This window comes from Streptomyces sp. NPDC054975, assembly GCF_053609105.1.
The window spans coordinates 375,261-432,931 of sequence record NZ_JBSGWV010000001.1 but is presented as its reverse complement, the minus strand read 5'-3'; the positions used below and the strand labels follow the sequence as shown (position 1 = coordinate 432,931).

General features: G+C 71.6%; 41 protein-coding genes, 1 tRNA gene and 2 pseudogenes (2 of these 44 cut by a window edge). 27 read left to right on the top strand and 17 right to left on the bottom strand.

Annotated elements, in window-relative coordinates; genetic code table 11:
* From ACWF79_RS02000 to ACWF79_RS01950, 11 genes are all read left to right on the top strand, one after another.
* Window positions 1-222, top strand: partial view of a serine hydrolase gene (locus ACWF79_RS02000; protein ID WP_453726095.1) — the end only. 696 nt of this gene lie to the left of the window's left edge; only the last 222 of its 918 coding nucleotides appear in the window; its start codon lies beyond the left edge, outside the window; it ends in the stop codon at window positions 220-222.
* A 220-nt stretch (window positions 223-442) separates the two neighbouring features.
* Window positions 443-2,041, top strand: a complete 1,599-nt coding sequence (locus ACWF79_RS01995; protein WP_453726094.1) for an ABC transporter substrate-binding protein — start codon at window positions 443-445, stop codon at window positions 2,039-2,041.
* Complete coding sequence (locus ACWF79_RS01990; protein WP_453726093.1) at window positions 2,038-3,081, top strand: ABC transporter permease; 1,044 nt, start codon at window positions 2,038-2,040, stop codon at window positions 3,079-3,081. Before ACWF79_RS01995 ends, ACWF79_RS01990 begins: the two co-directional genes overlap by 4 nt.
* Window positions 3,081-4,898: a dipeptide/oligopeptide/nickel ABC transporter permease/ATP-binding protein gene (locus tag ACWF79_RS01985; RefSeq protein ID WP_453726092.1), complete on the top strand. Its 1,818-nt coding sequence runs from the start codon at window positions 3,081-3,083 to the stop codon at window positions 4,896-4,898. The genes ACWF79_RS01990 and ACWF79_RS01985 overlap by 1 nt, the downstream gene beginning before the upstream one ends.
* Complete coding sequence (locus ACWF79_RS01980) at window positions 4,895-5,587, top strand: ABC transporter ATP-binding protein (RefSeq protein ID WP_453726091.1); 693 nt, start codon at window positions 4,895-4,897, stop codon at window positions 5,585-5,587. Before ACWF79_RS01985 ends, ACWF79_RS01980 begins: the two co-directional genes overlap by 4 nt.
* An 88-nt stretch (window positions 5,588-5,675) precedes the next feature.
* A complete protein-coding gene (locus tag ACWF79_RS01975) occupies window positions 5,676-6,698 on the top strand; it encodes a dipeptidase (RefSeq protein ID WP_453726090.1) in 1,023 nt (340 codons plus the stop codon).
* 238 nt (window positions 6,699-6,936) lie between these two features.
* Complete coding sequence (locus tag ACWF79_RS01970) at window positions 6,937-8,019, top strand: M20 family metallopeptidase (protein ID WP_453726168.1); 1,083 nt, start codon at window positions 6,937-6,939, stop codon at window positions 8,017-8,019.
* Window positions 8,016-8,777 (top strand): GNAT family N-acetyltransferase, encoded by a 762-nt coding sequence (locus ACWF79_RS01965; protein ID WP_453726089.1) that lies wholly within the window; start codon window positions 8,016-8,018, stop codon window positions 8,775-8,777. The genes ACWF79_RS01970 and ACWF79_RS01965 overlap by 4 nt, the downstream gene beginning before the upstream one ends.
* Window positions 8,778-8,802: 25 nt before the next feature.
* A complete protein-coding gene (menC, locus tag ACWF79_RS01960) occupies window positions 8,803-9,915 on the top strand; it encodes an o-succinylbenzoate synthase (protein ID WP_453726088.1) in 1,113 nt (370 codons plus the stop codon).
* A gap of 1,164 nt (window positions 9,916-11,079) precedes the next feature.
* A complete protein-coding gene (locus ACWF79_RS01955; RefSeq protein ID WP_453726087.1) occupies window positions 11,080-11,274 on the top strand; it encodes a hypothetical protein in 195 nt (64 codons plus the stop codon).
* Window positions 11,275-11,394: 120 nt separating this feature from the next.
* Window positions 11,395-11,829: a GNAT family N-acetyltransferase gene (locus ACWF79_RS01950; protein WP_453726086.1), complete on the top strand. Its 435-nt coding sequence runs from the start codon at window positions 11,395-11,397 to the stop codon at window positions 11,827-11,829.
* 246 nt (window positions 11,830-12,075) lie between these two features.
* On the opposite strand, the gene ACWF79_RS01945 is transcribed toward ACWF79_RS01950, so the two are convergent.
* Together ACWF79_RS01945 and ACWF79_RS01940 are read right to left on the bottom strand one after the other, a co-directional pair.
* Window positions 12,076-12,450 carry a hypothetical protein gene (locus tag ACWF79_RS01945; RefSeq protein WP_453726085.1) on the bottom strand — a complete coding sequence of 125 codons (375 nt, stop codon included), beginning with the start codon at window positions 12,448-12,450 and terminating at the stop codon, window positions 12,076-12,078.
* A gap of 95 nt (window positions 12,451-12,545) precedes the next feature.
* The gene (locus ACWF79_RS01940; RefSeq protein WP_453726084.1) at window positions 12,546-12,695 is read right to left on the bottom strand and encodes a hypothetical protein; all 150 of its coding nucleotides are present in this window, start codon (window positions 12,693-12,695) and stop codon (window positions 12,546-12,548) included.
* A gap of 124 nt (window positions 12,696-12,819) precedes the next feature.
* Here ACWF79_RS01940 and ACWF79_RS01935 point away from each other — a divergent pair, with 124 nt between their 5' ends.
* Window positions 12,820-13,296 carry an alcohol dehydrogenase catalytic domain-containing protein gene (locus ACWF79_RS01935; protein WP_453726083.1) on the top strand — a complete coding sequence of 159 codons (477 nt, stop codon included), beginning with the start codon at window positions 12,820-12,822 and terminating at the stop codon, window positions 13,294-13,296.
* On the opposite strand, the gene ACWF79_RS01930 is transcribed toward ACWF79_RS01935, so the two are convergent.
* The 7 genes from ACWF79_RS01930 to ACWF79_RS01900 all read right to left on the bottom strand — a co-directional run bounded on the left by ACWF79_RS01930 (window position 13,214) and on the right by ACWF79_RS01900 (window position 21,064).
* On the bottom strand, window positions 13,214-14,038 hold the full coding sequence (locus ACWF79_RS01930) for an MBL fold metallo-hydrolase (RefSeq protein WP_453726082.1): 825 nt from the start codon (window positions 14,036-14,038) through the stop codon (window positions 13,214-13,216). The genes ACWF79_RS01935 and ACWF79_RS01930 overlap by 83 nt on opposite strands.
* Window positions 14,031-14,912 (bottom strand): NAD-dependent epimerase/dehydratase family protein, encoded by an 882-nt coding sequence (locus ACWF79_RS01925; protein WP_453726081.1) that lies wholly within the window; start codon window positions 14,910-14,912, stop codon window positions 14,031-14,033. Before ACWF79_RS01925 ends, ACWF79_RS01930 begins: the two co-directional genes overlap by 8 nt.
* 340 nt (window positions 14,913-15,252) lie before the next feature.
* A complete protein-coding gene (locus tag ACWF79_RS01920) occupies window positions 15,253-15,720 on the bottom strand; it encodes a MarR family transcriptional regulator (protein WP_453726080.1) in 468 nt (155 codons plus the stop codon).
* A 57-nt stretch (window positions 15,721-15,777) separates the two neighbouring features.
* Window positions 15,778-17,088, bottom strand: a complete 1,311-nt coding sequence (locus tag ACWF79_RS01915; protein ID WP_453726079.1) for an SgcJ/EcaC family oxidoreductase — start codon at window positions 17,086-17,088, stop codon at window positions 15,778-15,780.
* 262 nt (window positions 17,089-17,350) lie between these two features.
* Window positions 17,351-17,989, bottom strand: coding sequence for a hemerythrin domain-containing protein (locus ACWF79_RS01910; protein ID WP_453726078.1), 639 nt, complete (start codon window positions 17,987-17,989; stop codon window positions 17,351-17,353).
* A gap of 606 nt (window positions 17,990-18,595) precedes the next feature.
* A complete protein-coding gene (locus ACWF79_RS01905; RefSeq protein ID WP_453726077.1) occupies window positions 18,596-19,486 on the bottom strand; it encodes a LysR family transcriptional regulator in 891 nt (296 codons plus the stop codon).
* A 291-nt stretch (window positions 19,487-19,777) separates the two neighbouring features.
* Window positions 19,778-21,064: an MFS transporter gene (locus tag ACWF79_RS01900; protein ID WP_453726076.1), complete on the bottom strand. Its 1,287-nt coding sequence runs from the start codon at window positions 21,062-21,064 to the stop codon at window positions 19,778-19,780.
* 1,462 nt (window positions 21,065-22,526) lie between these two features.
* Between ACWF79_RS01900 and ACWF79_RS01895 the strand changes: the two are divergent.
* The 4 genes and pseudogenes from ACWF79_RS01895 to ACWF79_RS01880 form a co-directional block, all read left to right on the top strand.
* Window positions 22,527-22,715 (top strand): annotated as a pseudogene (locus ACWF79_RS01895) (VOC family protein); the annotation flags it as partial.
* Window positions 22,716-23,230: 515 nt separating this feature from the next.
* Window positions 23,231-23,884 carry a hypothetical protein gene (locus tag ACWF79_RS01890; protein ID WP_453726075.1) on the top strand — a complete coding sequence of 218 codons (654 nt, stop codon included), beginning with the start codon at window positions 23,231-23,233 and terminating at the stop codon, window positions 23,882-23,884.
* A 48-nt stretch (window positions 23,885-23,932) separates the two neighbouring features.
* Window positions 23,933-26,371: a WD40/YVTN/BNR-like repeat-containing protein gene (locus ACWF79_RS01885; protein ID WP_453726074.1), complete on the top strand. Its 2,439-nt coding sequence runs from the start codon at window positions 23,933-23,935 to the stop codon at window positions 26,369-26,371.
* Window positions 26,372-26,382: 11 nt separating this feature from the next.
* Window positions 26,383-27,099, top strand: a complete 717-nt coding sequence (locus ACWF79_RS01880) for a TSUP family transporter (RefSeq protein ID WP_453726073.1) — start codon at window positions 26,383-26,385, stop codon at window positions 27,097-27,099.
* 9 nt (window positions 27,100-27,108) lie between these two features.
* On the opposite strand, the gene ACWF79_RS01875 is transcribed toward ACWF79_RS01880, so the two are convergent.
* From ACWF79_RS01875 to ACWF79_RS01865, 3 genes and pseudogenes are all read right to left on the bottom strand, one after another.
* On the bottom strand, window positions 27,109-28,344 hold the full coding sequence (locus tag ACWF79_RS01875) for an MFS transporter (protein ID WP_453726072.1): 1,236 nt from the start codon (window positions 28,342-28,344) through the stop codon (window positions 27,109-27,111).
* Between the two features lie 198 nt (window positions 28,345-28,542).
* Window positions 28,543-28,692 (bottom strand): annotated as a pseudogene (locus ACWF79_RS01870) (hypothetical protein); the annotation flags it as partial.
* A 63-nt stretch (window positions 28,693-28,755) separates the two neighbouring features.
* Window positions 28,756-30,069: an ROK family protein gene (locus ACWF79_RS01865; RefSeq protein WP_453726071.1), complete on the bottom strand. Its 1,314-nt coding sequence runs from the start codon at window positions 30,067-30,069 to the stop codon at window positions 28,756-28,758.
* 188 nt (window positions 30,070-30,257) lie between these two features.
* On the opposite strand from ACWF79_RS01865, the gene ACWF79_RS01860 reads away from it, so the two are divergent.
* Genes ACWF79_RS01860 through ACWF79_RS01845 form a run of 4 tightly spaced genes read left to right on the top strand, consistent with a single transcriptional unit; the run spans window position 30,258 to window position 34,911 of the window.
* A complete protein-coding gene (locus tag ACWF79_RS01860) occupies window positions 30,258-31,574 on the top strand; it encodes an extracellular solute-binding protein (protein ID WP_453726070.1) in 1,317 nt (438 codons plus the stop codon).
* Between the two features lie 25 nt (window positions 31,575-31,599).
* Window positions 31,600-32,598: a carbohydrate ABC transporter permease gene (locus tag ACWF79_RS01855; protein ID WP_453726069.1), complete on the top strand. Its 999-nt coding sequence runs from the start codon at window positions 31,600-31,602 to the stop codon at window positions 32,596-32,598.
* A 40-nt stretch (window positions 32,599-32,638) separates the two neighbouring features.
* Window positions 32,639-33,478 carry a carbohydrate ABC transporter permease gene (locus tag ACWF79_RS01850; RefSeq protein WP_453726167.1) on the top strand — a complete coding sequence of 280 codons (840 nt, stop codon included), beginning with the start codon at window positions 32,639-32,641 and terminating at the stop codon, window positions 33,476-33,478.
* Between the two features lie 44 nt (window positions 33,479-33,522).
* Window positions 33,523-34,911 carry a GH1 family beta-glucosidase gene (locus tag ACWF79_RS01845; protein ID WP_453726068.1) on the top strand — a complete coding sequence of 463 codons (1,389 nt, stop codon included), beginning with the start codon at window positions 33,523-33,525 and terminating at the stop codon, window positions 34,909-34,911.
* 94 nt (window positions 34,912-35,005) lie between these two features.
* Here the strand turns inward: ACWF79_RS01845 and ACWF79_RS01840 are convergent, their stop codons facing one another.
* The gene (locus tag ACWF79_RS01840; protein ID WP_453726067.1) at window positions 35,006-36,025 is read right to left on the bottom strand and encodes a LacI family DNA-binding transcriptional regulator; all 1,020 of its coding nucleotides are present in this window, start codon (window positions 36,023-36,025) and stop codon (window positions 35,006-35,008) included.
* A 220-nt stretch (window positions 36,026-36,245) separates the two neighbouring features.
* On the opposite strand from ACWF79_RS01840, the gene ACWF79_RS01835 reads away from it, so the two are divergent.
* From ACWF79_RS01835 to ACWF79_RS01820, 4 genes are all read left to right on the top strand, one after another.
* Window positions 36,246-38,447 carry a discoidin domain-containing protein gene (locus ACWF79_RS01835; protein ID WP_453726066.1) on the top strand — a complete coding sequence of 734 codons (2,202 nt, stop codon included), beginning with the start codon at window positions 36,246-36,248 and terminating at the stop codon, window positions 38,445-38,447.
* A 94-nt stretch (window positions 38,448-38,541) separates the two neighbouring features.
* On the top strand, window positions 38,542-40,686 hold the full coding sequence (locus tag ACWF79_RS01830) for a discoidin domain-containing protein (protein WP_453726065.1): 2,145 nt from the start codon (window positions 38,542-38,544) through the stop codon (window positions 40,684-40,686).
* A gap of 33 nt (window positions 40,687-40,719) precedes the next feature.
* Window positions 40,720-41,823 carry a DUF1996 domain-containing protein gene (locus tag ACWF79_RS01825; protein WP_453726064.1) on the top strand — a complete coding sequence of 368 codons (1,104 nt, stop codon included), beginning with the start codon at window positions 40,720-40,722 and terminating at the stop codon, window positions 41,821-41,823.
* Between the two features lie 35 nt (window positions 41,824-41,858).
* Window positions 41,859-44,288, top strand: coding sequence for a glycoside hydrolase family 3 C-terminal domain-containing protein (locus ACWF79_RS01820; protein WP_453726063.1), 2,430 nt, complete (start codon window positions 41,859-41,861; stop codon window positions 44,286-44,288).
* Between the two features lie 18 nt (window positions 44,289-44,306).
* Here ACWF79_RS01820 and ACWF79_RS01815 read toward each other — a convergent pair whose 3' ends face one another.
* The 3 genes from ACWF79_RS01815 to ACWF79_RS01805 are packed head-to-tail and all read right to left on the bottom strand — an operon-like array spanning window position 44,307 to window position 53,334.
* Window positions 44,307-49,292 carry a hypothetical protein gene (locus tag ACWF79_RS01815; RefSeq protein WP_453726062.1) on the bottom strand — a complete coding sequence of 1,662 codons (4,986 nt, stop codon included), beginning with the start codon at window positions 49,290-49,292 and terminating at the stop codon, window positions 44,307-44,309.
* Window positions 49,293-49,324: 32 nt separating this feature from the next.
* The gene (locus ACWF79_RS01810; protein ID WP_453726166.1) at window positions 49,325-52,420 is read right to left on the bottom strand and encodes a caspase family protein; all 3,096 of its coding nucleotides are present in this window, start codon (window positions 52,418-52,420) and stop codon (window positions 49,325-49,327) included.
* A gap of 44 nt (window positions 52,421-52,464) precedes the next feature.
* The gene (locus ACWF79_RS01805) at window positions 52,465-53,334 is read right to left on the bottom strand and encodes an alpha/beta fold hydrolase (protein WP_453726061.1); all 870 of its coding nucleotides are present in this window, start codon (window positions 53,332-53,334) and stop codon (window positions 52,465-52,467) included.
* A gap of 256 nt (window positions 53,335-53,590) precedes the next feature.
* Between ACWF79_RS01805 and ACWF79_RS01800 the strand changes: the two genes are divergently transcribed.
* Both ACWF79_RS01800 and ACWF79_RS01795 read left to right on the top strand, forming a co-directional pair.
* Window positions 53,591-55,414: an ABC transporter ATP-binding protein gene (locus tag ACWF79_RS01800; protein ID WP_453726060.1), complete on the top strand. Its 1,824-nt coding sequence runs from the start codon at window positions 53,591-53,593 to the stop codon at window positions 55,412-55,414.
* A 313-nt stretch (window positions 55,415-55,727) separates the two neighbouring features.
* The gene (locus ACWF79_RS01795) at window positions 55,728-56,567 is read left to right on the top strand and encodes a hypothetical protein (protein WP_453726059.1); all 840 of its coding nucleotides are present in this window, start codon (window positions 55,728-55,730) and stop codon (window positions 56,565-56,567) included.
* 28 nt (window positions 56,568-56,595) lie between these two features.
* Here the strand turns inward: ACWF79_RS01795 and ACWF79_RS01790 are convergent.
* Window positions 56,596-56,671: transfer RNA gene (locus ACWF79_RS01790), tRNA-Trp, on the bottom strand.
* 103 nt (window positions 56,672-56,774) lie between these two features.
* On the opposite strand from ACWF79_RS01790, the gene ACWF79_RS01785 reads away from it, so the two are divergent.
* Window positions 56,775-57,671: the 5' portion of a DUF2201 family putative metallopeptidase gene (locus tag ACWF79_RS01785; RefSeq protein ID WP_453726058.1), read on the top strand. 519 nt of this gene lie beyond the right edge of the window; 897 of the gene's 1,416 nt are visible here — the first part of the coding sequence; it begins with the start codon at window positions 56,775-56,777; the stop codon falls past the right edge of the window.

The window sequence follows — 57,671 nt, the reverse complement described above, 5'->3', positions numbered from 1 at the left end:
GTCTCCGGCTTCCCCGAAGCGGGCGTGCGGCTCGCCGGCAAGACCGGCACCGACTTCGCCGTACGCAACGAGGTGGGCGTGGTCGAGTACCCGGACGGCAAGCGGTACGCCGTGGGCGTCTTCCTGCGCACCTCGACCGCGGCCACCCGCCAGCCCCTCGCGGACCGGGCGATCGGCCGCGCCGCCCGGGTCGTCGTGGACCATCTCCGTACCCGGACATGAACGAGCCACCGGTGCCGTACGAACCTGCCCGGCCCCAGACCGCCCCGGACCGCTTCCCCGCGGTCCGGGGCCCTCGTGTCTTCGCGGCCGTCGCCCGTCTTGGGATCCCGCACCCGACAAGCCCGGCCGCTTTCGTCGCCCCGACTGAATCATTTCCGGCCATGAGCCGCGACTGTGGGGCAACTCTCCCGCCCCAAGGAGTCCCCCTATGAAGCCCCCGATGCCATCGATGCCCTCGATGAAGAGAGCCAAGGCGATATCCGGCTGTCTGGCGGTGTCACTGCTGGCGGCCGGCTGCGGCAGCGTCGCCCAGGCCGGATCGTCCGGCGGTGACGCCTTCAGCTACGCGATCAAGAGCGACCCGGGACTGCTCGACCCCGCCCAGGTCCAGAACACCACCACGTACACCGCCCTGTCGCTGGCGTACGACACCCTGGTGCACGCCGGGCCCGACGGCCGGATCGTCTCCGGACTCGCCGAGAAGTGGGACGTCAAGCCGGCCTCCGTCACCTTCACCCTGCGCCGCGGCGTCACCTGCGCCGACGGCAGCCCCGTGACCGCGAGCACCGTCGCCGCCAACGTCGCCCACATCACCGATCCGGCCACCAAGTCGCCCGCGTACGGCGTCGTGGTCCCCGAGGGCCTCACGGCCAAGGCGGACGACGCCGCCGGCACCGTGACCCTCTCGACGCCCGAGCCGTTCGCCTTCACCCTGCAGAGCACCCGCTACCTGTTCATCGTCTGCGGAGCGGGCCTGAAGGACCGCGGTCTCCTCCAGAGCGGCACCTCAGGATCGGGGCCCTTCCGGCTCACCTCCGCCGAGCCGAACCAGAGCTACACCTTCGCCAAGCGCGACGACTACGCCTGGGGACCGGACGGGGCCACCACCAGCCACCCCGACACGCCCGGCTCCGTCGTGCTCAAGGTCGTCGGCAGCGAGGCGACCACCGCCAACCTCCTGCTCTCGCACCAGCTCAACGGCGCCCAGCTCGCCGGTCCCGACCGCGCCCGCGTCAGCAACATCCCCGGGGTGACCACCACCGTCCAGGCCAACGGCACGCAGGAGTTCTTCTTCCACCAGGGCAAGGGACACCCCGGCAGCGACCCCGCCGTCCGCAAGGCCCTGCTCCAGGCCGTCGACTTCGACTCCCTCGGAGCGATCGCCACCGGCGGCACCGGCCGCACTCCCACCGGCCTGGTCATGGACCCCAAGCCCTGCCCGGGCGACACCGTCACCGGCCATCTGCCCGTCTTCGACCCCCAGGCCGCCGGGTCGGCGCTGCACGCCGCGGGCTGGCGCCGCGGAGCCGAGGGCTTCCGCACCAAGGGCGGCGAGAGGCTCACCATCCGCATGATCTACGGCACGTCCTCGGGCGAGACGATGGCCGCCGCGGCCGAGTACCTGGCCGAGTCATGGAAGAAGGTCGGTGTCGACGTACGGCTGCGGGCCGTGTCCGACGCCGCGTACGGCGAAGTCGAAGCGGTCACCCAGGACTGGGACGTGAACTGGGCACCCCTCGGCGTCACTCTGCCCACCCAGCTCCTCGGCGCCCTCTCCGGCCCCTTCACACCCGACGGCGGGAACTTCGCCCACCTCACCAACAAGACCTACGAGCGGCTCACCGCCGAGGCGAGCAAGCTCCCCGGCGACGCCGGCTGCGCCCTGTGGGAGCGATCGGAGCACGCCCTCCTCGACAGTGCGGACATCGTCACCGTCGTCGACAAGACCGTCACCATCGCCGCCCACAACGCCACCTTCCGCATCACCTCGGGCCTTTTCGACCCGACGTCGATCCGGATGACGGGAGGACAGCAGTGACCACCCCATCCGACGTGCTCACCCCGAGCGAAACGACCGCCGCCCCGGCTGCCCCGCCGCGCCGCGCCCGGAGGCTGACCCCGCGCTTCGTGGTCCGGCAACTGCTCCGCCTGGTCGGGTCCCTCGCCGTGCTCGTCGTCGCCTCTTTCGCGATGATCCACCTCATCCCCGGCGACCCGCTGCGCCAGATGCTCGGCCCGACCGCTCCGAAGGAACTGGTCGACCAGCGCAGGAACGAACTCGGCCTGGACGAGCCGCTCCCGGCCCAGTTCGTGGACTACGTCGGGCAGCTCTTCTCGGGCGACCTCGGGACATCCTTCTTCACCTCCCAGCCGGTGGCCGAGATCATCGGCCAGGGCCTGCCCAACACACTGGCACTGGCGGTCCTCGCCACCCTCGTCGCCCTCGCCGTGGCCGTGCCGCTGGGCCTGTGGGCCGCCGTCCGCACCCACAACGGGCGCCGTCGCGGCACGGAGACCGCGTTCACCACGCTCACCGGCGCGGCCGTCGCCATCCCCGAGTACCTCTACGGTCTGGCGCTGCTGCTCGTCCTCGCCCTGGGACTCGGCCTGTTCCCGCCGGCCGGCCTCACCGGGCCCGCCTCGTTCGTCCTGCCGGTCACAGCCCTCGCCATCGCCCCGGCGGCGATGATCGCCCGACTGGCCCGCGTGGAGACCCTGCGTGCACTCGACACCGACTACATGCGGCTGGCCCACGCCAAGCGGCTGCCCGCCTGGCGGCTGTACGCGGTCCATCTGCTGCCGAACACCCTCACCGCGACCCTCACCATGGGCGGCCTGCTGCTCAGCGGCCTGATCACCGGAAGCGTCCTGGTCGAGAACGTCTTCGCCTGGCCGGGTCTCGGTCTGCGCACGGTCGAGGCCATCACCCAGAAGGACTACCCCGTGGCGCAGGCCATGATCCTCGTCTACGGCGCGCTCGTCCTCGTCGTCAACTTCCTCGTCGACATCCTGCTCGGGATCCTCGATCCCAAGTCGACGGTGTCCACCCCGTTCGCCTCGACCCGCAGGGAGGGCTGATGCGCCGTCTACTGAGAAACCCCGCCGGCCTGCTGGGCGCCGTGATCGTCGCCCTCATGGTCCTCCTCGCGATCGTCGGCCCGCCGATCTGGGAGGACGCCGCCACCCGGATGAACCCGAAGGAGATCAGCCAGGGAGCGTCCGCCGCACACCTGCTCGGCACCGACGCCCTCGGCCGTGACCTCCTGGCCAGGACCCTGGTCGCCACCCGGCTGACCCTGGGCCTCGCCTTCCTGGCCACCCTCATCGGCACGGTCACCGGCATCCTGCTCGGAACCCTGCCGCAGATCCTGCCCCGCCTGGCGGGCCGGGCGGTCATCGCCGCCGTCGACCTCCTGGTGGCCTTCCCCGCCCTGCTGCTCGCCATGTTCACCGCCGTCGTCGCCGGACTCGGCGCACAGGGCGCCGTCCTCGGCATCGGCGTCGCCCTCGCACCGACCTTCGCCCGGCTCACCCACACCATGACGGCGTCCGTCGCCGGATCCGACTACATCGCCGCGGCCCGCATGCTGCGCGTGCCCCGCCACCGCATCCTCACCCGGCACGTCCTGCCCAACATCGCCGAGCCGCTCATCCTCAACACCGCCCAGGCCATGGGCGGCGCCCTGCTCGGCCTGTCCGCGATGTCGTTCCTCGGCATGGGCGTCCAGGCGCCCTCGTACGACTGGGGCCGGCTGCTCAACGAAGCCTTCGGGCACGTGTACGTCACCCCGTCCGTCGTCGTCGCCCCGGCCCTCGCCGTCAGCCTCTCCGGCCTCGGCTTCATGCTGCTCGGCGACACCTTCGCCAAGGCCGCCGCCCACACCCGCGAAACCGTCGGCAAGCCCGTCGCCCCCGTCGTGACCCCTGCCCGGGACGAGCCGGCACCGGACGCCGTCCTGGAGGTACGGGACCTCACCGTCGCCTTCCCCGGCGACATCACCCCCGTACGGCAGGTGTCGCTCACCGTGCGCGCCGGGGAGATCGTCGGCCTGGTCGGTGAATCGGGCAGCGGCAAGAGCATGACGGCAGCCGCCATCGGGCAGATCGTGCCCTACCCGGGCCTCGCCGGCAGCGCCCGCATGCGGCTCGGCGGGGTCGACCTGGACGGCCTGACCGACTCCGAGCGCCGCAAGCAGCTCGGGTCCTCGCTCGCGATGGTCTTCCAAGACCCCACCACATCCCTCAACCCCGCCCTCCGCGTCGGCGGCCAGCTCGCCGAAGTGGCCACCCTGCACGACGGAGCCACCCGCGCCGAGGCACGCGCCCGCGCCGTCGAACGGCTCGACCGGGTCCGCATCAAGCACCCCGCCGACGTCGCCAAGCGGTACCCGCACGAACTGTCCGGCGGCATGCGCCAGCGCGCCGTCATCGCCATGGACCTCATGAACACGCCCCGCCTGATCATCGCGGACGAGCCCACCACCGCCCTCGACGTCACCGTCCAGCGCGAGGTGCTCCGGGTCCTGCGCGAGGTGGTCGACGAGACGCAGGCGGGCGCCCTGTTCATCTCCCACGACATCGCCGTCGTCAGCGAACTCTGCGACCGGATCGCCGTCATGTACGCGGGCCGCATCGTCGAGGAACTCCCCGCCGACGCCCTCCACTACGCCCGCCACCCCTACACCCGCGCCCTCGTCGGCTCGCTGCCCGACATGGACACCGACCGCTCGGGTCCCCTCACCACCATCCCCGGCCGCCAGCCCGCGCCCGGCGACGTCGGCGACGGCTGCGCCTTCGCCGACCGCTGTGCCTTCGTCACCGCCCGCTGCGCCATCCGGCCCAAGCTCCTCGCCCGTACGGACACCCACTCCGTGGCCTGCTGGGAGGTCCAGTGAACATCAGCGAACTCACCGTCCGCTTCGGCTCCTTCACGGCTGTCGACCGCGTCAGCCTGGAAGTTCCGGAGGGATCCGTCACCGGCCTCGTGGGGGAGTCCGGCTCCGGGAAGTCCACCCTCGCCCGCGCCGTCGCCGGCCTGACCCCGTACCGGGGCAGCATCACCGGGGTCGCCCCCGGCCGCGTCCAGATGGTGTTCCAGGACCCGTACTCCTCCCTCAACCCGCGCATGAGCATCAGCGACGCCATCGCCGAGGGAACCCGTGTCCCGCGCGCCCAGCGGCAGGCGGAAGTGGGCCGGCTCCTCGAACTGGTCTCACTCCCGGCCGCGTACGCGACCAAGTACCCCCGCGAACTCTCCGGCGGCCAGCGCCAGCGCGTCGCCATCGCCCGCGCCCTCGCCGCCGAGCCCGAGCTCCTCATCGCCGACGAGATCACCTCCGCCCTCGACGTCTCCGTCCAGGGCGCGGTGCTCAACCTGCTGCGCGAACTGCGCGGCGAACTCGGCCTGACCATGCTGTTCATCTCGCACAACCTCGCCGTCGTCCGGTACGTCTGCGACGCCGTCGTCGTCATGCACCAGGGCCGGCTCGTGGAGTCCGGCCCCGTCGAGGACGTGATCGGCGCGCCGAGGCACGCGTACACCCGGACCCTGCTCGACGCGGTCCCACGCCTGGCCCGCGCCTGAAGCCGCCCGTCCCTCCTCCCACGCGTCCGGCGGCCCGACACCCCTATCAGGGCCGCCGGACGCCTCCTCACCGCCCGAAAGGACCGTCGTGTCCCACGACCTCCACCACCGTGCCGTCGTCGCCGACGCGCACAACGACCTCCTCATGGCCGTCGCCGCACGCCCACCGAAGCGCTGGGGCTCCTTCTTCCGCGAACGCTGGCTGCCCCAGCTGCGCGAAGGCGGCATCGACATCCAGGTCCTGCCCATCTTCATCGACGACCAGTACCGCCCCGAGGGAGCCCTCCGGCAGACCCTCCGCATGATCGAGTGCGCCCACGTCCTCGCCGAGGCCAACGCCGATCAGGTCGCACTCTGCCTGAACGGCGACGACATCGAAGCCGCCCTCGCCGAGGGGGAGATCGCTCTCGTCCTCGCCCTGGAGAGCGCCCCCGGCATCGACGCCTCCGTCGAACTCTTCCCCACCCTCTTCCGGCTCGGCGTACGGATCGCCTCGATCGCCCACTGGGGGCGCACCCCGCTCGCCGACGGCAGCCGCGAGGACGCCACCGGCAGCCGGCTGACCGTGCCCGGCGTCGAGGCGGTGCGCGAGATGGAGCGCCTCGGGATGCTCTTCGACATCTCCCACCTCGGCGCGAGCGGCGTCACCCACGTCCTGGAACTGGCCACCCGGCCGCTCATCGCCACCCACTCCTGCGCCCGCGCCCTGCGCGACCACCACCGCAACCTCACCGACGAGCAGATCCGCGGCGTCGCCGCCACCGGCGGCGTGGTGTGCGTGAACTTCGTGCCGGACTTCCTCACCGACGACCAGGCGAAGGTGAGCACCGAGCGGATCGTCGACCACGTCGAGCACATCGTCTCCGTCGCCGGGATCGACCACGTCGGCCTCGGCTCGGACTTCGTCCGCGAGGTCATGCATGACGTCACCCCGCCCTGCTGCGAGAACCTCGACGACGAGGACCCGATGTTCGACTTTCCCGGCCTCGAAGGCCCGGCCGGCATGCCGCTGGTCACCGACGCGCTCGTACGCAGGGGCCTGCCGGAGGAGGACATCCTGAAGATCCTCGGCGGGAACATGCAGCGGCTCATGGCCAAGCACATGGGCTGACCTGGGTCGACTTGTCCCTGGACCGGTGCCCGGCGGGCGTACGACCGCCGGGCACCGGCCTGTCCGGCGGGTCTTGGGTCCGCGGTACGAACCGGGCGGTCAGGTTGTCACCACGGCACCAACCGAGCCGAGTCCGGCCTGCCTAGCGTGGCGGTCATCCCGACCTGGAGGACCCACCGTGCCGGTTGACCAAGAACCCCCCCTTCCGCGAGCGGACCACGCGTTCGACCTCGACGCGATGCTCGCCGACCTCGAAGAGCTCGTGACCTGCGAGTCGTACTCCGCCGACCACGCCGCCGTCGCCCGCAGCGCGCAGGTGGTCGCCGATCAGGGCGGCCGGCTGCTCGGGGCCCGCCCGCAGACGCTTGTCGTCGACGGTGTCACCCATGTCCAGTGGACCTTCGGCACCCCGCGCGTCCTGCTCCTGGGCCACCACGACACCGTCTGGCCGATCGGTTCGCTCACGACCCACCCGTGGTCGGTGGAGCAGGGCATCGCCCGCGGCCCGGGCGTCTTCGACATGAAGGCCGGCCTGGTCCAGATGTTCCACGCCCTGGCCTCGCTGCCCTCCCTCGACGGACTCTGCGTCCTCGTCACGGGCGACGAGGAGGTCGGCTCGGACACCTCCCGCCACCTGATCGAGGACCTGGCGCGTCAGTGCGCGGCCACCCTGGTCCTGGAGCCGTCCGCCCCGGGCGGGGCGCTCAAGACCGGACGCAAGGGCGTCTCCCTCTACGACATCACCGTCCACGGCCGCGCCGCCCACTCCGGGCTCGAACCCGAGAAGGGCGTCAACGCGACCACCGAACTGGCCCACCACATCCTGGCCCTGAGCCGGATCGCCGACACGGTCACCGCCCAGACCGGCCGCGGGACGACGGTCACACCGACACTGACGTCGGCGGGCACCGCGAACAACACCGTGCCCGCCCGCGCCGAACTCAGCGTGGACGTACGGGTCCCGAACGCCGCCGCCCAGGACGCGGTCGACCAGCTGATCAGGACCCTGCGGCCCGAACACCCCGAGGCGCGCCTGAGCATCGCCGGCGGCCCCAACCGCCCGCCGCTGGACGCGGACGCCTCCTACAAGCTCTTCGCCCTGGCCGACGACCTCGCCGTACGACTCGGCCTCGACCCGCTGCGGCAGGCCGCCGTCGGCGGAGCCTCCGACGGCAACTACACCGCCGGAGTCGGCTGCCCCACCCTCGACGGCCTTGGCGCCGTCGGCGACGGGGCCCACGCCGACCACGAACACGTCGTCACCGCCACGATGCCGGACCGCGCCCGGCTGCTGGCCGCACTCGTCGGAGCGATGCAGTGAACGCACTCGACGTCCGGGAACTCCACACCATGGAGGACCTCGACACCATCAGCCGCCTCTACGCCGACATCTGGGGGACGGCCGCCGACAGCCCGCCCGTCTCCGCCGAGGTGATGCGCGCCCTGTCCCACGCGGGCAACTACGTGGCCGGCGCCTACGAGCAGGGCCGCCTGGTCGGCGCCTCCGTCGGCTTCTACGGCGACCCCGTGGGTACCACCCTGCACTCCCACATCACCGGCGCCTCCCAGGGACGCGGCATCGGCCTCGCCCTCAAGCTGCACCAGCGCCGATGGGCCCTCGACCGCGGACTGAAGCGCATCACGTGGACCTACGACCCGCTGATCCGCCGCAACGCCTACTTCAACCTCGTCAAGCTCGGCGCCCGCCCCGAGGAGTACCTGCAGTCCTTCTACGGCGCCATGGACGACGCCATCAACGGCGGCGACGAGTCCGACCGCGTCCTCACCGCCTGGGACCTGACCGCGCCCGCGGGGCCGTACTCCCTCGACCTGCCCGCCGACGTATCCCTCGCCGTCCGCAACCAGGACGGCCGCCCCGTGATCGGCCCGACCGACGCCGCCACCGTCCTCGTCGACCTCCCCGACGACATCGAGTCCCTGCGCCGCACCGACCCGGACGCCGCCCGCGATTGGCGGCTCGCCGTACGGCACACCCTCGGCGGCCTGCTCACCGAAGGAGCCCGCGTCGTCGGCTTCCGCGACCGTCGCAGCTACGTCATCCACCGCACCACCCCCTGACCAACGCACCAGGAGTCACCCGCACATGAAGACCACGATCTCCGGCGTCGAACTGCGGCGCATCGCCATGCCGCTCGTCGCCCCGTTCCGCACCTCCTTCGGCGTCGAGACCAGCCGCGACGTCCTGCTCGTCCGCGTCGTCACCTCCGACGGAACCGAAGGCTGGGCCGAGTGCGCGGCCATGTCCGAGCCCCGCTACTGCTCCGAATACGTCGACGGCGCACAGGACGTCGTGCGCCGCTTCCTCGTCCCCGCCCTCGCCAAGGACCGGGTGGACGCGGCGGCCGTCGGCCGCGCACTGGAACCCTTCACGGGCCACCACATGGCGAAGTCGGCCCTGGAGACGGCCGTCCTCGACGCCCAGCTCCAGCTGTCGGGGGAGTCCTTCGGCTCGTACCTGGGCGCGGCATGCGACCGCGTCCCCTGTGGTGTCTCCGTCGGCATCATGGACTCGATACCCGAGCTCCTGGACGCGGTGGAAGGCTACGTCGCCGAGGGCTACGTCCGCATCAAGCTGAAGATCGAGCCCGGCTGGGACGTCGAACCGGTCCGCGCAGTCCGTGAGCGCTTCGGCGACGACCTCCTCCTCCAGGTCGACGCCAACGCCGCGTACACCCTGGTCGACGCCCAGCAGCTCGCGAAACTGGACGACTTCGGCCTGCTCCTCATCGAACAGCCCCTCGCCAACGACGACATGGTCCAGCATGCCCAGCTCGCCAAGCTGCTGCGCACCCCGATCTGCCTGGACGAGTCCATCGAGTCGGCTGCCGACGCCGCCGCGGCCATCTCGCTGGGCGCCTGCTCGATCATCAACATCAAGCCGGCCCGCGTCGGCGGCTACCTCGAAGCCCGCCGCATCCACGACATCGCCCGCGCCCACGGTGTCCCCGTCTGGTGCGGCGGCATGCTGGAGACCGGCATCGGCCGCGCCGCCAACGTCGCCCTCGCCGCCTTGCCGGGCTTCACCCTCCCCGGCGACACCTCGGGCTCCGACCGCTACTTCGCCACGGACATCACAGAGCCCTTCATCCTCGCCGACGGTCACCTCGACGTCCCGACGGGCCCCGGCCTCGGCATCGAGCCGCTCCCGGACGTCCTGAAGGAGGTCACCACGTCGACGGAGTGGATCGCGCTCTAGCTCCCAGCAGAGAACAACCACCCGACCCGAAGGCTCCCTGGGCACAACCCCGCCCGGGGAGCCTTCGCGCACCTCGTCGGCAGCGACGGAACGGGCCTGCCGGATTGAGGCCCAGGCACGAGCGGACGAGGCCACCCCTACGGCACGGTGGAACTACCGCACCGCGTGGCTGTAGGAGCGCTTCCACCCGTCGAGCGTCCACAACGCCGCGCAGCCCGCCCGCCCCGTCGATTCAGCTGGATCACCCTTTCCCGCGCGACGGCGGGCGGGCGTCACGCAGGAACAGCGCCGGAAGGGCAGGCCTGCGACGGCCTATCGCCACGGTGCCCGGGCGCTGAGCCCGTCGCTGTGCCGAGACGGCGTCTGCGTGTGCCCTGGCCAGCAGGTGGGGGAGCCGTCCGGCTGCGTCGGTACCCCACCAGCAGTGGGCCTCTGGCGCGAAGGCGCTCTTGGGGGCGCTGTCGATGGCTTGTTGGTATACGGCCGGCGAGTCCGGCCACTCGGTGTCGGCGATCACCCGCAGGGATCGGGGCGAGAGGCCGTCGAGGAGGGTGAAGAGCCGTGGGAGGGCGGGCAGGCGGTGTCGGCTGTGGCCGGCCTTCCGGACACCGCCGGGGTTTGAACCCAGAGGAGGTACTGGGCCGGCCAGGGCAGATCGATCCCCTCGCGCCCCTCGTAGGCCGCGATCACCGGCTCGGCCACGGAAGCGGCGATGCCGGTGACCACTCCTCGACCCGTGTCGTGCGGACGGTCGACCAGCCTGGCCACCCAAGGCTCATCTGGCAAACCGCGGTTGATCGCCCGCTTCAGGGCGTCGTGGGCCCAGGCCCACCGTGCCGCGGTGGGCGAGGCGTGGTGGTGCTGCCCGGCAGGATTGAGACGCATCAGGGCTTCGAGCCATCTCCCGCACCACCGATCGAAGCGGTCCGAAGGCACAGCGGCGTGGGGCGCAGACCCGCGAGAACTTGCCGAGTACACCTTGGAGTCCCGGCTGGCTGGGGACCACTTGGGGACCGACCAGGATGGTCGTCGTGGGTCACCGGCCACGGCGGCTGTTCGCCGACCGCGGCTACGACTAGGACAAGTACCGCCGTCTGCTCCGCGCGCGTGGCATCACGCCGAAGTGATCAGTGAAGCGGGAAGAGCCCGGCGAGCAGCTCGTCGGTGACGGGAAAGCCGTCGGCGGCGCCGCCCGAGCCGCCTCAGTTCGAGGGACCGTTCATGGGCGTGCCGGAGCCCCGTACCGCGCCGCTGCAGCATGGGGCGAAGGAGTCGCTCCGTCTCGACAGCGGCTACTTCGACGAGAGCACCGCACAGGCCGTCTGCGTAGGGCTGCACACAGCCCTGTACGTCGCGTAGGAAATCCTTCTCCTCCACGAGAATCCTCCGTGCCCACAAAGGCGATGAGTTGCTCGATGTCGTCGACGCGATGCGCTCCGGCATCAAGGTGGCGCGCTGCCTAGGCGCCTGCAACCATGGTTGTTCCGGAGCCACCACCTGCGCCAAGCACCGCTCGGAGTACTTCGGCCCTTATCGCCTCCAGCAGATGGCAGATCGCTACCACCCCGAGTCCGGTACTGGCTGATCACGTTCGCGGACGACCCCGCCGGCGTCGCCTACCTCCAACCCGGGACCAGCGGCAACGTCGAGGTGACCGCCTTCGGCCTGCTCCCCGCATACGTGGGCAAGGGGCTCGGCGGCTATGCCCTGACCCTCGCCCTGCGCCAGGCATGGGCCACCGAGCCCCTCGACGCACCCGTCGCTCGCAGGGTCTGGCTGCACACCTGCACCGAGGACCATCCTCACGCCCTGGGCAACTACGAGAAACGCGGCATGCGACCCTACCGGGTCGATCCCCAGCCGCCTGACCGCACCCGTCCTGGCCGGGAGGGCCGTCCTCGCGCAGTGGGCTGAAGGCGACGGCCTGGTGCGGGTTCGACCGGTCGTGGTAGGGGGAGGCAGCCGTCGGGGCGGCCGCGTAGACCTGCCGAAGGCCCTGCCTCAGCCTGGCGACCAGCAGGCTGTCGACCGGTCTCGACGGCGGCCAACAGGATCGACGTCTGTGGCGCTTGGGCCGAAGGATGCCGCAGTCGGCCGTGCACCGTTCACGGTGCCCCTTCGCTCAGCTCTCCGGCGACGACGGGGATCACTTGGGCCTGGCTAGCGGCGGGTGAGGGCGAGGGCGTTGCGGAGGGCGAGCCGCCCTGCGTGGTGGAACGCCCTCGGGTGGGAGTCCACCGCATGGATTCCCATGGCGCGAAGGACGACGGCCACCGTCACCGTGGTCCCGGTCTCCAGCGCGGCCAGCTCCTCGCGTATGCCGTCGGCGACCGCGGCCTGGAACTCGGCCGCCTCCTCCGGGGTCGCGTCGCCGCGGATGGCCAGATCGGCAGACGATTCGAAGACGACGCCTTCCTCCCACGGCTCGAAGTCCACGGTGACGTCCGCGAAGTCCGACGGGCACCCTGCCTGCCGGGCGTACACGGCGCGCACACCTCGGAGCGGGCGGGGCGGAAAGCTGGTCTTCTGATCCACAGGATCACGGTACTCGCAGCACCCGCGCACCTCACCCTGGCGGCCGCCATCACTGGGGCGGCCTCCTGTGCTCCCGCCGGAACACCGCTGCCGCGCTATGTACGGGAGCCGATGACGTCCGCGGGGCGGCCCGCGAGGGCGAGGCGGCCGGGAATCAGTGTGACCAGAGCCGTGAGCAGCGCGGCGAAGCCGAGGGTGCCGAGGTACGTCAAGGCGTCGACGGACGGGGACGCCGAGCCCGTCATGCCTGTCCAGCGGCTCCGCCTTCATCGGCGAGACCGAACTGGGCCGGCGGAGGCGGTCACGGCGTGATTGTGCCAGCCCAGGCTCTGGTGGCGGTGCGCTACGTCCCTGAGCTTTCGCGAACTCATGGTGCTCGACGGGACCTACGTGCCGGTCAAGCCCGATGCCGTCCCCCTCTCGGACGGGGCCGGCGAGGTCGTCGCGGTCGGCCCGGGTGCCGACACGGTCCGCGTCGGCGACCGCGTGGCCGCCTCGCTCTTCCCCTCCTGGCAGGACGGCCCGTTCGCCGTCGAGCACCTCGCACAGCGTGGCGGCTCGGTGGACGGCCTGCTCACGGAGTTCGCGGTGCTCGACGCGGACTCGCTGGTGGCCACCCCGGCGCACCTGTCGGACGAGGAAGCGGCGACCCCGCCGTGTGTGGCGGTCACCGCGTGGGCGCGCTCACCGGTGACGGGACGGGACCGGGGCCCGGCGAGACCGTCGTCGTGCAGGGCTCCGGCGGCGTCTCCCTCCACGGGTGTCAGGCACCCGGGACCTCGCCCTTCTCGAAGCGCAGGTAGCGCTCGACGGAGCGGGCCAGGACCTCGTTGCCGTGGGCGGTGACCACCCGGTGCCACCAGGCGCCGTAGATCCGCTCGAAGCGGTAGCCCGCGAGCAGGTCCGCCGCCGCGCGGACGGCCTGGGGGCGCTCGGGGATGTGGTTGGCGTAGCTGTACATGAGGGTCACCCAGCGGTTGTCCGGACAGACGTTGACCACGTCGCCGGTGAAGAGCGCCCCGTCGCCCGCGCTCCAGTGCAGCACCGCGCTGCCCGGGAAGTGCACGCCCGGGTTGATGAGGGTGACCTCGTCGGTGAGCTGGAGCGTGCGTCCGCTCCAGAACCGTACGGCCGGGTCCGGGCGGCCCACCCATTGCTGGTCGGCCTCGTGCAGATGGACCGGCGCGTCGAAGGCGTGCGCCCACTCCACCATCGTGGAGTAGAAGTGCGGGTGGCTGATGGCGATGTGGTCGATGCCGCCGAGCTCCTCGACGGCCCGCACCATGGCGTCGTCGAGGTACGGCAGGCAGTCCCACAGCACGTTTCCGGCGGCGGTGCGCAGGAGCAGCGCGCGCTGGCCGATCGCGAACTGCGGGGTGATACCGATGCCGAGTACGTCGGGCCCCTCCTCCTCGAAGCGGCCGGTGTGGCCCTCCTCGCGCAATGCGGCCACAGTCGTCCACTCCTGGCCTTCGGGCCTCACGTACTGCCGCTCGTCCAGACAGACGGGGCAGTCGGGGCGCGGGGCCGCGTACTGCGTACCGCAGGTCCGGCAGATCGGGTGGGTCAGGGCGGTGGTGTCAGCCACGGGTGCCTCCGGGGATGTCGGTGAGTTCGGTGAGGACGTACGGGCGGCTCGGCCGCCAGCCCAGTTCGTCGACGGCGCGTCGGCCCGACACCACCTGGTCGAGGGCGAGCGCCTCGGCGAACGGGGCCCCGAGCACCTTGACGGCTTCCGCGAGCGGCCACGGCTCGGCCCGGCCGATGCCGCCCGCCGCGATGTCGGCGGCCGCCGCGACCGCGGCCACCGGGACGGACTCCCACGCCACACCGTGCAGGAGGTCACCCGGGTAGGCCTTCGTGGTCGCGAGGACGTACAGCTCGGCGAGGTCGTCGACGTGGACCATCGGCCAGCGGGTTGCGACGGGCCCCACGTAGCGGCCCGCGCCGTGCTCCCTGGCCCAGCCGGTCATCAGGGCGGGGATTCCGCCGTCCCGGCCGTACACGACGCCCGGGCGTATCACCACCGTCCGCACGTCGTCCCCGGTGGCGGTCAGCACCCGTTGCTCGATCCGCGGCCGGTATCCGACGATCGCGATCGGGTCGGTGCCGGCGTCCTCGGTCGCCGGGGCGTTGCCGGTGGCGCCGAGCACCCACACGCCGCTGGTGTAGACGAACGCCCGGCCGGTGCCGCGCAGCGGTGCGAGCAGCGCCTCCAGGGCGGCGGTGTCCATCGCCTCGTCGCCGGTCGGCGTGGACAGGTTGATCACCGCGTCCACGTCGTCCGTGACCGCCGCGCGCAGGGATGCCGGGTCGGCCAGATCGCCAACCCTCACCGGCATGTCCGAATGCAGCGAGGCCGCGTCCTTCACCAGGGGCACCACGTCGTGGCCGTCCAGCGTCAGTCGCGCCACCACCGCGGAGCCGATATAGCCGGTGGCGCCCAGTACCAGAACCTTCATGAACCCTCCCGTAGGGACGTTCCCCGTTCGCCGGGAACAGGAGAAACCCCAGCCCGGACCGCGGATCCGTAGAATGACCGGGGTGCCGTACCGGCGTTCCCGGGTGATGGCGGCGAAGGCCGCCCGGGCCCACGTGACCGATACCGGGTGACGAGCCGAACACCATCGACGTCGGCGTGCTCTCTGATCGGCATGGGCGGCACTTCCTTCGAAAGTGAGTGAGACGTTTCGCCTCGCGCGGTGGGCGGCCCGGGCCGGTCAGCTCCGGCCCGGGCCGCCCGACCGGCCGTGCCCTGTGCCGCCTCGTCAAGGCGGGGGGCGTGCACGGCGCGTCGGCCTGTCAGGGGGTCGTCCCGCCCGCGTTGCGGACAAGCTGACCGAGCACCCTCAGCGCGACGACGTAGTCCGCATCGTCGATGCCTTCGTGGAGGGCGGCACGGATCGCGGGCGAATGGCGTGCGAGGTCCACCCTGGCCTGCTCCCCCTCCTCCGTGAGCCACAGTCGGTTCTCGGCATCCCGCTTCAGCCAGCCGCGTTCCTCGAGCACCGCGGATTCCGCCTCCAGGTCGTCCTCGGGCCGGATGTACGACTTCATCGCCTCGCGCAGTCCGGCCACGGTCATCCCCTCGCCATCGGGCGAGATGTCGTTCACCGACAGGTTGCGCAGCAGCCAGAACTGGGGCTGGGTGTAGCCCTTCTCGAGCTGCCGGGCACGGGTGAACGCGATCAGCGCCTCGTAGGCGACACCGGTCCAGTACGCGGCGGGCTGTCGGGCGAGTTCCTCATCGGACATCGACCGGTCCGTCATGGCATGTTCTCCTCGCTGCTTCACGTGAAGGTCCTGCCTCACAAGCCGTGCGGGCCGTCAGCCGGCCACGACGGTGTTCTGGGCGGCGCCGACGCGCCAGGTGCCGTCCTCCTTGACCAGAACGTAGAAGGGGCGGCCTTCGGGGCGGTCGGTGATCCGGGTGCCGTCGTGGCGTACGGGCTGCTGGCGGACGTTCACCGCGGCGACGTCGGGCTTCAGGAACAGCACGCGTTCGACGTCGTAGACGGCGGTGGACTCGGTCATCGCACCGGGCAGCACCTTGCGGGTGAAGTCCGCGATCTCCTCGAAGCCCGACAGCCGCTTGCCATGGCCGGTGGTCCACACGGGGTCCTGTCGGCGGAAGACGCTCAGGAACCGGTCGACCAGCTCGTTCTGCTGGGCGTGCTCGACCTCGGCGACCAGGCGGCGAATCGCGGCCACCTCGGTCTCCGTCTCCGGACCGTCCGGGGCGCCGAACACCTCGACCGGCCGGTACGAGCCCGACACCAGCTCGGCCACCGCGCGCGGTCGGCTGGGCTGCCAGCCGAGGGCGGTACGGGCGGCGGCGCCGCTGACACTCTGGTCGAGGGCGAGCGCGTCGGCGAAGAGCGGGCCGAAGACCTCGGCGGCCTGCTCCACCGACACGGCGTGCGGGGCAGCGAGCACTCCGGCCGCGCGGCCCGCCGCCCGGGCGAGGTCACGGACCGGGACGGCCGACTCGCCGACGCCGTGCCAGAGGGTGCCGGCCTCGGCCCGCTCGACGGCGGCCACGAACAGTTCGGCCAGGTCGTCCACGTGCACGGTCGGCCAGCGCACGCCCTGCTCACCGTAGTACTCGGGCACCCCCTGTCGGCGGGCCCGGTCGACCAGAAGGGAGGGGATCCCACCGCCGCGGCCGTAGACGATGCCAGGCCGGACGACGACCGCGCGTACGCCCTCGACGGCCTCGGCCAGCACCCGCTGCTCGATCAGCGGGCGGTAACCAACGATGTCGATCGGGTCGGTCGGGGTCTTCTCGTCGACCTCCTGGGCCTCGCCGGTGGCACCGAGGACCCAGACGCCGCTGGTGTAGACGAAGGGGCGGCCGGTGCCGCGCAGCGGAGTGGCGAGCGCCTCGATGACGGCGGTGTCCACGTCCACGTCGCCGCTCGGGGGAGCGAGGTGGATCACGGCCTCGATGTCCGGGGTCACCGCGCCGGTCAACGTGGCCGGGTCGGCGGTGTCGCCGACCAGCTGGGCGTGCCAGCCCCGGCCGGGCTGCGGCTCGGGCCCCCGGGTGAGCGCGACGACCTGGTGGCCGGCGGCGGCAAGGTGGTCGGTGACGGCGGAGCCGATGTAACCGGTGGCACCGGTGAGCAGAACCTTCATGACGTGTCCCGTCGTGAGGAACGAGGCGTTTCGTCTCGTTCGATGGCATGGTGACGTACTTCGAACCCGTGCTGTGCGCACGGTTTCGTCTGCGGTCAGGGTGGTCAGCAGGGCGACCGTCGCACCGCCCCGGAGCGCAGCGGTCAGGGTGGCGGCGTCGGCGACGAGGTCACCGAACAAGGCGCCGAGGGCGAAGGCGAAGTTGAACACCGGGCCCCGTCGGCGGCATCGCGGCGAGGCAGGGCTCGGGGCCGGGTGAGGCTCAGATTTGGGTGCTCCACCGATCGAGCGCCGCGTAGGCAGGCTGCCACCGGTGCACGTACGCATGGCGCGCAGGCTGCGGCAGGAGCTGCGCCAGAACGGCGGCCACGGTCCGCTCGGCCACGCCGTCCAAGAGCCACGGGAGGATCCGAACCGCGTCGGCCACGATCCGCTGGGTGTGGACGCGCCCGAAGTGCCCCCACTGCTCCTTGCTCAGGACGGCCTGGACCAGCGGGAAGACAGCTTCCTCCTCATGGCGCAGGTGTCCCCGTAGCCCGGTGATCAGCGAGCCGGTGAGCTCACCGAACAGGTCGAGCCCGACATCGGGACCGACCAGCGCCTGGTCGATCGCCTCGAGCAGGGCGGCGAGCGCGGCGTGCTCGGCCTCGATCGCCTCCAAGCGCGTCAGGTCGAGGGGGCGGCCGTCGAGTGCCTGGCGCAGGGACGGCCACAGGACGTTGTCCTCGGCGGAGTGGTGGGCGTGCAAAGCCGTCCGGAACAGCTCCCAGCCCGCGGCGTTGCGCAGGACGCTCCGGGGATCGGGATGGGGGCGGGCGGCGGCTCGGGCAAGGTGCTGCAACTCCCTTCGTAGCGCGTTGTGCATCGCGTACGTCACGGTCATGTCGAACCTGTCTCGCACGTCTGTCTGACTCCTGGTGCCGGTGACCGGTGACCGGTGAGCCCGTGCCAGGCAGTGACGCCATGACCGATTCCTCCAGGAACAGGACAGCGGAATACCACGCCTGACGGAGCGGGGCATCATCGGAAGGGTGGCCGGGCGGGGACGACTGGGGAACCGAGGCCCTCTCGACGACCAGCCCGCCCGGGTGCCTCAAGCCTCCCGTGAGAGCCCCATCTGGATCAACACAGGTTTGGTGCGGTGATCGATAACTCGACGGTTATCGCCGTACGTGGGCGGGGGAGGAGCACCGCGACACGAGGGCTTTCTCGCCCCTGGCGGAGTCGCACCACGGTCGGCAAGGCCGAACGGCTCCGGCTGCCCAAGCGCGGGTCACTCGGGCATCCGAGCCGGGCTGGACAGCACTGCGGAGCCGGAGTTAGACGACAGTGGTGTCGGGGTGTCCCGTGTCGCCGGCGACTGAACCACCGGCTCGATGGGCACCAGCCGGTCCCCCCACCCTGATGCCGGCATCGCGCCCGCCGCCACCGTCACCGCCACAGGAAACGAATCCCGAGACCGTGGACGTCCCGGTGAGGACGTCCACGTTCGAGACCTGGCGGCGCGTCAGAACCGTCGTGCGCCGAATTCGCGGACCATGCCGGCGAGAGCGCCGATCAGCTCGTTCTCCGCCTCAGTCCGCCAGACCAGAGCGAAGGACAGGTCCGCCAGGTCGGTGACGGGCAGCCAGCGGATGTTCGGCATACCCCAGTGCCGGGTGACATGGCGGGGAAAGCAATGGAGGAGCTCCCCCATGCCGACCCGATTGATGAGCTCCTCCGCGTTGGTCACGGGGCGTCGCCCGCGCTCGATCGGCCGGCCCTGGAATGTCTGGAAGGGCAGGTAACTGTCCTCCCAGTAATCCGGAAAGGCGGGTGCCATGGCGTGCTGGAAGTCGGCGAACATCTCCAGGCGCACTGACGTTCGCTCGGCGAGCTCGTGGTCGGCGGTCACGGCGAGGACTCGGCGGTCCGTGCACAGGATCGGACCGACTGTGAGGTCCGGTTCCTCCACGGGCAGCCAGGCCACGAGGACGTCCATGTCGTCGTCACGGAGCTGGCCGAACGGGTCGACGTACTCCAACTGGCGAATCTCCAGCTCCCACTGTGGATACCGCGAGCGGAAGGCCCTCCAGTAGGGGTGCAGGTCGACGACGTTGAACGGCATCATGCCGACGCGGAGCCTTCCGGTGATACCGAGGGCGGCCAATCGGGCACGCTCCAGGGACTCGTGGAGGCCTGCATAGACCGGCTGCAGATCGTCGCGCAGCTGGCGTCCGACGGCGGTCAGGCGCACGGTGCGGCTGGTGCGATCGAACAGCGCGGCGCCGATGCGCCGTTCCTGCTTCCTGATGGCCTGGCTGACCCGTGCCTGGGAGACCCGAAGCCGCTCGGCGGTCCGGCCGAAGTGCAACTCTTCGGCCAGGACCAGAAAAATCTCGATGTCCCGCAGCTCCATGACGCCCCCGTGTCCTGCTCCACCGACAACTCAGAGGCTGTCGAGCCGGAGAAGTATACGCGGATCACAGTTCGGCGCGAAGGAGTATTGACTGGAGCGGGCGTCCCGGGAAGGCAACTGATCCGGGGTGCGGTGTCCGGCGTCCGCGCCTGGCTCCGCCGCCGCGGCATCCCGCACACGATTCCCGAGCGGGCCGACGAGGTCCGCAACAGGGCCTGGCGATGCGGCAGGGGAGGCGGTCCGCCGGCCTTCGACCCCTCCTGATATGGGCCTGGGGATTGATGACGGGACCTAGCCCGCTCGGCCGCGACTGAGCTTTTTCGGCTCGGTGACCTCGCCTCGTGTGGGCGGCATCGCCCCGACCATTGCGGTGTATACCGCCTCGGCCGGCAGTCGCCGCTCAAGGGCGAGCAGTACGATCGCCCCCGCCGTCGAGCTCGCCGCCAGTACCAGCCAGGGAAGCCGGCCGTCGACCACCAATAGCCCCGTGAACAGTGAGGGTGCGAGGGTCTGGGACAGCGCCCAGGACAGTTGGTAGGTGGCCAGGTAGCGGCCGCGCGCCTCAGCGGGAGCGGCGCTCACTGAGATTGCGCCCGCGCTCGGGCTGTGCACCAGTTCGCCGATCGTGTACAAGATCAGAAGCCCGACCAGGCCAACCATCACGCCCTGGCGGGGCATGCCGCCCAGCAGCGCGTAACCGAGAAACGACGTGGCGAAGACCAGGGCGCCGACCGCGGCCACGCGGGTGCGTCGGGCGAAGCGCCGGCCGAGCCTGCCAACTGGCACGCCGGCGAAGGCACAGAGCGCGGTGTTGACCGCGAACAGCGGACCGGCCACCGAGGCGGGCAGGGCGAACTGGTTCACGGCGTACACCGGCAGCAGCACGCTGAGCGCCGAATACCCCAATGCGATCAGGAAGTTCGCCAGCGTGAGTCCTGCGTACGGGCGGTCGCGCAGCACCGCGCGGTAGCCCGACCGCTGCCGGCCGGCCTGGGGGCGGGTCGGGTGGGGGGACCTGATCCGTAGCGCGAAAAGTGCCGCAACGAAGAAGGTGGTCGCGTTCAGCCAGGCGACTGCAAGGAATCCGTGGTCGCCGCCGAGTTGCACCAGTCCGGCGGCGAGCAGGCCGCCGGCGCCGAGGCCGGCGTTGTTGATGCTCCGGGCGAGTGCCATGAGCCGGTCCCGGTGTTCCCCCTGGGCGAGCTCGCCGATCAGGGCCTGCTGGGTCGCGGGGAACGCCTGGGCGCCGGCCGCGGCGAGGGTGGCGACCAGGGCGAAGACCGGCAGAGTGGTGCCGAGCGGGAAGGCCAGGAAGCCGAGGCCACGGATCAGGTAGAGAGTCAGCCGCACCCGTCGGGCACCGAATCGGTCGACGGCCCAGCCGGCGACCGGCATGGAGCCCATCGCCAGCAGGCCGGCGACGGTCAGGACGGCGCCGATCGTCGACAGTGGCAGTCCGGTGATTCGTTGGAAGAAGACCAGACTGAATGGCACGTACATGCCCGTGCCCACCGCGTCCACCAGCATCCCGGCGATCAGGTTCCGCTCACCGGGCACCCTGCCGTCCTTTGTCTTCATACTCTCTCTCCTCAAGTCGATTGCCTTCCGTGGATGCCGGCCTCGGCCGGCTGAGCGTCGCCCGTGGTCTTGCTGTAGCCGAAGGCCTCGCGGATCAAGTCGTCGCGTAGCGCTGTAGAGGCCGGTGCGGCAGGAGGGGGCCGGAGAGCATGCCGGCGTCGTTCACCACGATGTGGAGCCGACCGCCTCGGCGACGGCGGCGAAGCCACAGGACGGTTGGTCACGTCCGCCAGGAGGGGCAGCAGCTGCCGGGGTTGGGTGGCCGACGACTCACGCGGCGAGGTCGTGGTGCGAATGGCGACCGCGCCGCCTCAATGAAGGTGCGGCCGAGGCCGCGACTGCGGCCGGTGTTGGACCACACGCGGCTCGTGCTTTCGGAGAACGTACATGTGCGGTGCTCCTGTGGGAGGAACGAGGTTGCGCGGGCGTGCCGGGCCCGCCTGGCGGCTCACAAGGTTTCCTTCTGGGGGTATGGGCGTCCGGTCCGGCGCGTTCCGGCGGCCGCAGGCAGGCCTGCTGGACGGTGTGAACTGACCGGTACGAGTCCGCACCGCTCACGGATCGCCGAGCAGCGGTTCCAGCCTGCTGTCGATCTTCCAGCTCCCCGGCGCACCCATCAACATCGAAGATCAGTAGGATCCGATAACCCGAGGCTTATAGATCGTTCGGAGGGTGTGTCCATCGGCATCGGCAGCGACGTCCTCGACGACGAGACGGTCCTGCTGTGGGCCCGACCTCCGGATGGCACTGAGCCGAAGTGCGCTCCACATCCCGCACACCCGCCCACCTGATCGCGGACACCGCGAAGGCCCTGCTCGACCCGACACCGGTCCTGCTCCACCACGAACAGCTCGCCACCTGAACTCGCCGCCGCGAGCGCTACAACCGGCCCGTGTTCGCCCCCTGGGTGGCTCCCCGGTGACGCCACCCCGCGGTACGGCCATCCACGGCCGACGGCCGTGGATGGCCGCGCGTCCCGCTGCAGCATACGGATCAGCTCACGCGAGCGGCGGCAACAGTCTCCTCGGGACCCGCATCGTGCGTGGCGCGGTCGCGGGCGACGGGAACGTCCAGCACGGCAGCGGCGACTTCCGGGTCAACAAGGAAGGCACCGGCCGGTACACCATCACCCCGACGAACCGGTGCCTCCCGGCTGGCCTGGAGCCGGGAGGCGCCACCTGGACCGCCCTGCCCGCCGGCGATGCCCCGGCCGACGACCTGCGCATCCTGCTCTTCGAGGGTGAGTTCGCGCTGATGGTCTACCGGGACGAACACCTGCGCGGCTGGCTGCCCGTGCTGAAGGGAACCCCGGTCGGCGCGTTCGGCATGTTCTACCTCGCCGTGGACGACTTCGACGCCTACGTCGAGCGCGTCCGCCCCATGGTCACGTCCAGAAGGACGTCATGGAGCACCGGGGCCAGAAGCTCTTCTACTTCACCGACCCCAACGGCTACGTCATCGCCGTCACCCAGAAGCAGACCTGGTGACCGCCGTGACGCAGCACGACGAGACCGCCGCAGGTGCGGTGCGGCGTCCGGTCGAACTCGGCGCCACCAAGCCCGCCCACCAGCCCGGCGGCACGCACTGGGCCGTACTGCTCGACCCCTCCGGCCAGCCCTTCCGCATCAGCGCCGCCGGCGAGAAGGAGTGACGCCCGGTCGACCGGCGACTCCCTGACGAAGGACATTCCATGACTCCCGAAGACATCGTGGAGCTCGCCCTGTCGCTGCCGGAGGCGACGGAAGAGCTCCGCGACGAACAGCGATGACCGGGAGACCGTACCGTCGCGGGTCCTCGACGACGACGGGGTCGTCCTTCGGTTTACGCGCCGTCAGCTCGCCCTCGGCTGCACCGGGTGGCCGGACAGCGCCGCCGCCCCCGTCCGAAGTGGTGTATGCGTCAACTGGCGGGAGGGCGGGGCAGATCCATTTGCCGCCCTCCCCGGCCGGGGGGACGATGAAAGGGCGCCGCGGCCCACGGTCGGGCCCCTGACCTTCTTGGTCGCGTCGGGCGGCTCGCACGCCTCACGGCCCCGGCCCGTGATCCCGCATCGGCGTTCCCGCAACGCAGACGCCCACCTGGGAGCCCCGGATGGCGAGAGTTCCGCGCGGCGTGGTCGACGCGCGCGGCCGGCAGGCCGTCGTACACGATCACGAAGGTGCGCTGATGGCACTGGACCTGGAGAACGGCGCACTGCTGTGGCGCCGCGGGCCCAGCCTGCGACCTTGCGCGCTGCTCGCCGGTGCGGTCGTGGCCCTGCGGATCAGCCCCTCGCCGACGCTCGTGGTCGTGGTGCTCGACGCCGCGACCGGCGAGGAACGCTGGACTTCGGCGCCGGTCGACCTGCCGCCGTGGGCGCGCTGCACCCTCGACGACACCCGCGACTTCACCCTGCGGACCGAGGCGGCCGACGACGCCGTGGTGCTCCGCTGGGTCGTCCGGACCTGGTATCGCGGGGGAGCCGCCCCGAGCGCACGCGTCCTGGAGGAGTCCCGGCGCGCGTCGCACGGAGCCCTGCGGGTCGGTCTGGCGGGCACGCCTTCGCTCGAAGTGCTCCCCGAGACGGAAGCCGGGGCGGAGGCGCTCCCGGAGACGGCCGACGCCGATGTACCACCCCCCGTACCACCGGCGGCTCCGTCCGGCCAGCAGCCCGCCGTACTGGACCAGAGCATGGTCGGCGACAAACGCATGGAACTCCTCCTCCACCCCGACTCGGGCGCCGTCGTCCTGAGGGCCGCGGATCCCCGCACCGGCACGCTCGCGTGGGAGGTGGAACTGGACCGCGCGACCCCGAGGCGGGCGCCCAGGCTCCGGCCCTAGAGGCGCTCTCACCCCACCGCACCGACTCATCCCGATCGGGGTGCCACCATGGCCATCTCAGACGAAGAAGTCGCCCAGTCGAAGAACATCAGCGTCGCGCAGGTCCAGTCGCTGTGCCGCTCCCGCGGTACGACGAACGAGACGCTCGCGGCCCTGCCCGAGGCCGCGGTACGGCGGGCCCTGCTGCGCCTCGACTTCCCCGACCTGCCCACTGCCCGCGGGCTCTTCCGCCTCAAGCAGGAGCGCGGAGACGACGGAAACGTCCGGCCGCACGGTCTGGGCGCCGCCTACGCGCAGGCGGAGAGCCTGCTGACACGCGAGGCGCCGCCCATGACCGCCGGTGTGCCGACCGGTCTGAACGGCCGACCTCGCCGGGCCGGTCCGGCCCCGACGGCCGGCATGCAGCTGGCCAACTGGGTCTGGCTCGGCCCCGGGAACATCGGCGGCCGGACCCGCGGCATCGTGATCGACCCGGCGGATCCGGACAGCATGTGGGCCGTGAGCGCCGGCGGCGGGGTGTGGCACACCGAGGACGGCGGTGCCCGATGGGCACCGGTCGACGACTTCCTGGAGAACCTCGCCTGCGGCTGCATCGCCATGGACCCGTCCGACGCGTCCACGATGTACGTGGGGACCGGCGAGGCCTTCCACAACCTCGACGCCATCCGGGGCAACGGCATCTTCCGCACCACCGACGCGGTCGCCTGGGCCCCGATCGCGGCCACCCAGACCCCGGACTTCCAGTTCGTGAGCCGGCTCGCGGTGTCGCAGGACGGAACGGTCCTCCTCGCGTCCACCTCCACCGGCCTCTTCCGCAGCGCCGATCCCGCGCGGGCCACCTGGAGCAAGGTGCTCGCCCACCCGCTCGGCGACGTCCGGTTCGATCCGCAGGACAGCGACAAGGCGGTCGCCGGGGCGCTGCGCGACGGCGCGGCCTGGTTCAGCCGGGACGGGGGTCTCACCTGGAACCTCGCGGCCGGCGGCCCGTGGACCGGCCGGGTCGAGCTCGCGTACGCGGCGAAGGACCCGGACATCGTCTACGCGTCGGTGCAGATGACCACCGGCCAGATCTGGCGGTCGCAGGACGGCGGAGCCTCGTACAAGAAGAGGGAGACGCTGGCCCCGGACGGCTCGCCGTCGGAGTACCTCAGCGAACAGGGCTGGTACGACAACACCATCTGGGCCGGCGACCCGACCGACTCCGACCTGGTGATCGCCGGCGGCGTCAACCTGTACCGCAGCCGGGACGGCGGCGACCATCTGGCCGAGATCAGCACCTGGTGGGAGCCCACCTCCGTCCACGCCGACCAGCACGCGATCGTCGCCCATCCCGCGTACGACGGGGTCACCAACCGCACCGTGTTCTTCGGCAACGACGGCGGTGTGTTCAGGGCGGACGACCTGGCCGTCGTCGGGACCGAGTCGGAGCCCCCGTTCGTGAACGGCTGGACCGAGCTGGTGAACGACTACGGCGTGACGCAGTTCTACGCCGGTGCGGGACACCCCGGCAGCGGGAAGATCATCGGCGGCGCGCAGGACAACGGCTCGCTCGTCTTCGACCCCACCCTCGGCACCCAGGACTGGCGGGAGTTCTTCGGCGGCGACGGCGGCTGGTGCGCCGCCGACCCCACCGACCCCGACGTGTTCTACGGCGAGTACGTCTTCCTCAACATCCACCGCAACACCGACGGCGCCACCAGCGACGACACGCGGGGCGACCGCTACATCAGCGGACAGTTCTTCGACTTCGCGACGGGTGAGTGGTCCTGGAAGCCGCTGCCCTTCCGCATCCAGGACGCGAAGAGCGAGAACGCGTCGCTCTTCATCGCACCGTTCGTGCTCGATCCGAACGACGAGAACCGGATCCTGGCGGGCGGCCTGTCGCTGTGGCGGACCAACGATGCCAAGAAGCCCAACACCCCGTCGAGCGGGCCGAGTTGGCGGGCGATCAAGCCCGGCGCGGGCGCGTTGATCAGCGCGATCGCGGTGGCGCGCGGCGACTCGGACGTGGTGTGGGTGGGCCACGAGGACGGGATGGTCTTCCGTACCGCCAACGGCACCGCGACGACGCCGACCTGGGCGCGCGTCGGTGCGACGGGGCCGAGTCCGCTCACGCCACGGCGCTACTGCACCGGCATCACCGTGCACCCGACGGACCCGGACACCGCCTACGTCACCTTCGGCGGGTACGAGCGCGGCAACCTGTGGGTGACCACGGACGCCGGAGCGGCCTGGACCAACCTCGCCACCGCTCTGCCGCGCGCCCCGATCCGGGCCCTGGCCGTGCATCCGCGCCTGACGGACCTGCTCTACTGCGGCACCGAGGTGGGGCTGTTCGCCAGTGAGGACGCCGGGGCGAGCTGGTCGCCGACGAACGAGGGCCCGACCAACTGCTCGGTCGACGACCTGTTCTGGATGGACGAGGTGCTCGTCTGCGTGACCCACGGTCGCGGGATGTTCCAGATCGACCTGTCGACGATCCCGTAAGGCGAGCAGCGATGGATCCGCTTCTGATGCCGGTCGTCCTCGTCGCGGTGGCGGCCGCGTTCCTCCTGTCCGCCTCCGCCGGGTTCGGAGGCAGTCTGATCCTCGTCCCCACGCTGGCGCTGGTTCTCGGCACCAAGTCCGGGGTGGCGCTCGCGGCCCTCCTCCTCGCCGCCAACAACCTGGTGAAGGTCTTCGCCTACCGGGCGACGCTTCCCTTCCGCAAGGCCGCGGTCGTGATCGTGCTGGTCGCCGCGGGGGCCTTCCTGGGGGCCAAGTTGCTCGTCTCCGCCCCGGAACGGGCCGTGACGCTCGCGGTCATCGCGAGCTTCGCCGCCGCGTTCCTGGTGGAGGCGTTCGACCTGACCCGCTGGCGGCGGGCCGGCTCCCCGCTGCTGGCCTTCGCCTCGGGTGCGACGTCCGGATTCAGCGGTACGTCCGGTCCCCTGAAGGGGCTCGCGGTGCGCGGCCTCGACCTGGACCGCCTCCACCTCGTCGGCGCGCTCTCCCTGGTCTCGCTCGTCGGGGACGTGACGAAGACCGCCGTCTGGACGGATGCCGCGCTGCTGACGGGCGGGGACTACCTGGTCGCCCTGGTGTGCGTGCCGCTGATGTTCCTCGCGACCTTCCTCGGCAGACGCTTCAACACGAGAATCGGTGAGCGGGGCTATACGGGCCTGTTCTGGACCGTCATGGTCGGCTACACCGGGCGCCTGGTGGCCGGCCTGTGACCCGTGCCGTCACCGCCCGATCCCACGGGAGGTGACGGTCAGTCCGGCCAGCGCGACGAACATCCACGCGGTGAGGTACGCGAAGGCCGCGCCGGCGGAGAAGGCGGTCCAGAGGACGCCGGCGAGGGCCGAGGCGGCGAGGTTGCCGAAGGACTGGACGGCGGCGAGCATGCCGAAGGCGGAGCCGCGCAGGTCGGCGGGGGCGAGGACCGCGACGGCCGAGTGCTCGGCCGTCTCGACCGCGCCGATGCCGATCCCGCCCAGGACGAACGGGACGGCCAGGAACGCGACGGCGGCGGTGTCGACGACGAACAGCCCGTAGGCCAGGGCGAGGCAGGCGACGCCGCCGGCGAGGACGACCACCGGCCCGCGGCGGCCGAGCCTGTCGGCGAGCCGGCCGGCCGGGACGGAGGCGAGCGTGGCGGCGAGGTTGTACGCGGTGTACAGGCCGAGCGCGATCGTCGTCGCGGTCTTCGCGCCGTGCTCCACCGCGAGCAGCTCGGACGCCCGCAGGATCAGCAGGGTCGCCGCCACGTTGCCGACCTCGAAGGCCGCCACCGCGGCCGTGAGCCTGCCGAGGTCGCCTCGCAGGACCGGTCTGATCCGGATCCTGACGGGCACCTTGACCCGGCTGGTGGGGCGGGGCGCCCGGCGGATCGCGTAGACGATCGCGGCCGCGGCCAGCAGGCCGGGGATCACGGAGAGGCCGATGGCCCAGTCGACTCCGAGCCAGGCGGCCAGACCGAGGGCGAGCAGCGGACCGAAGATCGCGCCCAGGTTGTCCATCATCCGCTCGAAGCCGTACGCGCGTCCGTACGCCGCCGGCGGAACGATGTCGGCGAGGAGGGCGTTACGGGCGGGGACGCGCAGGCCCCGGGCGGTCCAGGCCGCGGCTCGCAGCAGCCCGACCTGCCAGACCGAGGTGGCCCCGGCGGTCGCGGCGCCGAGCACGGCGGTCGCGGTGTAGCCGCCGACGGCGACCTTGCGACGCCGGGACGGATCGTCCGCCAGGGCCCCGCCGCCGAACCGTGCCACGCCGGCCAGGGCGTCGGAGACCCCCTCGATCACGCCCAGCGCCGCGGCGGGCGCGCCGAGGGAGGTCAGCAGGGACGGCAGCAGGGCGGTGGGGATCTCATGGCCGACATCGGCGAGGAGACTGGCGGAACCGATGCCCTTGACGCCCGGGGTGAGCCAGCGGTCTCCGTCGCGGCCGGCGTCACCTGCGGGCGGGACGATCTCGTTCATTCCCGACAGTCTGCCCGGTCTGCCCGGGGCGCCGACCGAGGCGCCGGGCGAGGCGCCGCCCGGGACGCCGATCGAGGCACCGGGCGAGGAGACGGGCGAAGCGCCGGGCGAGGCGCCGCCCGGGACAGCGACCGGGACACCGGGCGAGGAGACGGGCGAAGCGCCGCCCGAGGCGCCGGACCCACCTCTGCCCGCCGTTCACGCCCGACGCCGCGCGGAACGGCCCGCGAAGCGCGCCGAGTCGCCCAACTCCTCCTCGATCCGGATCAGTTGGTTGTACCGGTGAGCTGGCAGCGGTCGCCGACGCGGGCGGTCAGCTCGCGCCGGCCGTCCAGGTCGTTGCCGGCCCGAGCGCCACCCTGCTGGAGCGGCTCGCCACGCGCTGGTGCCGCGCGGAACGGTGGCCCGAGGTCAGGGTGTCGCGCGGTGTTGGAGGGCCGGTTGCCAGGTGGGGACGGGGTTCTCCGGTGGGGCTTCCGTGCGGCGGCCGCCTCGGGCGAAGAAGGCCTCCAGAGGGAGGATCGCCGCGCCCACGGTGACGGCGTCCGGGCCCAGGGTGCCCAGTTCGATCCGGGTCCGGCCGGCCGGGTAGCGCAGGGCGAAGGCGGCCGCGTGGGGCTTGACCGTCTCCAGGAAGCGGGAGCCGAGCTGGAGGCCCGCCCAGCCGCCGACGAGGATGCGTTCGGGCTGGAAGAGGTTGATCAGGTCGGCGAAGCCGGCGCCCAGGTACTCGGCGGTCTCCTCAAGGACGGCCAGGGCCGTCGCGTCGGGTTCGGTGCCCGAGCCCTCCGGAGGGTAGGCCGCGGCGAGCATCGAGGTCAGCGCCGTCTCCTCGTCCGCCCCGGTCGGCGGCCTGCCGCCCGCCTCGCGCCAGCGCTCCAGGAGCGCCTCGGCGCCCGCGTACGCCTCCAGGCAGCCCTGGGAGCCGCAGCGGCAGCGGCGCCCCCGGACCCGCACCGTCAGATGGCCCCACTCGATCGCCCGGCCCGACCCCATGCCCTCGCCGATCACGCACGCGCCGACACCCGAACCGAAGAGCACGACCACCGCGTCGGCGACACCGCGACCGGCGCCGAACCACATCTCCGCCTGGCCGAGCGTCTTGGAGCCGTTGTCGATGTAGTACGGCACGCTCTCGGGCACCGCGCCGGTCTCCCGGAGCAGCCGCTCCAGCGGCACGGCGTCCCAGCCCGTGGTCTGGCCGTGCACCACGGCACCCTCCTCGGGGGTGTGCGCGATGATGCCGGGGACACCGATGCCGACGCCGAGCAGCCGCTCCGCGGGCACGTCCGCCGCGCGCAGCACCTCGGCGATCCCGTCACGTACGTGGCCGACCACGATGCCGACCTCGTACCGGCCGTGCGGGCCCGGGCCGTCCGTCGACAAGGGGCGCTCCACGCGCGCGAGTTCGGTCAGGGCGAGGTCGAACAGCTCCACCCGGATGCGGGTCTCGCCCACGTCGATGCCGATCATGCAGCCGCTGCCCGGGCTGACGCGCAGCAGGGTGCGGGGGCGGCCCCCCGCGGAGTCGACGCTGCCGGCCTCCTCCACGAGGCCCTCGGCCAGGAGCTCGCCGACCACGTTGCTGACCGAGCCGGAGCTCAGGCCGGTCGCCGGGCCGAGCGTCAGACGGCTCTGCGGCCCGTCGAAATACAATCGTTGCAGGACCGCCGTGCGGTTCTCCCGCCGCAGGTCACGCACCGTACGGCTGCTCTTCGCGCGCACTCTGCCCCCTGTTCCTGAAGTGTCTGATCGCAAGATACCCCTGTCGGGGCCCTTGACGCGACCTTCTCTCGGCATTTAACTCACGTCCTAAATTAAGCCGGGAGGGCGCTCGGGGCGAGCGTGGGACGTTCTGCCCGCTCCGCCTCCCCCTCGGACTCCGTCACTCCCCGAAAGGGCCTTGAGGAGCCATGCGCAGAATCAGAGCCGCGGTCACCGGTGCCGTCACCCTCTCCCTCGTCCTCACCGCCGCCGCCTGCGGAGGCGGCACCTCCGGCGGTTCCGGCTCCAACTCCCAGCCGAAGACGCTCACGTACTGGGCCTCCAACCAGGGCTCCAGCATCGAGGTCGACAAGAAGGTCCTGCAGCCCGAACTCGACAAGTTCGAGAAGGAGACGGGCATCAAGGTCAAGGTGGAAGTGGTGCCCTGGTCGGACCTGCTCAACCGGATCCTCACCGCCACCACCTCCGGCCAAGGCCCCGACGTCCTCAACATAGGCAACACCTGGAGCGCCTCGCTCCAGTCCACCGGAGCCCTGCTGCCCTGGGACGACGCGGCCTTCGCGAAGATCGGCGGCAAGGACCGCTTCGTCGACTCGGCACTCGGCTCCACCGGAGTCCCCGGCCAGGACCCGGCCGCCGTCCCGCTCTACTCCATGGCCTACGCGCTCTACTACAACAAGAAGATGTTCAAGGACGCCGGCATCGAGAAGCCGCCGGCGACCTGGGACGAGCTGACCGCCACCGGCAAGCGCCTGAGCAAGGACGGCAAGTGGGCCATCGGCGTCGAGGGCTCCAACCTCTCCAACAACATCCACCAGGTCTTCGTCCTCGGCAAGCAGCACGGCGCCGACTTCTTCACCGCCGACGGCAAGGCCGACTTCACCTCCGACGGGGCCGTCGCCGCCGTCAAGCAGTACGTCGACCTCATGGCCGCCCACAAGATCGTCGCGCCCGGCAACGCGGAGTACGCCCAGAACCAGTCGCTGAGCGACTTCGCCAAGGACAAGACGGCCATGGTCCTCTGGCAGACCCCGTCGCAGACCTTCGCCTCCCAGGGCATGAGCGAGGAGGAGTGGGGCGTCGCCCCCGCACCCGTCGCCTCCGGCGCGCCGGGCCAGGGCACCTCCGTCAACTCCATGGTCGCCGGCATCAACATGGCCGTCTTCAAGAACACCAAGAACCTCGACGGCGCCACGAAGTTCGTGAAGTTCATGACCAGCGACGAGGAGCAGAAGGTCCTCAACCAGGCCTACGGTTCCGTCCCGCCGGTCAAGACGGCGCAGCAGGACCCCGCCTTCGACACCCCGTCCCTCAAGGTCATCCGGGACACCCTCGCCACCAGCGCCTCCGCCCTGCCGCAGGTCCCCGAGGAGTCCCAGTTCGAGACCGTCGTCGGCACCGCGGTCAAGGAGCTGTTCGCCGACGCCGCCGCCGGCCGGCCCGTCACCACCGAGTCGGTGAAGGCCGCGCTCGAAAAGGCCCAGCAGCAGATGCCCAAGAAGTAGGTACGGAAGGAGGCACGGACCACTCATGACCTCTACCGTCACGCACCAGGCAGTGCCGCGGACGGTGCGGAAGGCCCCACCCGGAGAGGCGCGCCCCCCGCGTCGCCGCTCCGGGCGGCTGCGCCGCATCTCGCTGCCGTACCTGCTGCTCCTGCCGGCCCTCGCCCTCGAACTCCTCGTCCATCTCGTGCCGATGCTCATCGGCATCGCGATGAGCTTCAAGGAGCTCACCCAGTTCACCATCCGGAACTGGGGCGACGCGCCCTGGACCGGACTCGACAACTACACGCTCGCGATCGACTTCAACGCCCCTGTGGGGCAGGCCCTGTTGAAGTCGTTCGTGACGACCTGCCTGTTCACCGTCGCGTCCGTCGGCCTGTGCTGGCTGCTCGGCACCGCCGCCGCCGTCTTCCTCCAGGAGAGCTTCCGCGGCCGAGGCGTGCTGCGCGCGCTCTTCCTCGTGCCGTACGCGCTGCCCGTCTACGCGGCCGTCATCACCTGGGCGTTCATGTTCCAGCGGGACAACGGCCTGATCAACCACGTCCTGCACGACCAGCTCGGCATCGGCGACAGCCCCGCCTTCTGGCTCATCGGGGACAACAGCTTCTGGGCCCTGCTCGTCGTCTCCGTCTGGAAGGGCTGGCCGTTCGCCTTCCTCACCGTCATGGCCGGCCTGCAGAACATCCCACGCGAGCTCTACGAGGCCGCGGCCCTGGACGGCGCCGGGGTGTGGCAACAGATCCGGCACATCACCCTGGCCTCGCTGCGGCCCGTCAACCAGGTCCTCGTCCTCGTGCTCTTCCTGTGGACGTTCAACGACTTCAACACGCCGTTCGTGCTCTTCGGCAAGGCGGCGCCCGAAGCGGCCGACCTGATCTCCCTGCACATCTACCAATCCTCGTTCCAGACCTGGAACTTCGGCACCGGCTCGGCCATGTCCGTCCTGCTGCTGCTCTTCCTGCTCCTCGTCACGGGCGTCTACCTGCTGCTCACCAGCCGAGGAAGGAAGACCGGAGATGTCTGAGTCCGCCCCGCGCACAGCCCGGCACAGGCCGCGCTCCCCGATGGCCGCGCCCCGCTCCTTCCTCTGGACCCGGCGGATCTTCCTCACCCTGCTCACCGGATTCGTCCTGCTGCCGGTGTACGTGATGGTCTCCAGCTCCCTCAAGCCGCTCCAGGACGTCTCGGGGAAGTTCCAGTGGCTCCCCTCGGGGATCACGCTGCGTCCGTACGTCGACATCTGGCAGACCGTCCCGCTCGCCGACTACTTCATGAACTCCCTCGTCGTGGCCGGTGCGGCGACCGTCTGTTCCGTGGTCGTCGCCGTCTTCGCCGCGTACGCGGTCAGCCGCTACGGCTTCCGCGGCAAGCGGGTCTTCACCGTGACCGTGCTGTCCACGCAGATGTTCCCCGGCATCCTCTTCCTGCTGCCGCTCTTCCTCATCTACGTCAACATCGGCAACGCCACCGGGATCGCGCTCTTCGGCTCGCGCGGCGGGCTGATCCTGACCTACCTCACCTTCTCGCTGCCGTTCTCCATCTGGATGCTGATCGGCTACTTCGACTCGATCCCGCGGGACCTCGACGAGGCGGCCAAGGTCGACGGCTGCGGACCGCTCGGCGCCCTCTTCCGGGTGATCGTCCCGGCGGCCCTGCCCGGCATCGTCGCCGTAGCCGTCTACGCGTTCATGACCGCCTGGGGCGAGGTCCTCTTCGCCTCCGTCATGACCAACGACACCACCCGTACCCTCGCCGTCGGCCTCCAGGGCTACGCCACCCAGAACGACGTGTACTGGAACCAGGTCATGGCCGCCTCCCTCGTCGTGAGCGTCCCCGTCGTCGCCGGCTTCCTCCTCCTCCAGCGCTACCTCGTCGCCGGCCTCACCGCGGGTGCGGTCAAGTGACGTCCCCGCACCGCTCGTTCGCCCCGTACCCCCAGCTGTCTCCCATGTCAGAGAGGTCCTCCGTGTCCGACTCCACCGACGCCCACACGCTCGACCTGGGCGCCTTCCCCGCCGGCTTCTCCTGGGGCACCGCGACCTCCGCCTACCAGATCGAGGGCGCCGTGGCCGAGGACGGCCGCGGTCCGTCCATCTGGGACACCTTCTCCCACACGCCGGGCGCCATCGACAACGGCGACCACGGCGACGTCGCCTGCGACCACTACCACCGGTGGCCCGAGGACATCGCCCTGATGCGCGAACTCGGTGTCGACGCCTACCGCCTGTCGATCGCCTGGCCCCGCGTCCTGCCGACCGGCGACGGCCCCCTCAACGCCCCCGGGCTCGACTTCTACGACCGGCTCGTCGACGGCCTTCTCGACGCCGGGATCACCCCCTCGGTCACCCTCTACCACTGGGACCTGCCCCAGGCGCTCCAGGACCGCGGGGGCTGGGCCGAGCGGCCGACCGCCGAGCACTTCGCCCGGTACGCAGGCATCGTCGCCGAGCGCCTCGGCGACCGCGTCACCCAGTGGGCCACCCTCAACGAGCCGCTCTGCTCGGCCTGGATCGGCCACCTCGAAGGGCGCATGGCCCCCGGCCTGACCGACCTCACCGCCGCCGTACGAGCCTCCTACCACCTGCTCCTCGGCCACGGCCTCGCCACCGAGGCCGTCCGCGCCGCCGCCCCCGCCGCCCAGGTCGGCATCGTCACCAACCACTCCACCGTCGCGCCCGCCTCCACCCGGCCCGAGGACATCGCGGCCGCCACCCGCATGGACGGCCACACCAACCGCTGGTGGCTCGACCCCGTGTACGGCCGGGGCTTCCCCGCCGACCTGCGTGAGCTCTACGGCGTCGAGCTGCCCGAGCGGCCGGGCGACCTCACCACGATCGCCACCCCGCTGGACTGGCACGGCGTGAACTACTACTTCCCGGTCACCGTCACCGACGACCCCACCGGACCCGTCCCGTACGCCCGCGAGGTCCGCCTGCCGGACGTGCCACGCACCGGCATGGACTGGCAGATCGACGGCGACGGGCTCGAAGCGCTCCTGATGAGGCTCACCGACGACTATGGCGCCCGCCGCCTGTACGTCACCGAGAACGGCTCCGCCTTCCCCGACCGCGTCGGCCCGGACGGAACGGTCGACGACCCCGAGCGGACCGCGTACCTGGAGGAACACGTGGCCGCCTGCGCCCGCGCCGTCCGCAAGGGCGCGCCGCTCGCCGGCTACTACGCGTGGTCCCTCCTGGACAACTTCGAGTGGGCCTACGGCTACGACAAGCGCTTCGGCCTCGTCCACGTCGACTACGCCACACAGCGGCGGACCATGAAGGGGAGCGGGCTCAGGTACGCGGACATCATCCGCGCCCACCGGGACCTGACGGCCTGACGGCGTCACCGTCCGGCCGGTCCGCGACCTCGGGACAGGCCCCCGCCGGGGGGCGGGAGCCTGTCCCCGGGGCCTGCCCCGCAACACGCGCGGCTCAGGACGAGTCGCGTACGACCAGCTCGGGCGCGAACACCAGCGAGGCGGGCTCCGTCCGCACGCCCTGGAGATGTTCGGTCAGCAGCTCCGCCATCGCCGCCGCCATCCGCTCCACCGGCTGTCGTACGGTCGTCAGGGCCGGCCGACAGGCCACCGCCGCGCTCGAATCGTCGAAACCGACCACGGAGACGTCACCCGGGACCGTCCGGCCCAGCTCGCGCAGGTACTGGCACGCGCCCTGGGCCATCAGGTCGTTCGCGGCGAACACGCCGTCCAGGTCCGGGACTTCGCTCAGCAGGCGGGCCATCGCCGTGGCGCCGCTCTCGACGGTGAAGTGCCCCTCGACCGCCGGCGCATCGGAGATCCTTGCCCGGAGGAGGGCCTCGCGGAACCCGCGCAGCCGTTCGCGCGCCGCCGGCAGGGCCGGTGGGCCGCAGATCGTCGCGATCCGCCGGCGCCCTCGCGCGAGCAGGTGCCCGGCCGCCAGGCGGGCGCCCTCGGCGTTGTCGACGTCGACGTGACTCACCTGCGGCGGCCCGGCGGGGCGCGCGAAGTGCACCGCCGGAACCCGTGCCTCCGCCAGCATCCCGGCCAGCGGGTCGTCGGCCTGGACGGAGACCACGAGGGCGCCGTCGGCGCTGCCCTGGCGAAGATAGGAGACGACCTGCTCCCTGGCCGCCCCGGACTCCGCGAGGAGCAGGACGGGATGGACGGAGCGGGCGCGCAGAAAGCCCAGCGCCCCGTCCACCACCCGTCCGAAGAACGGGTCGGAGAAGACCCGGGCCGTGAAGGTCTCGCCCGCACCCGACAGGATCAGCGCGACGGCCTCGGTGCGCCGGGTCACCAGCGACCTGGCCGCCAGGTTGGGGGCGTAGCCGGTCCGGTCGATCGCGCGCAGGACGGCTTCCTGGATGCCCGGGTCCACGTTGCGGACCCTGTTCACCACCCGCGACACGGTCGCCCGCGACACCCCGGCCTCGCGCGCGACGTCTTCCAGCGTCGGTCCCCGTCTGCCCACCGTCGCACCCTAACGCGCCGCGCCCCTCCGCATTCCGGTGCCCCGAGTCCCGCTCGGCGGGAGGCCGTCGGCTGCTTCACGCGGAGTCGCTCCTTACAAGCGCTCCGACTTAAGGCAAGTCGAAAGAAAAGCGCGGTCAGAGTTATTGACCGTCAGATTCGGGGCCGTGCAGGGTGTCGGAGAGCGCTCTCCCGCTTCCGTTCCCTACAAGGAGCCCCGCATGTCTCCCCTTGGGCACCACCCACCCCTCACCTCACGGCGACGCCGACCCGTGGTCGGATCCGCGCCCGCCCGGCGCGGTATCGCCGCCGCCGTGGCCACCGCCCTGGCCGGCGCGCTGCTCGCGCTGACCCCGGCCACCGGCGCGCAGGCTGCGCCCCTGCCGGTCTCGCAGGGCAAGCCCGTCACCGCCTCCAGCGTGGAGCAGGGCGGCACCGCGGCGGCCGCGGCCGTCGACGGCGACCTCGGCACCCGCTGGTCCAGCGCCTTCTCCGACAACCAGTGGCTCCAGGTCGACCTCGGCGCCCCCACCGCGCTCGCCCGGGTCGAACTGCGCTGGGAGGCGGCGTACGGCAAGGCGTACCGCATCGAGCTGTCCACGAACGGCACCGACTGGACGACCGCCCATTCCACGACCACGGGCGCCGGCGGCACGGAGGTCGTCCCGGTCTCCGGCACGGCACGCTACGTCCGCCTGCAAGGTGTCACCCGGGCGACCGGATACGGCTACTCGCTCTGGGAGTTCCAGGTGTACGGCACCGACGGCGGCCCGGTGATCCCGGGCGGCGGCGACCTCGGGCCGAACGTGCATGTCTTCGACCCGTCCACGCCCGGCATCCAGGCCAAGCTGGACGAGGTCTTCCGGCAGCAGGAGTCCGCGCAGTTCGGCAGCGGCCGACACGCCTTCCTCTTCAAGCCCGGCACGTACAACGGGCTCAACGCGCAAATCGGCTTCTACACCCAGATCGCCGGCCTCGGCCTGCGCCCCGACGACACCTCGATCAACGGTGACGTGACCGTCGACGCGGGCTGGTTCAACGGCAACGCCACCCAGAACTTCTGGCGCTCCGCGGAGAACCTCGCCCTCAACCCGGTGAGCGGGACCAACCGGTGGGCGGTCTCCCAGGCCGCCTCCTTCCGCCGTATGCACGTCAAGGGCGGCCTCAACCTGGCGCCCAACGGCTACGGTTGGGCCAGTGGCGGCTACATCGCCGACAGCAAGGTCGACGGCCAGATCGGCAACTACTCGCAGCAGCAGTGGTACACGCGCGACAGTGCCATCGGCGGCTGGTCGAACTCCGTCTGGAACCAGGTCTTCTCCGGTGTCGAGGGCGCACCCGCCACCAGCTTCCCCGAACCCCGCTACACCACCCTGGACACCACCCCGGTCTCCCGCGAGAAGCCCTTCCTCTTCTGGGAGGGCGGGGAGTTCAAGGTCTTCGCGCCCGCCAAGCGGACCAACGCGCGCGGCACCACCTGGGCGAACGGCACCCCGCAGGGGACGTCGATCCCGCTCAGCCGGTTCTACGTCGTCAAGCCCGGCGCCACCGCCGCCACGATCAACGCGGCCGTCGCCCAAGGCCTGCACCTGCTCTTCACCCCGGGCGTCCACCACGTCGACCGCACCATCGAGATCAACCGGGCCGACACCATCGTCCTGGGTCTCGGCCTCGCGACGATCATCCCGGACAACGGCGTGACCGCGATGCGCGTCGGCGACGTCGACGGCGTCCGCCTCGCCGGCTTCCTCATCGACGCCGGACCCGTCAACTCCCCGACCCTCCTGGAAGTCGGCCCGCAGAACGCCTCCGCCGACCACGCCGCCAACCCCACCACCGTGCAGGACGTCTACATCCGCATCGGTGGCGCCGGCGCCGGCAAGGCGACCACCAGCATGGTGGTCAACAGCGACGACACGATCATCGACCACACCTGGGTCTGGCGCGCCGACCACGGCGAGGGCGTCGGCTGGGAGACCAACCGTGCCGACTACGGCGTCCGCGTCAACGGCGACGACGTGCTCGCCACCGGCCTGTTCGTCGAGCACTTCAACAAGTACGACGTGGAGTGGTACGGCGAGCGGGGCCGCACGATCTTCTTCCAGAACGAGAAGGCCTACGACGCCCCGAACCAGGCCGCCATCCAGAACGGCTCCACCAAGGGGTACGCCGCCTACCGGGTCGACGACTCGGTCACCACCCACGAGGGCTGGGGACTCGGCAGCTACTGCTACTACAACGTCGACCCGACGATCCGTCAGGCCCACGGCTTCAAGGCCCCGGTCAAGCCCGGCGTGAAGTTCCACAGCCTGCTCACCGTCTCGCTCGGCGGCAACGGCCACTTCGACCACGTCATCAACGACGTCGGGGCGCCCACCTCGGGCACCGAGACGATCCCCTCGACCGTCGTCTCCTTCCCCTGACCGCGCGCTGAACCACCCGCCGGTGTCCGCCGCGCCAGGGCGGACACCGGCCCATCCGCCCCACCCCCTCCCACCCCACACCGCAGGAGCCGCCATGCCACGCACCGGCGCGACCTCGCTCGTCACTCTCGGCGCCCTACTCGCCTCGTCCCTGACCCTGGGGGCCGCTCCCGCCGCCGGCGCGGCCGAGACCCTGCTCTCGCAGGGCCGCACCGCCACCGCCTCGACCAGCGAGGGCGCCGCCTTCCCCGCGTCCGCCGCCGTCGACGGCGACCTCGCCGGCACCCGCTGGGCCAGCGACCGCAGCGACCCGCAGTGGCTCCAGGTCGACCTGGGCCGCACCGCCACCCTCAGCCGCGTCCGTCTCACCTGGGAGGCCGCGTACGGCAAGGACTACGCGATCCAGGCCTCCGACAACGGCACCGACTGGCGCACACTCAGAGCCGTCACCGGCTCGGACGGCGGCACCGACGAGGTCGCCGTCTCCGGCACGGGACGGTACGTACGGATGCTCGGCACCCAGCGCGCGACCGGATACGGCTACTCCCTCTGGGAGTTCCAGGTGTACGGCGAGGAGGGCGGCACGCAGCCGCCCGCCACCGGAGCGGTCCGCGTCACCGGCACCCAGGGGAACTGGCGGCTCACGGTCGGCGGCGAGCCCTACACGGTCAAGGGCCTGACCTGGGGCCCCGCGATCGCCGACGCGGCCCGGCACATGCCGGACGTGCGGTCCATGGGCGTCAACACCGTCCGTACCTGGGGCACCGACGGATCCACGAAACCCCTGCTGGACACCGCGGCCGCGCACGGGGTCAAGGTCGTCAACGGCTTCTGGCTCCAGCCCGGCGGCGGCCCCGGCTCCGGCGGCTGCGTCAACTACGTCACCGACACCACGTACAAGAGCACCATGCTCACGGAGGTCGCCCGCTGGGTCGACGCGTACAGGACGCACCCCGCCACACTCATGTGGAACGTCGGCAACGAGTCCGTCCTCGGCCTGCAGAACTGCTACTCCGGTACGGAGCTGGAGGCGCAGCGCAACGCGTACACGACGTTCGTCAACGACGTCGCCAGGAGGATCCACGAGATCGACCCGGACCACCCGGTCACCTCCACCGACGCCTGGACCGGAGCCTGGCCCTACTACCAGCGCAACGCCCCCGACCTCGACCTGTACTCGATGAACTCCTACGGCGACATCTGCGGCGTCCGCCAGGACTGGGAGGAAGGCGGCTACACCAAGCCGTACCTCATCACCGAGGCCGGCCCGGCGGGGGAGTGGGAGGTGGCCGACGACGCCAACGGCGTGCCCGACGAGCCGACCGACGTCCAGAAGGCCGAGGGCTACACCAAGGCCTGGAACTGCGTCACCGGGCATCAGGGCGTCGCCCTGGGCGCCACCCTCTTCCACTACGGCACCGAGCACGACTTCGGGGGTGTCTGGTTCAACCTGCTGCCCGACGGCCTCAAGCGGCTCTCGTACCACGCGGTGAAGAAGGCGTACAGCGGCAGCACCGCCGGGGACAACACCCCGCCGGTGGTCAGCGGCATGACCGTCACCCCGTCCGCGAGCGCCCCGGCCGGCGGCGAGTTCACCGTCCGCGCCGACGTCCGTGACCCCGACGGGGACCCGCTCACGTACAAGATCTTCCTCAGCGGGAACTACGCCAACGGCGACAAGCGGCTCGTCGAGGCGGAGTGGCGCGCCACCGGCAACGGCACCTTCGCCGTCACCGCCCCGCAGAAGCTCGGTGTGTGGAAGGTGTACGTCCAGGCCGAGGACGGCCGCGGCAACGCCGGTATCGAGACCAAGTCCGTCAAGGTCGTCGCCCCGCCGGTGAGCGGCACCAACCTCGCCCTGAACCGGCCGACCACCGCCTCTTCCTTCCAGCCCTCCTACGGCGACTGCCCCTGCCCGCCGCGGAACGCCACCGACGGCAACGGCACCACGCGCTGGGCCAGTGACTGGAGCGATCCGCAGTGGATCCAGGTCGACCTCGGCTCCGTCCGCTCCCTCCGACGGCTCCAGCTCGTCTGGGACCCCGCCTACGCCAGGGCGTACGAGGTCCAGGTCTCCGACGACGGCACCACCTGGCGCACGGTCCACACCACGACCACGGGCGACGGCGACGTGGACACCGTCGACGCGGCGACGACCGCGCGGCATGTCCGGCTCCAGCTGACCGCCCGGGGGACCGGCTGGGGCTACTCGCTCCACGAGTTCGGCATCTACGGCTGACCCACCTCACCCACCCTCACCCAGGAGGAACCCATGAGATCGCGCTCAAGATCCCTGTCCGCCGTCTTACTGGCCGTGGCACTGGCCACCACCGCGCTCGGCGCCGGCACCCTCGCCGTGGCCTCCGACGGCGGCGAGGCCGGACCCGCCCTCGGGGCCACCGCCCACGGTGGGCAGGCCTCCGGGCACGCCGCCGGGCACGCGAAAGCCGTGGCCGCGGTGCCCACCGCCGACGACCCGGACGGCGACGGCCACATCCCCGCCGTACCGCCCGTCACCGGAGTGACGCCGTCCCACGCGACCCCGCCACCCCGCTACTTCCACGAGTTCCAGGCGAACTGCTCCGTCACCCACACCGCGCCGGACGACCCGATCGTCTACCCCGGCCGTCCGGGCGCCTCGCACGACCACACGTTCATGGGCAACACCTCCACGAACGCGCACAGCACCACCGGCTCCCTCCGCGGCGGGACGACGTCGTGCAAGGCGCCGGGCGACGCGTCGGCGTACTGGATGCCGTCCCTGTACGACGGTGACCGGAAGGTCCTCCCCGTGGGCCCGCAGGTCATCTACTACAAGGCGGGTGTCACCGACTACACCAGCGTCCGCCCCTTCCCCACCGGCCTCAGGTTCGTCGTCGGCGACCCGACACAGTCCGCCGAGGACTTCCGGCGGCACCGGGGCTGGGTCGAGGGCTGGGAGTGCGGGAACAGCTACATGAACACCGACATCCCGGCGAACTGCCCGGCCGGTACGCAGCTCAACCTGCGTATGCAGGCCCCCAGTTGCTGGGACGGCCGGTACCTCGACACCCCCGACCACCGGGCCCACATGGCCTACCCGGTCGTCAAACCGGGCACGAACGACAACGTGTGCCCGGCGTCGCACCCCGTCGCCGTCCCGATGGTCGAGTTCAAGATGGCCTTCCCGGTGTCCGGTGACACGTCGCAGGTCCGGCTGGCCAGTGGGCGCGGCTACTCCTTCCACTACGACTTCTTCAACGCGTGGGAGGAACGCACCCTCAAGGCGCTCGTGGACCACTGCGTCGTGGGCGGTCTCCAGTGCGACGCACGGGGCTACGACGAGACCCACCCCGAGCGGGGCGCGGCGCTGAACGCGGAGTACCGCCTGCCCTGACCTGTGGCGGCAGCACATCGATCCGAGGGTGGGGGATGAACGACGACGAGCTCGACCGCCTGGTCGGGAAGCTGAGCATCGGGCAGAAGGTCCGCCTCCTGACCGGTGCCACGACCTGGCGCACGGCCGCGGAACCGGCCGTCGGCCTGCGCTCCGTCATCACGTCCGACGGCCCTGCCGGGGTCCGCGGCGAGGCGTGGGACGAGCGCGGCCCCTCCGCGCTGCTGCCGTCGGCGTCGGCGATCGGCGCCCTGTGGGACGAGGAACTGACCGAGGAACTCGGCGGCCTCCTCGCCCGCGAGGCGCTCCGGAAGGGCGTCGACGTCGTCCTCGCCCCCACCCTCAACCTGCACCGCACCCCGCTCGGCGGGCGCCACTTCGAGTGCTTCTCCGAGGACCCCGAACTGGCCGGACGTACGGGCGCGGCACTCGTCCGCGGCATCCAGGCCCACGGCGTGGCCGCCACCGCCAAGCACTACGTCGCCAACGACTCCGAGACCGACCGCCTCACCGTCGACGTGCGCGTCGGGGAGCGGGTCCTGCGCGAGGTGTACCTCGCCCCGTTCGAGGCGGCGGTCGCGGCCGGCGTCTGGGTGGTCATGGCGGGCTACAACGGCGTCAACGGCGCCACCATGTCGGCGAGTCCGCTCCTGGCGGACCCGCTGAAGACCGACTGGGGCTTCGACGGCGTGGTCCTCTCCGACTGGGGCGCGGTGCGCTCCGTCGAGGAACCCGCCCGCGCGGCCCTCGACCTCGCGATGCCGGGCCCCGAGGGCCCCTGGGCCGAGGGCCTCCTGCGGGCCGTCGAGGACGGCCGGGTGCCGGAGGCGGCCGTCGACGACAAGGTACGACGCCTGCTCCGCCTGGCGGGCCGGGTCGGGGCGCTGGACCGCCCCCGACGCGGGCCCGCACCGCCCGCTCGCCCCACCCGCGCGCTGCTGCGCCGCGCGGTCGCGGCGAGCTCCGTCCTCCTGCACAACCGGGACGTGCTTCCCCTGGACGCCGACGACCTGTCCTCCGTCGCCGTGATCGGCACCCACGCCGTACGCCCCCGGTTGCAGGGCGGCGGCAGTGCCGGGGTCTTCCCCGAAGCCGTGGTCACGCCGCTGGACGGCATCCGCGCACGGCTACGGGGAAGGGCGAGGGTCTCGTACGTACCCGGACCCGCACCGCACGCCCCGCCGGCCCCGCTGGACGTCGACCGGTGCCGGAACCCCGTGTCGGGGCGGCCCGGAGTCCTGCTGCGACTCCTGGACGCCGCCGGCCGGGAACTCGCCGCGGAGCACCGGCTGTCGGGACGCCAGCTGGAACCCCCACTCGTCCCCGGCGCCCACACCGTGGAGATCAGCGCGCTCCTGACGCCCGAGACCTCGGGGGAGTGGACCTTCGCCGTCGGCGGCTTCGGCCGGATGTCCCTCACGGTCGACGGAGGGACGGTCCTGGACGGCCTCTTCCCGCTGGACGTCGACGACCCGGCCGTCGTCCACGTCAACCCGCCGCTGAGGACGGCCCGGACACCCCTCCGAGCGGGGCGGCCTGTCCACCTGGTGGCACGGCGCGAGCTGATGCCCGGCTCAGGTCGCGCCACGGTCGTCGCGACCGACCCACCGGCACCCGACCCGCGGGCCGCCCTCGCCGCCGCGGTGGAGGCCGCCCGCGACAGCGACGCCGTGATCGTGGTGGTCGGCACGCCGGAGCACGACGAGACGGAAGGGTGCGATCGCACCGATCTGCGCCTCGCCGAGCCGCAGAACACCCTCGTACGCGCGGTGGCGGCGGCCAACCCCCGGACGGCCGTGATCCTGAACAGCGGCGGCCCCGTCGAACTCCCCTGGAGGCAGGAGGTGGGCGCGGTCCTCCTGACCTGGTTCCCCGGCCAGGAGGCCGGTACGGGCCTCGCCGACGTCCTGTTCGGCGCCGCCGAGCCGGGCGGACGGCTCCCCACCACATGGGCCGCGTCCCTGTCGGACGCACCCGTCACCACCACCCGGCCGACCGGCGGTCGCCTCGCCTACACGGAGGGCCTCCACATCGGCCACCGGGCCTGGCTGCGCACGGGCCGCGAGCCCGCCTACTGGTTCGGGCACGGACTCGGCTACACCACCTGGGAGTACGACACCGTCCACGCCCCCACCGACGTCCGCGCCGACACCCCCGTCACCGTCCACGTCCGACTCCGCAACACCGGCCCACGGGCCGGCCGCGAGGTCGTCCAGATCTACCTGGCCCGCCCGCACTCGACCCTCGACCGCCCCACCCGCTGGTACGCGACCCACGCCACCGTCCACGCGGCCCCCGGCACCGGGGCGACCGCCACCGCGCGGATCCCGGCGCGGGCCTTCCGCCACTGGTCACCGCGGGCCGCCACCTGGCGCACGGAACCCGGCCCCTACGAGATCCTCGTGGGCCGCTCCGCCGGAGACATACGCCTCCGCTCGACGGCGACGGTCCACGAGCATCCCTGAACGCGCCGGGCGCCGCCTCTACAGGTCGAGATCTCCCTCCGAACTCGCTGCGGGAGCAGGCGGCTTGGGGCAGAGGCGCTTCACGGCGGCGCGCAGCTCCCGCTCGCTGGGGTGGTGGGAGAGGCCCGGACCCTCGATCCGTTCCCACAGCCTCGGGGCGATCAGCGGATCCGCGAAGTAGCCCCGCAGGACCGGGGAGTTGTCCACCTCACGGGTCAACAGGGTGACCAGTTCCGGGCTTGCCGAGTACGCCCCGTACCACTGCGTGTCGAGCGTGCCGGTGGCCGGGAGCAGGCCGGCGCGTGCGGCCGCGATCAGGACCCGCCCGGTCTCCTGGGGGTGCCACTGCTGGGAGCCGGAGCGCTCGTAGAGGTGCACGGCCTCCGTGACCGTCGCCACGGACCAGTCCGTGCGCGGCAGCCACGTCGACGCCCAGGCCACGGCGGACGTATGGGCCACGATGTTGGGCGGCAGCGTGGGGACCACGTCCGGAAGGTGGCGCTGGGCGTTGCACTCGTGGAGGGCCTGGGCCGCCCACCCGATGCCGAGCCAGTGCGCCTCCGCGTCCACGACCAGATGGCGCCGGGCCACCTGCTCGATGAGCCGCCCCACCGCCTCGGCCAGATGGCCCGCGGACCTGTGTGCCCTGTGGACCACCTTGAGGAGCTTGCTCGCCTGGTGGGTCCCGAGCGCGTTCGCCAGGACGTCGACGTTCAGCCCGAGGACGTGGTCGAGGATGTCGTTGAACGCCTTGCGCGCACCGGTCAGCCACAGAGCCTGGAGCAGGCCGGGGATCTCCTGCATGTCCGACCGGAGGGTCAGCCGGAGCCGGTTGAGCAGCCGGGTGACGTTGACACTCGCGGCCAGCTGCTCACCCCACTGCGGCTCCCACATATGGGCGAGCGTCAGTATCTCCAGCACCGCCCGAGGGCTGGCGAAGAGATGCATGGTGGACTCCAACCGGTTGGCGACCAACGTGTGCATCCACTCGGTCTCCTCGGTGCGGTTGGTCACCCCGAGCCGGGCCAGGGCGCGCCCCACGTGACCCTGGGTCAGCGGGTCCTGCTCGAACTTGAAAGCCTCGACGAGTGTCAGCCAGCGCCGTCGTTCGCCCCGCAGAGCCGCGAGTTCCGCCTTGCCCAACCCTGGCTGACAACGCTCCACCTCGCTCAGCAGCTCGGCGGTGAGGGGCGGATGCACCACGCTGCGGAGCACGAGTTCCCGCAGGTGGGAGAGGTCTTGGCCGCCATGCGGCCGGCTGAGCTTGTCCACGGTCGTGGCCGCGTCGCTCGGGTTCAGCGTACGGAGCTGGCCGAGCGTGGTGGTGAAGGCGCCGATGCTGCGCCCGACCTGAAGCCGCTCGGCCCAGTCCCAGTGGGGGTGCTCCTCCCTGAAGTGCTGAAGGACGAACGTCGTCGCGTCGACCCGCCCTCCGGACCGAAGGGTGTCCGCCATCACGTGGAGCTTCTGCGCGACGTTGCTCGCACTGCTGAGGAGCGGAGCGTGCACGGCCTTGTCCATCTTGAGCCGGTGCGCGTAGTCCGATCCGATGTCGGGTACGAGCGCGAGACCCAGGCGGTGGGTGTGCACCATGCTCTCCGGGTCGAGCCCGATCTGGGACATCCGGTCGCACAGCACCTTCCGGTCCAGCCGCGCGGCCAGCTTGTGGAGGAAGCTCTGACCGAAGTACTCGTCCTGGATCAGGAGCATGGCCAGCCGCGGGCCCCACGGGCGGGCCGTGCCGCGCTGGGTGTGGATGCTGGAGACGACGAGCCCGAGCGCCCCCTCCTCGATGTCCTGCCGGTAGTCCGCGCCCGCTTCCCACAGCCCGCGCAACAGGTGGTAGACGATGGCGGGCCGGCGCTCCCGCCGCATGACGTTCTCGACGAACTCCTGACCGATCTCCATGGCGAGGCGGTAGCTGAAGCGCTCCTCGGTCGCGCAGTAGAGATCGTCCACACGACTGACCGCACTGAGCAGCATCCCCGCGCCCCGGGCGTCCTCGAAGCCGCGGACCGTCTTGGCCAGTTCGCGGGCGAGCCCGTCGTCGGCGATCAGGTCGCCGTCGCGGTTCTCCCGGTACAGGAGCGTCCGCAGCGTGCCGCCGTGGATGTTCCGGACCGTCGAGATGAGGATGGCCGCCTCTGCGGGCGGCGCCGCCTTCACCACGGGAACCAGCGTGCGTCCGAACTTCAGATGGTTGAGCAGCCGGTTGCAGAGCCCGCGGTTGCTCTGCGCCAGGTCGAACAGGGCCTGACTGATCTGGATCGCGTCCGAGTGCGCCAGAGCGGCCTGGAGCTGTGACTTGTACTGCTCGATGATCTGGTCCCAGTCGCCCGTGCCGTCGAAGTGCAGCTTCAGCGAGATCCAGGAGAGGATGGAGGCGAGGGACCGGTCCTTGGTGGGACTGGCCTGGATGAGGACCTGCGCCGGCTTGAAGAAGGGGCGCAGCGCCGACGCGGGATTGTCCTCCCGAGCCTGTCGCGACTTGGCGAAGATCAGATCGTCCATCCGCCGTACGGCGATGAGGTCCCTGTGGTTCGCGGGATCGGCGTCACGGACGAGGTCGTCGATACGCTGCTCGAACCAGTCGCAGACCGTCGCCGTCGGCGTGGTTCCCTCGCCCGCCAGCTTGAGCAGGGCGCTGACGAGGTGGTGCCGGTCGGTGAGGCTGGAGGGCCGGCCGAGGACCGTGTCCAGCCCACCCTGGGGTGTGCCGACCCACGCGACGAGCTCCGCCAGCACGCTCGGGTCGAGCCGGAACTCGTCGTCCCACAGCGCCGTGAGCCCGAACGTGAGGTCACGTACCGTCAGATCGTCGATCGTCATGAGACGTTGGAGCACCGCCGGCAGCGCGGCGGCGGTCCAGTCGGCGTCACTGTTGCGCCGGCACAGCCGCAGCACCGACAGGGCCTTGCGCGGATGAGCCTGCGCCGCCCAGCCGGTGATCGCCTCGCGGACCGAGGCGAGTTTCAGCAGCAGCGCGAGCCGTTCGGGCGCGTAGGCGGCGCACTTGCGCAGCAGCGCGTCGAGCCGCGGCTGGTTGTCGTCCCGGAGGAGGCCGAGGACGTACGGTTCCAGCTGGGTGGGGAAGGCGTCCAGCCCGGCGGGGCTCGCGGAGGCGATCAGCGCCTCGGCCCGGACGGTGCTGGGGATCCTCGCCAGTCCGCGGTGGACGACGACGCCGAGAGCGTCCCGGGTCTCCTCGGGGATGGCCCGCACCTGGGCGACCGGCACTCCGTCGTCCAGCCACGACACCGCGGCCAGCAGGTACACCGCGGTGCGCGCATCGGCGTCGAGGACGTCACAGACGGCCTGCGCCCGTGCCCGTACGCGGTCGGCCCCCAGACCCTTGTCGGGCAGAGTCCCCGCGGCGGCCGGCTTGTCGGCGGGCTCCTCGCGCAGCAGATCGGCGAGCAGACCGAGATCCCCGTGGCACGCCTCGACGGCCAGGCCGACCGCCGCCGTGTCGTCGGCCCGGACCCGGTACTCTCCGGGCGCCTGACGGATCATCCGCCGGGCCAGGTCCGGGACCTCCTCGGGCGGTACCAGGGTGACGTAGGCGGTCACCCCGTGGTTCTCCCAACGGTTGGTGGCCCCGTCGACGTAGCGGGTCAGCGCGAGCACGCCCACCTTCAGCTCGCCCAGGCACTCCAGGGCCTCGCCGACGTTGCCGTCCTCCAGGGCCTGCAGGTCCTCCAGGACCACGAGCACCTTTCGACGCGCGGTGTCGACACCCGTGGCGGTGAGCGCGGCGCGGACTACGGGCAGCAGGTCGCCGTCCGAGGGTAATTGGCGACTGTCGGGGGACAGGACGAGGGTCTGCCAGCCGGCGGCCTCCAGCTTCCGCACCACCTGCTGGGCGCACACCGTCTTTCCGCTGTTGCGCGGCCCGGACTGGATCACCCGGGACAGGGGCCGCTGGTGGTAGCGCTTGAAGAGGAAGGAGGACCGCTCGAAGTCGACCAGGCGATCGTCTGCCGGCCCCCTCCATCCCGGCTCGGAGTCGCCGGCGGCGGTCGAGTGGAGGATGCGCCACTCCTCCTCGTCGAGGATCTGCGCCGCCCGGCGGCCCACCGCGGCGTGCCACTGCTCCCCCCAGAGCAGGCGGGCGGCCCCGAGCAGGGTCGGCTCGGCGTCGGACTCGACAGCTCCCGCCCGGTGCAGCCGCCAACCGTCGGTGTCGCGCCACAGGACGCCGAGCCCGGCCTCGGCGGCGGCGCCCCTCGCCTCGTCGATCACGGTCGACGGCAGCCAGTCACCGTCCTGCGAGATGCCGGCCAGGGCGAGGACGCCCAGGGTGCCGAGGTCCGGGAGACCGCCCTCGGAGGCGATCCAGGACAGCGCGACGGCGGCCGGGGCCGAGTCCGGGGCGACCGTGGAGGGACTGAGGACGTACGGGGCCTCGACACGGGGGTGGACCTCGGCGGAGAGCTTGCTGCCCACGGTCGCCACGAGCGGGCGTGCCGCGTGCAGACCCCGGTCGATCGCGGCCGCGTCGGGGAGCGGTGAGGAGGGCAGGGCGCCGTCGCGGGGATCGATCACGATGTCGGCGCCCGCGATGACGTACCAGTCGTCCACCGGCGCCAGCAGAAGGGGCACCCCGCCCACCGGCGTCGGTCTGGGCGCGTCGCCGCCCGCGGCGTCCACGCGCTCCGCCCGGGTCACCAGTTGGTCGAGCTCGCCCAGCAGCTCGGCGTCGAGCTCGCCGAGGAGGTCCCCCAGGTCCGTGGCCCCTTCCTCCGCGTACTCGAACAGCAGCGCGCCGGGGCCGATGGGCTTGCTCTCGTCCGAGAAGTCGAAGGGGCGTCGGGGGAGGGGGATCTTTCTGTCCAGGGCCCTCTGCCCGAGGCCGATGACCGTGCGGAGACGGGACTCGACGCGGACCCTGTCGACCGAGGGGCCCAACAGGTCCGTGGCCAGCGCGTGGAGCGCCATGTGCAGTTCATGGGTCAGGGACGACTCCCTGCCTCCTGCGGACGACATCTGGTTCTCATGGCTCACACTCGACTCCTCGCTCCCCGTGCGCGTGCTGTTCATGGCGTGATGCGGACCAGGCCCTCGACGGTTCCGACGACGATCTGGCCGTTGCGGTGCAGGTCCACCGAGTGGATGTCGAGCCCGATGTCGAAGTGGCGGGCCGGACCGGAACCGGTGGGGGACGACAGCCGGATGTCGCCGTGGACGCCCGCGCTGACCAGCACCTGCGTGTCCCCCACGGTGCACAGGCGCAGTTCGCTGATGCCGCTCGCGTGGTCCGCGACCCACCGATGCGAACGGCCGCTCCAGTCCGACCACCAGACGGAACCGTCGCCCGCTCCGGTGTAGATGCCGTGGGCGTTGGACGCGATCTTCACCAGGCCGCGGTTCTGCGGCGGTTCGAACGTGTGCAGGCGCTCGCCGTCACCGCGCCACACGACCACCTGCGAGGCCGTGCGCGCCGCCACCCGGACTCCGTCCGCGGTCAGGGCGGCCGTGGCTCCACCCAGGCGTAGCCCCGGCTTGTCGACGCGATCCCCCGTGACGCGCCCGCTCCGCCACTGCCACCCCTCGCCGCCGACGATCAGCAGGTCCTGTCCGACCTGGACGCAGGCGCTCAGAGGGCAGTGGAGATCCAGGGAGGGGATCTCCAGCGCCCTGCGGTCCAGGAGGCAGACCCAGGCTCCGCCTGTGATGTCCCCCGCGAACAGCGCGGGTTGCCCCTTGTAGTCGATGACCGAGGACGCGGTGATCCGGGGCGGGACACGCTTGCGGCTCGGCACCTTCTCGGGGTCCGGCTCCAGGACGGTCCAAGCGGTGTCGTCGGCGTCCGCGGGCCGGTGGAAGACACTGCTCCCGATCAGCGCCAGTTCACCGCCGTCGGGAAGGCAGTGGACGGTCTTGATTCCCCGGTCGTCACGGATGTCACGGTCGTCATGGACGTCTCGATCATCCCGCTTCGGGCGCACGGAAGGCGGGCGGCAGTCGACGGCCACGGCCTGCCAGCCCGAGGCGTACGCGCGGGCCCGTCGGGCGAGTTCGTCCAGAGCTCGTACCTGGGCGTGCAGGGCCAGCCGCGCCAGGGTGTGCCCGTCGGGCCGCCAGCGTGACCCCATCAGCTCCCAGCAGAGCGCACGGACGTTGGCCACCCGGTCGTTGGTGGACTCCTGAAGGAGGCCGAGGGTCCGGTACAGCGTCTCGCCGTTCATCGCGAGCAGGAACTCCGGATCGTCCAGGTAGTCCTCCAGGATGCCGGCCAGCCGCGCGTGGTGGGGAAGGTGTTCGCGGGTGTACTGGTCGGCGCCGGACCAGTCGCGCTGGCCGGACGGCAGCAGAGGGAGCTGCTCGGTCATGGCCGCGACGAACAACGCGTGGTACCTGCGCGCCTCGACCGAATCGGCCAGGTAGTCGGCGGTCGGAGGGCGTGTGAGCCTCCATCCGTGACTGTTCATGCCGTCCTCCGGGACATCAAGGTAGTCCCTTGCCTCTCTGCACACGTCGGTGATGGCCGCGGGGCCCACTGCGGGTCTGCCGGCCGCGCGGACGACGGCGGCCCACAGCCGCCCGTCGGCCGGGAGTCCGTCGCCCTGGGCGAAGGCCACCGGCAGGAGCATCTCCCGGGCCCACTGCGGATCGTCGTCGTCCAGCTCGCGGCTGAGTCGTTCGAGAGCATCCAGGAAGAGATCGGCATTGGAGCGGTCGGCCTGAACCTTGGCGGTCGCGGGGTCCTGGGTGCTCGTGTCGACGGCGAAGAGGTAGGCACGGAGCCACGACCCGCCGGCCGCCGCGGTCGTGGCGAGCGCGATGTCGCGTATCGACCGCGCGCTCGTTGTCGACCATCGCGTGCCCTTACGGTTCCTGAGGACGTGCTCCACCAGGCCGACCATGTCGGCCTCGTCGAAGTACTCGTCCGCGTCGAGGTCGACGATCGGTCCCTCGAAGCCCTCCGGCACCTCACTCGTGGCCATGACGACACGGGTCCGCGGCTGTGCGGCCAGGGGCGCCAGCAGGGTGCTGTAGAGGAGCTCGGGCTCCGCGCTCGCGTCGACGGAGTCGAAGACAAGGCGGAGTCCCCGGTCGCCGAGGGCCTCCACGAGGCCGGCGCAGTCCGCCTCGTCGCTCTTGTCATGGAGGGCCAGGGTGTGCACCACGGCGTCCACAGTCTTGCCGCGGACGTCCAGCAGCAGGTCGACGCATGGGCCGGGCTTGGCGTCGGGCGCCCCTGGTCCGCCCGGCAGCGGCCGATTCCCGGACGGGGCGTGGACCCAGTCGAGCAGGACGGACTTTCCCGAGCCCGGCCGCCCGGTGACCACGAGGGGGACCCCCGGTTCCGGCGGTGGTGCCTCGCCCAGGTGGGAGACGACGTCCCGTACGGCTTGGGCGCGCCCGCAGAAGGCCCATCCGCTGTCGTCGTTCGCCTCGGGTGGTCGCCGTACGAAACTTGGTTTGTAACGCGGATTGGGGAAGGCCCGGGTCGGCTCACGAGGGGGCGCGAAGCTGGGTAACTGGGGGTCCTTGGGGTCCTTGGAGCCCTTCTCCATCCGGACGTTCAGTTCCGCGAAGAGGCGGTGGACGTCCAGGTGTTCGTCGTCCCCGCGGGTGTTGCGCAGGGCGCCCGCGAAGGAGTCGGCGAAGTGCATCTGCTGAGCGTCGGTGACCTGGTTCGTGGAACCGATCACGGTGAGCAGAGGAAGTCTGGTCCCCTTGGCGTGCTGTTCGAGCGCCTCCCGGTCCAGGCGGTTGACCGCCAGCCCCGACCGGCAGGCGTCGAACAGGATGACGACCTCGCGCGGCCGCGGCCGGGCCTTCCTGCCGGGGATGATGAGCGACATCAGCTTGGCGACGTCCAGCATGCTCGACCGGTCGGCCTCCTTGCTGTCGTGAGCGGCGAGAAGGATGTCCCTGTTGCCGAAGTCGATGCCGTGTCCCGAGTAGTAGAAGAGCAGGACGTCGGGGGGTGAGCCGTCGTCGCCCTCCAGCGCCTTCTCGAAACTGCCCTCCAGGTCCGCGACCTTGGGGTTGGTCTGTGAGCCGCGATGGATCGTGAATCCGGCCTCCGCCAGGACGGCCCGCATCATCCGCAGCTCGTCCGGCACGCGTGGAAGTGGCTCGAACCCGTCTCCGAAACTGCTGGTTCCGGAGACCAGTGCCACCCGGACGAGATCCGCCGACCTGCCGACGGGGTACGGAGCCGTCGTCACCGCTCGGTGGCCGGCAGCGCCGTCGCGACGGCCTCGGCGACCTCTTCGGTCGTGAGGTAGCGGAGCACGGAGTGGCTGCCGAAGAAGTACTTGCCGGGCCGGTGCCAGGGCAGATTGACGACGGGCCGGTCGTCGACGTCGCCGAAGGCCGGCGCGAGGTGCTTCACCAGGGCGATCGGGTCGTCCTTGGCGGCCACGTTCACCCAGCGGGCGACGGGCGGCAGCGCGTTGCCCTCGGAGGGCGGTGTCGGCAGCAGGCGGTCCTGGACCGCGCGCAGGCCGAGGGGGGAGCCGACGCTGATGAAGGTGTGCACGTTCCACTCGGGGTGGGCGCGGAGCGCTTCGTACGCCACCACGGAGCCCAGGGAGTGGCCGATGACGACCCTCGTGTCGGGGGTCACGACCCGCGCGAAGCGCTGCTGCGCGCACGCCCGCACGGTGTCCGACGCGTCCAGGTAGCGACGCACCTGGCGGATCATCCAGATGACGGTGCGGCCCATCGGTTTGCCGAGCCCCTCGTGCCGCTCCAGCCGGCGCAGGGCGATCTGGCCGAGCCCCTTGCCGCCGGGGAGGGGCGCGTCGGTGCCCTCGGCGAACGCCTCCAGCAGCTCCAGTTCGAGCGGGTCGTGCACGTCACCGATCTCGAACGAGGGGATGTCCGCCAGCTCGTCGTCGACGCCGCCGCCCTTGGTGCCCCGGCTGCGGAAGCAGCTGCCGTAGTACACGGCGGAGACGTCCGCCGCGTCCGGTACCGGGTGCGCGGCGTCCGTCATGCCGACCCGCAGGGCGTCGTACCACTCCGTCAGCATCGTCTCCGCGTGCTTGTACTGGTACCCGATGCCGTGACAGATGACTACACGCGACACTGTGCCCCCCTTGCCACCCCGCCGAGGTGGTTCCCACACCGAAGAACTGAGGAACCATCATGCCGCATGATCTGTCACCAGCCACCCGCTCTGCGTGATCAACTGCCCGCGAGGGGCGAGTTGTTGCCACCGCCCCGGAGCAGGTCGAACGTACGAGTGGGGCGGCGTCCCCCGCGCCGAAAAACGCTTGGACCGCGCGGGGGTCGGCACGGAAGACTTTCGGGCTCACCTGTTGGTCCGAAAGTACAGGGTTGGGATGGGATCTCCTCAATCGCCCGAAGGATCCCCGAGTAGGGGCTCCGTCTTCCTCGCACTCCGCCACTACGGACGGGAACTGGCCCGTCTTCGCCTGCTGACACTGCCGGCGATGCTGCTGCCCGCGCTCGGCAACGTCGGCATCCAGTACGTCGCTCCGCTCGTCGTCGCCAAGCTCGTCGCCCGGATCGCCGGGGACGGCAGCGCCGCGCTCGCCGTCGGCCCGATGCTGCCGTACGTCCTCACCTTCGCCGGTGTCCTGCTGTTCTCCGAGGCGCTGTGGCGCGTCGGCCTGCACTGCCTGAACCGTCTCGACGCCCGGGGCATCGAGCATCTGTACGTCGTCGGAATGGGTGAACTGTTCGCCAAGGACGCCTCGTTCTTCCACGACAACTTCGCCGGCTCGCTGACCAAGCGCGTCCTCAGCTTCGCCTCCCGCTTCGAGGAGTTCGTCGACACGCTGACCTTCTCGGTCATGGGCAGCCTCGTCCCGCTGGCGTTCGCGTCCGTGGTCCTCTGGCAGTACGAGCCGCTGCTCGTCGTCGGTCTGCTGACGATGATCGTGGTCACCGGGGCCGGGGTGGCTCCCCTGATCCGGCGCCGGCAGAAGCTCGTCGCCCAGCGGGAACAGGCCATCGCCCGGGTCTCCGGACACGTCGCCGACAGCCTGATGAACATGGACACCGTCCGGTCGTTCGCCGCCGAGGAACGCGAGGCCGCCGAACACCGCTCGCGCGTCGCCGAGTCGCGCCGTCTCACGCTGCGCTCCTGGGACTACGGCAACCTGCGCATCGACACCCTGGTCGCGCCGATGTCCGTCGTGACCAACGTCCTGGGGCTGCTGCTCGCGCTCACGCTCGGCGGGGGAGAGATCGGTGTGGAGGCGGTCGTCGTCGCCTTCACGTACTACGCCAACGCCACCCGGATCATGTTCGAGTTCAACCAGATCTACCGCCGGCTGGAGAGCTCGATGACGGAGGCGGCGCAGTTCACCGAACTGCTCCTGGACCCGCCCACGGTGCTCGACCCGCCCGTCCCGGAACCGCTGCTCGGCGAAGCGGCCGACGTGCGCTTCGAACGGGTCACGTTCTCCCACGCGGGCGCGGAGCCGCTCTTCGAGGGACTCGACCTGGCGGTGCCCAGCGGGGCGAAGTTCGGCCTCGTCGGCCGGTCCGGCGGCGGAAAGACCTCGCTCACCCGGCTGCTGCTGAGGATGACGGACATCGACGACGGGAGGATCCTGATCGGAGGACAGGACATCAGCCGGCTGCGACAGGCCGAACTGCGTAGCCAGATCGCCTACGTGCCGCAGGACCCGGCGATGTTCCACCGCTCGCTCCGGGAGAACATCGCCTTCGCCCGGCCGAACGCCACCGAGGCGGAGATCCGCCGCGCGGCCGAGGCGGCGCACGTCACCGAGTTCGCCGACGCCCTGCCCGACGGCTTCGACACGATGGTGGGCGAGCGCGGGGTGAAGCTCTCCGGCGGCCAGCGCCAGCGGGTCGCCCTCGCCCGCGCCATCCTGCGGGACGCGCCGATCCTGCTGCTCGACGAGGCGACCAGCGCCCTCGACTCCGAGAGCGAGATCCTCGTCCAGGACGCGCTGTGGCGGCTCATGGAGGGGCGTACCGCGCTCGTCGTGGCCCACCGGCTCAGCACGGTCGCCACCATGGACCGCCTCGTCGTCCTCGACCGCGGGCGGATCGTCGAGCAGGGCACGCACCAGGAGCTGCTCGCGACGGGCGGCGCCTACGCGAAGCTCTGGCAGCACCAGTCGGGCGGCTTCCTCGACGACAGCCCGGCGGGGGCGGAAGTGAGCTCGTGACGCGTCGATGACGTGCAGGGACGGGGCGACCTGGTACGACTCCCGGTGGATCCCCGGGGCAGCCTCCCGGTCGAGCCCCGGGAGGCGGGCCTCGCGACCTCGCCGACTAGGGTCTTTCGTTTGGATAAGGCCGGATCAGGGAGCGGGGTCTGGTGCCGTGGATCGCAAGGCGGAGGAGGGCGCCATGGCGGAGCCATGGCAACCGACGACAACGCGGCGAGGCGCGGTGCCAGGGCCCGCGAGCCCGGCATGATCCAAACGAAAGGCCCTAGGCTTCCCCCTCCGGAAGTGACGATGTGGGATCAGCACGGGGGTGGGGACATTGCGGCAGGTCCGCGAGGAGGACGGCGCGCTCGACGTGCTCGTCTCCCTGGCCGACAGGGACGACGCGGCGAGGATCCGGGAGCGGATCGGGGTCGAGGAACGCCCCGACACGCTCCCCACGCGCTGGCAGGGCGCGTCCGCCGTCGGCCGTCTGCCGCTCTCCGCCCGCTTCTGGACCCTGGAGGAGGACCGGCCGTACGTCAACGAACTCGTCGTCCAGGCGGGCGGGTTGCCCGGAGCGCTGGAGCTGGCGGTCGTCAACGGCGAGTCCTTCGGGCCCGACCCGTCCCGCACGGTCCCCCTGACCAAGGAGCTGGCCGCGCGCCCCCGCCGGACGGGCGTCGACCGGATCCCCGCGGCGGAACAGATCCCTCTGCTCCGTGCGGCGACGACGATGCGCGCGGGGCACCGGGTCGCTCGCGCCCTCGCCCGCGAGGACTGGCCGGCCGTCGTCGAGGCCGACACCGAGCAGCCGCTGCCCGGGTACGCGCGATGGGCGCTGGCGCTGCGGCCGGACTGCCCCACGGCGCTGCGGGAGCGGTTCGCCGAGCATCCGAGCTATGCGCACCGCATGCGCAGCGCCGGCATCCTCGACAGCCCCGCGGCGTACGCGCGCGAAGGGCGGCCCGCGCGCAGGGTCCTGAGGGACCTGGACACCGGCCGCTGGGCCTTCCCCACCCGCAAGCGGGAGGCCGACGCGGCGCTGCGTCCGCTGGTGCGGGGCTCGTTGGGGGCGAACGTCGAGGCGTGGGCCGTCCTGGCCCAGCTGCTGCCCACATTCACCGGGACCGTTCCCGAGCTGATCGTGACGGCCGGCGCGATCGCCTGAGGCGTCGGCGCTTCGGGGGAGAAGAAGGGGCGGGGCGGCTGGAGTCGAACCAGCGTGTCCCGGTTCTGGAGACCGGTGCGTCTGCCTCTGCGCTACGGCCCCGCCTTGCGAGCGATCCTAGACCAGCGGTGGACGCCGGAAACGCCGTCGCCCGTTGTCGGTGCGGCCTGATAGCAATGGGCGGGTACGGAGGGGGTGACGGGGGACATGGCGTACGGGGAGCGCGGGGGACGGCCTCGCCATGTGGTCGATCTGGCGGACCGGCGCGCGCTGGAGCGGTGGCGACCCGCCGACGAGGCCGTGATCGCGGAGGCCCACCGGCTGAAGGAGGCCGCCCTGCTCGACTTCGGGCTCTCCGGATCGGCGGTGGCCTCCTGGCTGTACGCCAAGTGCCGCCACCAGATACCGACCACGGCGGTCGACACGGCCGCCATGGTGGCGAGCGGCGACGGCACCTGCCTGCTGGCGTACAACCCGGAGTTCTTCGTCTCCCTCGGTCTGGACGGGGTGAAGTTCGTCCTGTTCCACGAGGCCCGGCATCTGGTCCACCGGCATCTGTTCGTGGAGGAGGAGCTCCGGAGCGACCCGGTGTTCACGCTCGCCGCCGAGGTCTCCGTCAACCACGTCGCGATGGTGCGGCTCGGCGTGAGCGAGCTGCCGGCCCGTGACGGGGGTGGACCCGTCGGCATCGACCCGCGCGTCATCCACACCGCCTACCGGGAGGACCTGCTCGCCCACGGGCTGGAGCCTGTGGAGTACGGGGAGTTCATCGCCACCGACATGTCGGTGTACGGAGAGCTGAAGCGGATGGCGCACCCTCCGGTGCCCGCCCCGGCCCTCTGCGTCCGGCTCGGCGACCACGGCCCGGCAATACCCGCCGACCAGGAGATCGTCGACACCCTCGTCTCCTCCGTGCTGCTGAACTCCCTGCTCGCCGCGCGGCGCGGCCACGCGGCGGCCGAGGCGGAGATCGGCGAGCTGATGGACCGTACGGACGGCGCCTCCGAACGGGTCTCCCGCATGTGGGGGCGGCTCGGCGCGGGACTCCTGCGCGGGCGGACACCGCGCACGGGCCGGGTCGACTGGTGGCAGCGCTGGCTGGTG

What these genes read in the sequence shown, in the direction of transcription:
- ACWF79_RS01995 (WP_453726094.1), top strand. Translation starts at nt 443, where the DNA reads ATGCCATCGATGCCCTCGATGAAGAGAGCCAAGGCGATATCCGGCTGT.
- ACWF79_RS01985 (WP_453726092.1), top strand. Translation starts at nt 3,081, where the DNA reads ATGCGCCGTCTACTGAGAAACCCCGCCGGCCTGCTGGGCGCCGTGATC.
- ACWF79_RS01970 (WP_453726168.1), top strand. Translation starts at nt 6,937, where the DNA reads ATGCTCGCCGACCTCGAAGAGCTCGTGACCTGCGAGTCGTACTCCGCC.
- menC (WP_453726088.1), top strand. Translation starts at nt 8,803, where the DNA reads ATGAAGACCACGATCTCCGGCGTCGAACTGCGGCGCATCGCCATGCCG.
- ACWF79_RS01940 (WP_453726084.1), bottom strand. Translation starts at nt 12,695, where the DNA reads ATGACGGGCTCGGCGTCCCCGTCCGTCGACGCCTTGACGTACCTCGGC.
- ACWF79_RS01935 (WP_453726083.1), top strand. Translation starts at nt 12,820, where the DNA reads ATGGTGCTCGACGGGACCTACGTGCCGGTCAAGCCCGATGCCGTCCCC.
- ACWF79_RS01925 (WP_453726081.1), bottom strand. Translation starts at nt 14,912, where the DNA reads ATGAAGGTTCTGGTACTGGGCGCCACCGGCTATATCGGCTCCGCGGTG.
- ACWF79_RS01920 (WP_453726080.1), bottom strand. Translation starts at nt 15,720, where the DNA reads ATGACGGACCGGTCGATGTCCGATGAGGAACTCGCCCGACAGCCCGCC.
- ACWF79_RS01915 (WP_453726079.1), bottom strand. Translation starts at nt 17,088, where the DNA reads ATGAAGGTTCTGCTCACCGGTGCCACCGGTTACATCGGCTCCGCCGTC.
- ACWF79_RS01905 (WP_453726077.1), bottom strand. Translation starts at nt 19,486, where the DNA reads ATGGAGCTGCGGGACATCGAGATTTTTCTGGTCCTGGCCGAAGAGTTG.
- ACWF79_RS01900 (WP_453726076.1), bottom strand. Translation starts at nt 21,064, where the DNA reads ATGAAGACAAAGGACGGCAGGGTGCCCGGTGAGCGGAACCTGATCGCC.
- ACWF79_RS01890 (WP_453726075.1), top strand. Translation starts at nt 23,231, where the DNA reads ATGGCACTGGACCTGGAGAACGGCGCACTGCTGTGGCGCCGCGGGCCC.
- ACWF79_RS01885 (WP_453726074.1), top strand. Translation starts at nt 23,933, where the DNA reads ATGGCCATCTCAGACGAAGAAGTCGCCCAGTCGAAGAACATCAGCGTC.
- ACWF79_RS01880 (WP_453726073.1), top strand. Translation starts at nt 26,383, where the DNA reads ATGGATCCGCTTCTGATGCCGGTCGTCCTCGTCGCGGTGGCGGCCGCG.
- ACWF79_RS01875 (WP_453726072.1), bottom strand. Translation starts at nt 28,344, where the DNA reads ATGAACGAGATCGTCCCGCCCGCAGGTGACGCCGGCCGCGACGGAGAC.
- ACWF79_RS01860 (WP_453726070.1), top strand. Translation starts at nt 30,258, where the DNA reads ATGCGCAGAATCAGAGCCGCGGTCACCGGTGCCGTCACCCTCTCCCTC.
- ACWF79_RS01855 (WP_453726069.1), top strand. Translation starts at nt 31,600, where the DNA reads ATGACCTCTACCGTCACGCACCAGGCAGTGCCGCGGACGGTGCGGAAG.
- ACWF79_RS01850 (WP_453726167.1), top strand. Translation starts at nt 32,639, where the DNA reads ATGGCCGCGCCCCGCTCCTTCCTCTGGACCCGGCGGATCTTCCTCACC.
- ACWF79_RS01845 (WP_453726068.1), top strand. Translation starts at nt 33,523, where the DNA reads ATGTCAGAGAGGTCCTCCGTGTCCGACTCCACCGACGCCCACACGCTC.
- ACWF79_RS01835 (WP_453726066.1), top strand. Translation starts at nt 36,246, where the DNA reads ATGTCTCCCCTTGGGCACCACCCACCCCTCACCTCACGGCGACGCCGA.
- ACWF79_RS01830 (WP_453726065.1), top strand. Translation starts at nt 38,542, where the DNA reads ATGCCACGCACCGGCGCGACCTCGCTCGTCACTCTCGGCGCCCTACTC.
- ACWF79_RS01825 (WP_453726064.1), top strand. Translation starts at nt 40,720, where the DNA reads ATGAGATCGCGCTCAAGATCCCTGTCCGCCGTCTTACTGGCCGTGGCA.
- ACWF79_RS01820 (WP_453726063.1), top strand. Translation starts at nt 41,859, where the DNA reads ATGAACGACGACGAGCTCGACCGCCTGGTCGGGAAGCTGAGCATCGGG.
- ACWF79_RS01800 (WP_453726060.1), top strand. Translation starts at nt 53,591, where the DNA reads ATGGGATCTCCTCAATCGCCCGAAGGATCCCCGAGTAGGGGCTCCGTC.